Annotated in this window: 27 protein-coding genes; 19 read left to right on the top strand and 8 right to left on the bottom strand. The window is 69.9% G+C overall.

From position 1 onward, the window contains the following. The 5 genes from AD72_RS30840 to AD72_RS30820 form a co-directional block, all read left to right on the top strand. Nucleotides 1-360 (top strand): CGNR zinc finger domain-containing protein (locus AD72_RS30840; protein ID WP_031470160.1); only part of this gene is annotated, 360 nt, incomplete at its 5' end. Between the two features lie 253 nt (nucleotides 361-613). Further along, nucleotides 614-1,549 (top strand): ArsR/SmtB family transcription factor, encoded by a 936-nt coding sequence (locus tag AD72_RS30835; RefSeq protein WP_156365440.1) that lies wholly within the window; start codon nucleotides 614-616, stop codon nucleotides 1,547-1,549. Nucleotides 1,550-1,730: 181 nt separating this feature from the next. Further along, nucleotides 1,731-1,949: an MbtH family protein gene (locus AD72_RS30830; protein ID WP_031470158.1), complete on the top strand. Its 219-nt coding sequence runs from the start codon at nucleotides 1,731-1,733 to the stop codon at nucleotides 1,947-1,949. Between the two features lie 25 nt (nucleotides 1,950-1,974). Then, nucleotides 1,975-4,350, top strand: a complete 2,376-nt coding sequence (locus AD72_RS30825) for a penicillin acylase family protein (RefSeq protein WP_031470157.1) — start codon at nucleotides 1,975-1,977, stop codon at nucleotides 4,348-4,350. A 20-nt stretch (nucleotides 4,351-4,370) separates the two neighbouring features. Then, entirely contained in the window at nucleotides 4,371-5,177 is an 807-nt protein-coding gene (locus tag AD72_RS30820) for an alpha/beta fold hydrolase (RefSeq protein WP_031470156.1), read from the top strand. 53 nt (nucleotides 5,178-5,230) lie between these two features. On the opposite strand, the gene AD72_RS30815 is transcribed toward AD72_RS30820, so the two are convergent. After that, the gene (locus AD72_RS30815) at nucleotides 5,231-6,310 is read right to left on the bottom strand and encodes a winged helix-turn-helix domain-containing protein (RefSeq protein ID WP_156365439.1); all 1,080 of its coding nucleotides are present in this window, start codon (nucleotides 6,308-6,310) and stop codon (nucleotides 5,231-5,233) included. A gap of 390 nt (nucleotides 6,311-6,700) precedes the next feature. Between AD72_RS30815 and AD72_RS30810 the strand changes: the two genes are divergently transcribed. Genes AD72_RS30810 through AD72_RS30785 form a run of 7 tightly spaced genes read left to right on the top strand, consistent with a single transcriptional unit; the run spans nucleotide 6,701 to nucleotide 13,410 of the window. After that, nucleotides 6,701-7,837 carry an inositol-3-phosphate synthase gene (locus AD72_RS30810; RefSeq protein WP_031470154.1) on the top strand — a complete coding sequence of 379 codons (1,137 nt, stop codon included), beginning with the start codon at nucleotides 6,701-6,703 and terminating at the stop codon, nucleotides 7,835-7,837. After that, complete coding sequence (locus AD72_RS30805) at nucleotides 7,834-8,652, top strand: SCO3242 family prenyltransferase (RefSeq protein ID WP_031470153.1); 819 nt, start codon at nucleotides 7,834-7,836, stop codon at nucleotides 8,650-8,652. The genes AD72_RS30810 and AD72_RS30805 overlap by 4 nt, the downstream gene beginning before the upstream one ends. Beyond that, nucleotides 8,649-9,488 carry a sugar phosphate isomerase/epimerase family protein gene (locus tag AD72_RS38130; protein ID WP_343123749.1) on the top strand — a complete coding sequence of 280 codons (840 nt, stop codon included), beginning with the start codon at nucleotides 8,649-8,651 and terminating at the stop codon, nucleotides 9,486-9,488. Before AD72_RS30805 ends, AD72_RS38130 begins: the two co-directional genes overlap by 4 nt. A gap of 1 nt (nucleotide 9,489) precedes the next feature. After that, nucleotides 9,490-10,077 (top strand): EboA domain-containing protein, encoded by a 588-nt coding sequence (locus AD72_RS38125; RefSeq protein WP_343123748.1) that lies wholly within the window; start codon nucleotides 9,490-9,492, stop codon nucleotides 10,075-10,077. Next, the gene (locus AD72_RS30795) at nucleotides 10,074-10,937 is read left to right on the top strand and encodes a TatD family hydrolase (protein ID WP_031470152.1); all 864 of its coding nucleotides are present in this window, start codon (nucleotides 10,074-10,076) and stop codon (nucleotides 10,935-10,937) included. The genes AD72_RS38125 and AD72_RS30795 overlap by 4 nt, the downstream gene beginning before the upstream one ends. Continuing rightward, nucleotides 10,934-12,031, top strand: coding sequence for a metabolite traffic protein EboE (gene eboE / locus AD72_RS30790; protein WP_031470151.1), 1,098 nt, complete (start codon nucleotides 10,934-10,936; stop codon nucleotides 12,029-12,031). The genes AD72_RS30795 and eboE overlap by 4 nt, the downstream gene beginning before the upstream one ends. After that, on the top strand, nucleotides 12,028-13,410 hold the full coding sequence (locus AD72_RS30785) for an alkaline phosphatase family protein (RefSeq protein ID WP_031470150.1): 1,383 nt from the start codon (nucleotides 12,028-12,030) through the stop codon (nucleotides 13,408-13,410). Before eboE ends, AD72_RS30785 begins: the two co-directional genes overlap by 4 nt. 24 nt (nucleotides 13,411-13,434) lie before the next feature. Here the strand turns inward: AD72_RS30785 and AD72_RS30780 are convergent, their stop codons facing one another. The 3 genes from AD72_RS30780 to AD72_RS30770 all read right to left on the bottom strand — a co-directional run bounded on the left by AD72_RS30780 (nucleotide 13,435) and on the right by AD72_RS30770 (nucleotide 18,532). Then, the gene (locus tag AD72_RS30780; RefSeq protein ID WP_051899194.1) at nucleotides 13,435-16,527 is read right to left on the bottom strand and encodes a non-ribosomal peptide synthetase; all 3,093 of its coding nucleotides are present in this window, start codon (nucleotides 16,525-16,527) and stop codon (nucleotides 13,435-13,437) included. A gap of 128 nt (nucleotides 16,528-16,655) precedes the next feature. Beyond that, nucleotides 16,656-17,342, bottom strand: coding sequence for a response regulator (locus AD72_RS30775; protein ID WP_031470148.1), 687 nt, complete (start codon nucleotides 17,340-17,342; stop codon nucleotides 16,656-16,658). Further along, nucleotides 17,339-18,532, bottom strand: coding sequence for a sensor histidine kinase (locus AD72_RS30770; protein WP_051899193.1), 1,194 nt, complete (start codon nucleotides 18,530-18,532; stop codon nucleotides 17,339-17,341). Before AD72_RS30770 ends, AD72_RS30775 begins: the two co-directional genes overlap by 4 nt. 109 nt (nucleotides 18,533-18,641) lie before the next feature. On the opposite strand from AD72_RS30770, the gene AD72_RS30765 reads away from it, so the two are divergent. The 3 genes from AD72_RS30765 to AD72_RS30755 are packed head-to-tail and all read left to right on the top strand — an operon-like array spanning nucleotide 18,642 to nucleotide 20,698. Beyond that, nucleotides 18,642-19,556 carry an ABC transporter ATP-binding protein gene (locus AD72_RS30765; protein WP_031470146.1) on the top strand — a complete coding sequence of 305 codons (915 nt, stop codon included), beginning with the start codon at nucleotides 18,642-18,644 and terminating at the stop codon, nucleotides 19,554-19,556. Beyond that, nucleotides 19,556-20,404: an ABC transporter permease gene (locus AD72_RS30760; protein WP_051899192.1), complete on the top strand. Its 849-nt coding sequence runs from the start codon at nucleotides 19,556-19,558 to the stop codon at nucleotides 20,402-20,404. The genes AD72_RS30765 and AD72_RS30760 overlap by 1 nt, the downstream gene beginning before the upstream one ends. Before the next feature lie 39 nt (nucleotides 20,405-20,443). Next, nucleotides 20,444-20,698 (top strand): hypothetical protein, encoded by a 255-nt coding sequence (locus tag AD72_RS30755; RefSeq protein ID WP_051899191.1) that lies wholly within the window; start codon nucleotides 20,444-20,446, stop codon nucleotides 20,696-20,698. A gap of 109 nt (nucleotides 20,699-20,807) precedes the next feature. On the opposite strand, the gene rfbA is transcribed toward AD72_RS30755, so the two are convergent. From rfbA to AD72_RS30735, 4 genes are read right to left on the bottom strand one after another with little or no spacing between them, the layout of a single operon-like run. Continuing rightward, complete coding sequence (rfbA, locus tag AD72_RS30750; protein ID WP_031470143.1) at nucleotides 20,808-21,683, bottom strand: glucose-1-phosphate thymidylyltransferase RfbA; 876 nt, start codon at nucleotides 21,681-21,683, stop codon at nucleotides 20,808-20,810. Further along, nucleotides 21,680-22,687, bottom strand: coding sequence for a Gfo/Idh/MocA family protein (locus AD72_RS30745; RefSeq protein WP_031470142.1), 1,008 nt, complete (start codon nucleotides 22,685-22,687; stop codon nucleotides 21,680-21,682). Before AD72_RS30745 ends, rfbA begins: the two co-directional genes overlap by 4 nt. A 10-nt stretch (nucleotides 22,688-22,697) precedes the next feature. Then, nucleotides 22,698-24,131 carry an NDP-hexose 2,3-dehydratase family protein gene (locus AD72_RS30740; RefSeq protein WP_197285126.1) on the bottom strand — a complete coding sequence of 478 codons (1,434 nt, stop codon included), beginning with the start codon at nucleotides 24,129-24,131 and terminating at the stop codon, nucleotides 22,698-22,700. Next, the gene (locus AD72_RS30735) at nucleotides 24,128-24,772 is read right to left on the bottom strand and encodes a dTDP-4-dehydrorhamnose 3,5-epimerase family protein (RefSeq protein WP_037347903.1); all 645 of its coding nucleotides are present in this window, start codon (nucleotides 24,770-24,772) and stop codon (nucleotides 24,128-24,130) included. Before AD72_RS30735 ends, AD72_RS30740 begins: the two co-directional genes overlap by 4 nt. Nucleotides 24,773-25,189: 417 nt before the next feature. Between AD72_RS30735 and AD72_RS30730 the strand changes: the two genes are divergently transcribed. From AD72_RS30730 to AD72_RS30715, 4 genes are all read left to right on the top strand, one after another. Further along, nucleotides 25,190-26,956, top strand: a complete 1,767-nt coding sequence (locus AD72_RS30730) for a fatty acyl-AMP ligase (protein WP_051899190.1) — start codon at nucleotides 25,190-25,192, stop codon at nucleotides 26,954-26,956. Then, nucleotides 26,946-27,197: an acyl carrier protein gene (locus tag AD72_RS30725; protein ID WP_031470138.1), complete on the top strand. Its 252-nt coding sequence runs from the start codon at nucleotides 26,946-26,948 to the stop codon at nucleotides 27,195-27,197. The genes AD72_RS30730 and AD72_RS30725 overlap by 11 nt, the downstream gene beginning before the upstream one ends. 15 nt (nucleotides 27,198-27,212) lie before the next feature. Then, nucleotides 27,213-41,249 carry a non-ribosomal peptide synthetase gene (locus tag AD72_RS30720; protein WP_031470137.1) on the top strand — a complete coding sequence of 4,679 codons (14,037 nt, stop codon included), beginning with the start codon at nucleotides 27,213-27,215 and terminating at the stop codon, nucleotides 41,247-41,249. Next, on the top strand, nucleotides 41,246-44,202 hold a 2,957-nt coding region (locus AD72_RS30715), incomplete at its 3' end, for a non-ribosomal peptide synthetase (protein ID WP_031470136.1). The genes AD72_RS30720 and AD72_RS30715, both read left to right, overlap by 4 nt.

Here is a 44,202-nt window from a genome sequence, read left to right as displayed (position 1 = left end):
GCGACGGCGGCCGCCGTCGCGGAACCGCTCCCCGCGTCCGCGGTCCGGATCATCAACGAGCGCAGCGTTCAGGGGCGGGCCGCGGCCGTCCTGACCCCCGAGGGGCAGCGGCAATGGCGGCTCGGCCCGGGTTCCCGGGTGGAAGACGCCCTCAGCGTGATCGCCGCCGACGCGGTCAGCATCATCGCGGGCGAACGAGACGGGAAGCTGGCCCTGTGTGCCTCACCGACCTGTCAGGCCGCCTTCTTCGACACCAGTCAGAGCCGCACCCGCAGATGGTGCGATATGAACACCTGCGGGAACCGGCAGAAGAAAGCGCGCTTCAATGCCAACCGCAAGAACTCCGGATCGGCGAAGTGATCGCCATAGCCGGTGCCGCGCGCGCTCGACCCTACCGTAAAAACGGGGCCGAAGGAGTGAACACCAAACGAAAACGATTCCTTTGGTTTGCGATATCCGTATGTTATCGATCCGATTAGCGGTCCCTTGACTTGCCGGTTTGCCGTAACTAGCTTCAAGTTTTCAGCTTTCAGAAAGGTAGATTGCAGACATAATCTGAATAGTTCAAGTATTGCTGACTCCGGTTGAACCTGGGGGACCGTTGCTGCAGATCGTGCTTACTGTCGATGACCTCGTCCGAACACGCATCATCGCCACCGCGGGGCCGAAGGTGGAGGCCGCGCTGGCCGTCGATCTGCTCGACGGCAACACCGCGGGACCGTTCGGCGAGTGGAGACAGCGGGTCCGCAACAGATTCGGCCACGACGGCAACGGCCTCGGGCTGTTGTTCAATTCGCGGCACTGCGAGCCGGAGCTGCGCTGGCAACAGGGGATGCACGCAGCCGACCCGGGACTCGGTCTCACCGGCGAGCAACGACGGTTCGCCGCGGAACTCAACGAGTTCACGCAGCTGATGATCACACCGTACTGGAGCGGCATCCTCGCACACCTCGAGTCGCGCCGCGGTGTCCTCGGCCGGGTGCTCGCCGCTGGGGGCGTGGAACGGCTGCTGGCCACCCTGCATCCGCAGATTCACTGGGAGCCCCCGGTGATCCGGATCCAGGCCCCCGGTCCGGACCGCATCGTGTATGCGAACGGGCGCAGCGTGGTGTTGTGCCCTTCCACGTTCCTCTGTACCAGGCCCGCGGCGTGTATCGAGCCTTCCGGGGAAGGGGATCCGCTGGTACTGCTGTTCTCCGCGCCGCCGGACCAGGAGGTGGCCAAGGCGATCTGGGGCGGAGCCAGCTACCGCGCGGAGAGTTCGCTTTCCGCGCTACTGGGTCGTACCCGCGCCTCCGTGCTGCGGCACCTGGTGGACAGCAGCACTACCACCGAACTGGCCAACCGGCTGGGCATCTCGGTCGCCGCGGCCAGCCAGCACGCCTCGGTGTTGCGCAGCGCGGGGCTGATCACCACACGGCGCAACCGCAATTCGGTGATGCACACGGTAACCGCCCTCGGTGTGCACCTGCTGGGCTACCGGGAGGTCGCTGCCATCCCGCACCAGATGGCCCCGGCCGCCGAGGGATTCGCCGCGCTCGAGGGGTGAACCGCACCCTCGGGCAGCGGCGATGTCCTCGTCACCGGGAAACTGAAACGCCCTTGCGTCGCCCCGTTTCATTCCCGCCTTAAGCATGGTGACCAGGCACCGGCGGTTCGGTTAGCGTCAGAAACGATGCCGCACCGAACGCTTCGAGATCGCAGGCGATGTTGAACGGAAAGGATTCGCTATGAGCACCAACCCCTTCGAAGACCCGGACGGTCGCTACCTGGTGCTGATCAACGACGAGCTCCAGTACTCGCTCTGGCCGTCCTTCGTGGAGGTCCCGGACGGCTGGAAGGTCGTCCTGGAGGAGACCGATCGCCAGTCGGCGCTCGACTACATCGAAGAGAACTGGACGGACATGCGGCCGAAGTCCCTCGCCGACGCGATGGACGGTGCCGATTGATCCGGGGTGCGTGGAAGGAACCCTTGTGCTAAAACGAATCACCGTAGTGCTGGTGGTGGCCGCGCTCGCCTTGGTTCCCGGCCTGAGCGCGGCCACGACGGCGCGGGATTCCCCGTCCTCCGGTGCCCGTGCCACACTGGCATACACCGAGCACGGCGTCCCGCACATCGAGGCTCGCAACTTCACCGATCTCGGCTACGGTTACGGTTTCGCCGAGGCCAAGGACAATCTCTGTACGCTGGCCGAGGTGTACCTCACGGTGCGCGGCGACCGGTCCCGCTATCTCGGCGCGTCCGGCCCGGCGGATACCTCGCTGGCGAACGCCGATACCAACCTCAGCAGCGACACGTACTTCCGCTACCTCTCGGCCACGGGCGCGGTGCGGCGATCGCTGGCGGCCGGGGCACCGGCCGGTCCACGCCCCGAAGTTCGCCAGCTCGTGCACGGATTCGCGCAGGGATATAACAAGTATCTGGCCGGCGGGCGAGTCACGGACCCGGCATGCAAGGGCAAGCCGTGGCTTCGGCCGATCAGCGATCTCGATGTGTACACCCACGCCTATGCGCTGGCCGTCGTCACCGGGTCCGGAGCCGCCGCCGAGGGGATGATCGGCGCGGCCCCACCGTCCGGTGCCGTCGAGTCCGCGGTGCCCAGTGCGGGGAAGTTGGTCGCCGCGGCGCGCGCCCGGGCCGCCGAACACGATCTGGGCAGCAATGCGATCGCGGCGGGCAGTGGCGGCACCAAGCCGGGAGTGCGCAGTGCGCTACTGGGGAATCCGCACTACCCGTGGCGCGGTCCGCGCCGGTTCTGGCAGGCACAGCTGACCATCCCCGGTAAATTCAACGCCAGTGGCGCCAGCCTGCTCGGCATGCCGATCGTGATGATCGGGCACAACGCCGAGGTGGCCTGGAGCCATACGGTCTCCACGGCGACAACGTTCGGCCTGTTCCAGAACCCCACCGTGCCCGGTGACCCGACGAGCTATCTGGTGGACGGCAAACCGGAAAAGATGACGACGACCAGGATCAGTGTGCCGCTCGCCGGCGGAGCACCGGTCACCAAGACGATCTACGGAACCCGCTATGGTCCGGTGATCACCAGCGGTCCGTCAGGTGTCCCGTTGCCTTGGAGCGGAAACGTGTTCTCGTTGCGCGACGCGAATCAGGGCAACCTGCGGCTGCTCAACACCTGGTTCGGCCTCGATACCGCGCGGAGCACCGATGGCGTGCGCGGCACCCTCGCCGGAACTCAGGGCGTGCCATGGGTGAACACCCTCGCGGTGGACCGGCGTGGCCGCGCCTTGTTCGCCGATATCCAGGCTGCCCCCGGAGTCACCGAGGAGTACGTGGACCGATGCGGTACCGCGATGGGCAAGCAGACCTATCGGGCCGCCGGTCTGTCCATTGTGGATGGCTCCCGCGGCGACTGCTCCTGGCGCACCGATCCGGACTCGGCCGCACCGGGGCTACTCGGCCCGTCCCGGCAGCCACAGCGCGACCGTGCGGACTTCGTCACCAACTCCAACGACTCCGCTTGGCTGGCCAACCCCGCGCAGCCGATCACCGGCTACCCGCGCACCATGGGCAGCATCGGGACCGCGCCGTCACTGCGCACCCAACAGGGCATCCTGTCCGCTCAACGGCGCCTCTCCGGCGTTGATGGCTTGCCCGGTAAGGGATTCGATGCCGCGAGCATGCGGTCGATCCTGTTCTCGGACGCCAGCCGCGCCGCGGAGCTCGCCGCCGAGGACACGGCCAGGATGTGCGCGGCGTTCCCCGGCGGAATCGCCCCATCGAGTACCGGCCCGGCCGACGTCGCACCCTACTGCGGCGCACTGTCCACCTGGGACGGACGGTTCACCGTCCACAGCAAGGGATCCCTGTTGTTCCAGCGTTTCGTGCAAGGCCTCGGCGGTGTCCGTGACCTGTGGAAGGTTCCGTTCGACCTACGCGACCCGGTCCACACGCCGAACTCGCTGAACACCGCGAATCCCGAGGTCCAGAAGGCGTTCGGCACCGCGGTCGCCGAGCTGCGTGCTGCGGGCATCGCGCCGGATGCCGGTCTTGGCCAGTACCAGGCGGTGCCCCGCAACGGCGAGACCATCCCGATCCACGGTGCCCCGCACCAGACCGGCGTACTGAACGTGATCACCCCGGTCTGGGATCCCCGTCGCGGCAACACCGAGGTGACGAGCGGTTCCAGCTTCATCCAGTCGATCCAGTTCACCGCGGCGGGGCCGAGCGGATCCACGCTGCTGACCTACGCGCAGTCGGCCGACCCCGGCTCACCACATTTCAGTGACCAGACCCGGCTGTTCTCCGCCGGACGATGGGTACCGGACCGGTTCACGCGGTCCCAGATCCTCGCCTCGCCCGCGCTGCGGGTCATCGCCCTGCGCTGAGCCATGGAACGGAGCATCTCATGCCGATCCTGAATGTCAACGGAATCCGGCTGCACTATCAGGTGCACGGCTCCGGCGATCCGGTCGTGTTGCTGATGGGCAGCGGCAGCACGGCGCAGAGCTGGCGTATGCACCAGGTTCCGGCGCTCAACGCGGCGGGGTTCCAGGCCGTTCTGGTGGACAACCGGGGGATTCCGCCCACCGACGAATGTTCCAGCGGGTTCACCATCGAGGACATGCTCGGCGATGTCATCGGATTGATCGAGAGCCTCGGGATCGGGCCGGCCCGGATCATCGGCACCTCCATGGGTGCCTACCTGGCACAGGAACTCTGCCTGGCCCGTCCCGGCCTCGTGCGCCAGGCCGTGCTGATGGCCAGCCGCGCGCGCAGCGATGCCGCCCGTGCGGCTTTGGCGCGTGGCGAACGGGAACTGGCGGAGAGCGGGGTTGCCGTTCCGAGTGGCTACGCCGCCATCGTGCGTGCCTTGCAGATGCTGTCCCCGAGCTCACTCGACGACGAACGGTCCATCGTCGACTGGCTGGATCTGTTCGAACTCGGAAACGGCGCTACGAAACAGGGCCTGCTGGCTCAGCTGAAGCTCGAACCCATGCCCGACCGGCGGGACGCCTACCGGCACATTGCCGTGCCCTGCCACGTGATCTCCTTCGCCGATGACCTGATCACCCCGCCTCGAGCCGGTCGTGAACTCGCCGCGCTCATCCCCGGTTCCTCCTTCGAACTCGTCCCGGAGGCAGGTCACTACGGCTACTTGGAAAGCCCGGAAATGGTGAACAAGAGCATCATCGAATTCTTCCATTCCTCTTGAATCCGGTGTGCCATCCCGGGGGACTTTCAGGAAATCCGAGCGGCCGGGTTGGCTCAGGTGCACACGCCGAGAATCCGGTCCTGGCCGCCCCTGCACACCCATTCCGGCAGTGCCCGATGGCCGCCTCGCTGCTCCTGACCGCCGTGCTGCCCGGCGCGGCCGTCGGGCCCGGACTCGGCAGGCCGGTCGTCGGCGACCGAGGATGAACGCGCGGCGCTGAGACCGTCGCTGCACAGCAGAGCGGCGCCGAGCGGAGTCAGGGTGTGCCACACCGTATTGCGGTTGCGGCGCTTGGTGATCAGACCCGCTTGGCGCAGGACGTCCGAGTGCTGGCTCACCCCTGCGGACGAAATGCCGAGCCGGTCGGCCAGTGCGGTGTTGGTGCCACAGGTTCCGTCCTGGATGGCGTTGAGCAGGGCGGCGCGAGTCCGGCCGATCAGTGCCGACAGTTGCTGACCGTTCAGCGCCCCGGGTCCCCAGGGGATGCCCGCGCGGCCCGGCTCGACCGGTGCGGACACGACCAGGACCGGTGGGTGCGGGGAACCGGCATAGGCCCCGAGCAGGACGGCGGGGCGCTTGCTGAGGAAAACCGAGGAAACGAGCAATAGCCCGCGGCCCGCGAGCCGGTAGATGCCGGAGTCGTCGTCCGGGATTTCCAGGTGCCCGGACCGCCATGTGAGCCTGGAGTCCAGTGTGGACATCAGCCGGTCGACCCCACCGGAGGCCAGCAGCCTGCTCCGGGCATCGAAATCGATCTGGAGGTGGTTGCGAATCTCCGGCCAGTGCGGCGCGATCGCGGTGTCCCGGTAAGCGTTCACGATCCGATGAGCCCGGCGCTGGGTCATATTGGCCGATGCCGGCCAGCGCGGCAGCTCGGGTGATCGCCTGCCATCCTCGGGGCAGGTGAGCAACCGCACCAGGTCCGGGACCGGGCGCAGGGTGGCGACCAGCTCCGATATGGCGGCCATCTGTTGCCCCGGCACGGCGCGCGCTCCGTCCCGCCACCGCGCCGGACGCGAGTTGCGGCCCGCGTCCAGGTGTTCCAGCGCGAATATCGCCTCGACCTTGCTCCCTAGTGTCGGCGCCAGGCGAACTCGCGTCAGATCGGTCGTCTCGAAGCAAATTCGGCTCACGTTCCCGCCCTCCCCGTCTCGCCGGACAGCACCCGGTGGCAGAAATACTCGCCGGAAACCGGGCCCCAGCAGCCGGCTCAAAATGGAACTAATCGGTAGGATATGTGACAAACGACCATCGAAAAATACCCCGGATTGGGTGAAAACTCAACATATCCCCCAAGTGCGGGCGACTGGTCACCGACCGTGCCCCGACGGTGCGGGATGTGTAGCAGCGCATCGATACGTTCCGTGCGCGGATGTGTCGTTCTTCTCGGGCGCGGGTGTGATCGTCGACAGTCCAATGTGGACACCAGTGTTTTCGGCTGGGGTGAAAGAGGATGTGCGGCAGGGGCAGCCTTGACAGGGTGAATGGTGCCAGCACCGTCGCCGAATACTGGAGGCATCGAAATGGCTGACCGGGTCGGGTTGTGGTTTTTCGGCGCCCGTGGATCCGTTGCCGTGACAGCGATCTGCGGCCTTGCCGCGGTGCGCAAGGGTTTGTACCCCGCTACCGGTTGTGTCACCGAAACCCTCGACCTGCCGGAGTGCTTCCCGAATTGGTCACAGCTCGTGGTGGGCGGTCATGACGTGGTCGATGTCCCGCTCGTCAAGCGCGCCGAGTTGCTGGCGGCGGACGGGCTGCTCCCGAATGATGCGGTCCGCGCGGTGGGTGATGAGCTCGAAGCCGTCGAGAAAGAGCTCCGCACCGGCTATCAACGGGGTGCACAGGAGCAGGGCACGGCGGCCGACCGGATCGGCGGGGAGATCGCCGAGTTCCGTGATCGGCATCGGCTGGACAGGGTCGTCGTGGTGAACGTGACGAGCACGGAGCCCCCGGTGCCCGATCAGCCGGAGCACCACGACCTGACGGCATTGGAGCGCACGCTCGGCGAGGGCCGGGATGTGCTGCCGGTTACCGCGCTGGGGTGTTACGCCTCGCTGCGGGCGGGCTGTGGCTATGTGGAGTTCACCCCGTCGCCGGGTATCCGGTACCCGGCACTCGCCGAGCTGGCCTTGCGGCAGCGAGTTCCTTATGCGGGTGCCGATGCCAAGACGGGGCAGACGTTGCTGCGATCGGTGCTGGCGCCCATGTTCGCGGCCCGCGCCTTGCCGGTCCGATCGTGGTCCGGGACGAATCTGCTCGGCGGGGGAGACGGCGCAAATCTGGGTGATGCCGAACGTGCTGCCGGGAAACTCGCCTCCAAGGGCCAGGTGCTGGAGTCGCTGCTGGGTGCCGATATCCCGGCTCCGCTGCATATCGACAATGTCGCGGAACTGGGCGAGCGCAAGGTCAGTTGGGACTACATCTCGTTCGAGGGGTTCCTCGGCGCCCGGATGAACCTGCAACTGTCCTGGGACGGCTACGATTCCGCGCTGGCCGCACCGCTGGTTCTCGACCTCGCCCGGTTGGTGGCGGGAGCGCAGGCGCGCGGGGAAAGCGGGCCATTGGGCGCGTTGGGGTTCTATTTCAAGGAACCGGTCGGCAGCGCCGAGCTCCGGCTGGCCCAGCAGGCCGAGCAGTTGCGGTGGTGGGCGACCTCGTGACTGCGGCATGGTTACGTCTGCTCCGGGCGCCCGCGGCGTTGACAGCGCTCGGTGACACGGTCGCGGGCGCCGCGGCGGGCGGTAGGCCACTGCGCGGCCGAAGGTTGTTGCTGCCGTTGGCTTCCGCGTCGTTCTACTGGTCCGGCATGGTTTTCAACGACTGGGCGGACCGGAGGGTGGACGCGGTGGAGCGGCCGGAGCGGCCCATCCCCTCAGGAGAGATCCGGCCCGCGGCTGCGCTGGCCGCGGCCGGGGGACTCGCCGGTGCGGGGATGGTGTTCGCGGCGATCGGCGGAGGTCGGGCCGCGGTTCCGGTCGCCGCGGCCCTGACCGGCGCGATCGCTTGCTATGACGGTTATGCGAAGCGCACCGCCGCGGGACCGGCGACGATGGCCCTGTGCCGGGGGCTGGATGTGTTGCTCGGTGCGCCCGGCGCGCCCGCGGCCCGTGCCGCGACGGTGCTGGCGGTGCACACGGTGGGGGTCACCGTGCTTTCCCGCGGCGAGGTGCACGGTGCCGGGCCTGGGGCGTGCGCGCTGGCGTTGACCGCGACCGCGATCTGTGCGGCGAGCGGTGGATCGGCGGGCATGCCGTGGCGGATCGGTTATGCGGCAACGGTCGGGCATGCCCAGCTGCGGGCCGCGCGGGACCGTGGCGCGAATGCGGTTCGCAGGGCGACAGCGGCGGGCATCCACGGCATGATTCCCCTGCAGGCCACCTTGGTAGCCGCCGGCGGGGCACAGCGGAGGGCGGCGATGGTGGCTGCCGCATATCCGGTCGCCCGGTTGCTGGCCAGGAAGGCGAGTCCGACATGACCTACGCGCTCGGTTACAACACGAACGGGTTCGCCGGTCATCGGCTGGAGGACGCGCTGCGGCTGCTGGCCGACACCGGATACTCGGCAGTGGCCATCACGCTCGACCATCATCATCTTGATCCGCTCGCCACCGATATTCCGGCCCGAACGGACCGGGTCGCCGCCCTGCTGGACGAACTGGGACTGCGCCGCGTGGTGGAGACCGGAGCCCGGTATCTTCTGGACCCCCGCGACAAGCACGAGCCCACCCTGGTGAGCCAGGCTGCGGAACCGCGGATGGAGCTGACCAGGAGCGCGGTACGGGTGGCGGAGCGGCTCGGCGCGGAATGTGTCTCGCTGTGGTCGGGGACCGTTCCCCGGGATGTGCCGGAAACCGTGGCCTGGCAACGGCTTCGGGATCGATTGCCGCCGCTGGTGGAGTACGCGGGCGCGCGGGGCATGCGATTGGGGTTCGAACCGGAGCCGGGCATGGCGGTGGACACCTTGCCCGCGTTGTTCCGGCTGCGGGCCGAGCTGGGGCATCCGGAGGCCCTCGGGATCACCCTGGATGTCGGGCACTGTGTCGCCGTCGAGGACCGGTCGGCCGCCGATTGTGTGCGGGCCGCAGCGCCGTGGCTGGTGAACGTGCAACTCGACGATATGCGTGCGGGCGTGCACGAGCATCTGCCGTTCGGGGAGGGGGAGCTTGATCTGCCCGCGACGCTGGCCGCCCTGGACGAGGTCGGGTACCGGGGCGTCGCCGCCGTGGAATTGCCCCGGCACAGTCACGCGGCCCCTGTGCTGGCCGCCGCCTCCCTGCGCGCGCTGAACGCCGCTGCCACGGCGGTGGTGTGAGATGTGGCTGGAAGGAGCCGAGGAACGGATCCGGCAGTGCCCCTCCGCGGTGCACACGCTGTTCCCCGCGGTGGGCCGGATGGTGGGACGTGCCGCCCTGTACCCGCAACTGGACCGGGACGGCCTGGTGTACGGCAGCGTGGAGGACAGGGCGCGCTGTCAATTGCTGGTGGTACTCGCGGACTCGTGTGCCCCGGCACGGTTGCCCGCGATGGTCGGCGAGTTGTATCGGCACGGTGATGATGCGGAACGGCGCGGTGTACTGCGCGGCCTGCCGCTGTTGCCGCGATCCTGTGCCGAAACCGGGGTTTCGCTGGTGCGCGATGCGTTGCGCAGCAACGACACCAGGCTGGTCGCGGTGGCGATGGGGCGGTTCGCCGCGGAGCACCTCGGGCAGCACGAGTGGCGGCACGGTGTGTTGAAAGTGCTGTTCATGGGCATTCCGGTGCGCGCGGTTGCCGGACTGCGCACCAAGATGGACGCCGAGCTGTCGCGCATGGTCGAGGATTTCGCCGAGGAACGCCGGGCCGCGGGCCGCCCGCCGGGCGCGGATGCCGAGTACCTGCTGACGTTGGGAGCACAGTGTTGAGGATCTTCGACCCCCATATCCATATGACCTCCCGCACCACCGACGACTACGAGAACATGCACGCGGTGGGTGTGCGGGGCCTGGTGGAGCCGGCGTTCTGGCTGGGCCAGCCCCGTACCGGGGTGGGTTCGTTCGTGGACTACTTCGACGGGCTGATCGGCTGGGAACGTTTTCGTGCCAGGCAGTTCGGCATCCGGCACCACTGCACGATCGCGTTGAATCCCAAGGAGGCCAACGATCCTCGCTGTGTCGAGGTGCTGGACGTGCTCCCGAGATACCTGGCCAAGGACGGCGTGGTCGCGGTCGGCGAGGTCGGCTACGACTCGATGACCCCGGAAGAGGATTTCGCGCTGCAACGCCAGCTCGAACTGGCGCTCGAATTCGAACTCCCCGTGCTGGTGCACACCCCGCACCGGGACAAGCTGGCCGGTACCCGGCGCGCCCTGGACGTGCTGGCCGAATCGGGAGTGTCGCCGCAATACGCGCTGATCGATCACCTGAACGAGACGACCGTGGACCTGGTCGCGGACAGCGGCTGCTGGATGGGTTTCTCGATCTACCCGGACACCAAGATGGACGAGCATCGCATGGTCCGGGTGTTGCGGGAGTACGGCACCGAACGCGTGCTGGTCAACTCGGCGGCGGACTGGGGCCGCTCGGATCCGCTGAAGACCTACCGGGTGGCGCTCGCGATGCTGGACGCCGGGTTCACCGAATGCGATGTGGATACGGTGCTGTGGCGCAACCCCGTCGACTTCTACGGCCAGTCCGGCAGGCTGAATCCCGAGCCGTTCCCCGAGCCGCCGGAGGAAACCACCGTGTTCGAGGGAAATTCGGTGCTGCGAGGGGAACGACCGTGAGCAAGCTCTGCTACTGCACCAATGTGCACCCGGCCGAGGACCTGCCCGGGATACTGGAGCAGCTGGACCGGTATTCGCTTCCGGTGCGCCACCAGCTCGGCGCCGACCGGCTGGGACTGGGACTGTGGCTGGCCGCCGGAGTGGCCGAGGGGCTGGCCGCGGATCCGGCGGCGGTGCGCCGATTTCGCGGTGAGCTGGACGCGCGCGGGCTGGATGTGCTGACGCTGAACGCATTCCCGTACGGCGGTTTCCACCGGGAACGCGTCCGGCACGATGTCTACCGGCCGGCGTGGACGGAGCAGGCGCGAGTGCGCTACACCGCGAACTGCGCCACGGTGCTGGCCGGGCTGCTGGCCGATGACGCGCGGGCGGGCAGCATTTCGACCTTGCCGCTCGGCTGGCGAACCCCCTGGACGGCGGCCGATGACGCGAGCGCTGCCGCGGGCCTGACCGAGGCCGCACGGGCGTGTGCCGCGGCGGGGGAGCGGGCGGGCCGGCCGATCCGGCTCGCGGTCGAACCCGAGCCCGGTTGTGTGCTGGACACGGTCGCCGACGCGGTGGATTGGCTGGCCGGCCGGGTGGATCCGGAGCTGGTCGGTATCTGCCTTGACACCTGCCACCTCGCGGTGTCCTGGGCGGACCCGTCCGCGACCGTCGCCTCGATCGCGGACGCCGGGCTTCGGGTGGCCAAGGTGCAGGCATCGGCAGCGCTGGAGGTGCCCGACCCGATGGACCCCGCGGTGCGCGATGCGCTCGCGGAGTTCGCCGAAGGGCGGTATCTGCACCAGGTCCGGGAACGGTCCGTGGGTGGCGCGGACGACCTGGCGGACGCGCTGGGTGGCACGCTGCCGGGGCGCGCACCGTGGCGGGTGCATTTCCATGTTCCGCTGCATGCCCGCCCCCGGGCTCCGCTGCGGGCGACCACCGAGGTGATCGAGACGGTGCTTGGGGACCTCGACCAGGATGTGCCGGTCGAGGTGGAAACCTATACCTGGTCGGTGTTGCCGCGCGCGCACCGCGAGCCGCTGGTCCCGGGGATCGCGGCGGAGCTGGCCTGGGCCGGTGCCCGGCTGTCGGCGGCGGTGCCGCGATGAGCTGCGGGCGGGTGCTGTTACTGAACGTTGTCGGGTTGACCGCCGGGTTGCTCGAACACATGCCGAACCTCGGCCGGCTCGCCACCCGGGCCCGGCTGCGGCCGGTACTGCCCGCGGTGACCTGCAGCGTGCAGTCCTCGATGCTGACCGGGCTGCTGCCCGCCGAACACGGGATCGTCGGAAACGGGTGGTACTTCCGTGATCTCGGCGAGATTCACCTGTGGCGACAGCACAACCGGTTAGTCGGCGGCACGAAGATCTGGGAGGCGGCGCGGGCCGAGATCCCCGGCTACCGGGCGGCGAACCTGTGCTGGTGGTATGCGATGGGCGCCAGCACGGACATCACGGTGACCCCGCGGCCGGTGTATCACGCGGACGGCCGCAAGTCCCCGGACTGCTATGTCCGGCCGCCGCGGCTGCACGACGAGCTGACCGCGCAGCTGGGGCCGTTCCCGTTGTTCCAGTACTGGGGGCCGACGGCAGCCATCGCCTCGTCCCGGTGGATCGCCGCCGCCGGGATGCGGGTGCTGGACGATCCGCCGGAGCTGACTATGGCCTACCTGCCGCACCTGGACTACGACCTGCAGCGGTACGGGCCGGACTCGGCCGCGGCCGCGCGCGCGGCACGCGCGGTGGACGCGGCGGCCGCCCCGCTGCTCGAGAAGGCGGCGGCTTCGGGCATCACGGTGCTGGTGGTCAGCGAGTACGGCATTACCGCGGTATCGCGCCCGGTGCACGTGAACCGCGCACTGCGTGCCGCGGGGCTGCTCGAGGTGTACACCCAGGAGGGGATGGAATACCTGGATCCGTGGACCTCCAGGGCATTCGCGGTCGCCGATCACCAGATCGCGCACGTGTACGTCCCGGAAGCCACCGATCTGTCGCGGGCACGGGCGGTCCTTGCCGAGCTGCCCGGTGTGGACCAGGTGCTCGATCGGGAAGGGCAACGCGCGTACGGAATCGACCATGCCCGTGCTGGAGAGCTGGTACTGGTGGCGGAACCGGACGCCTGGTTCACGTACTACTACTGGAACGAGGACGCGCACGCCCCGGATTTCGCCCGGGGCGTCGAGATTCACCGCAAGCCGGGCTATGACCCCGCGGAGCTCTTCTTCGATCCGGCCGACCCGCTGGCGAAGGCGAAAGCCGCCATGAACCTGGTCCGCAAGCGGGCCGGGCTGCGCTACCGGATGTCCATGGTGCCGACCGACGCGGGATGGGTGCGCGGATCGCACGGCAGGCTGCCGGACACGGCCGCCGACTCGCCGCTGGTGCTGTGCTCACGGGAGCTCGACCTGCCGGAGAGCGTGCCGGTGACCGACATCAAGAACATGGTGCTGAGCCTGCAGGGTTTGCGCGAGACCGTCCCGGCGGACTGAACACTCGACCGTCCGGGAACCGGATCAGCGCGGGGCTTCGAGGCAGTCGGTCAGCTGGGCGGGGGTGGGGTTGTCGAAGACCTGCTGAACCGAGACTTCGGCCCCCAGCGCGGACCGGATCCGCCCGGCGAGCCGCACCGCGGTCAGCGAGTGCCCACCGAGTTCGAAGAAGTCGTCGTCCACCCCGATCGAGCCGACACCGAGCACCTCGGCGAACAGTTCGCACACGAGCTCCTCGCGCGGGCCGCGCGGCGCACGACCACTGCCGGAAACCGGACGCCGCGGTGCGGGAAGGGCTGCGCGGTCGAGCTTTCCGTTGACCGTCAACGGAAACTGCTCCAGCACCACGAACGCGGCCGGTACCATGTAATCGGGCAACACGGCCTTGAGCTGTTCGCGCAGTACCGGCACCTCGACCGGTTCACCGACCAGGTAGGCCACCAGGCCCTGGTCTCCGGGGGCGATCTCGCGCAGTACCACCGCCGCGTCCGTGACCGAGGGCTGCGCGACGATCTTCGCCTCGACCTCACCGAGCTCGATGCGGAACCCGCGTACCTTCACCTGCTGGTCGGACCGGCCGAGGTATTCCAGCCCGTCGCCGGTGTGGCGCGCGAGATCGCCGGTGCGGTACAACCGGCCGGTGCCGAACGGGTTCGCCACGAACCGGGATGCCGTGCGGCCGGGCTGCCCCAGATAACCCTGCGCCAGGCCGGGACCCGCGACATACAGCTCACCGGTCACCCCGGGCGGCACCAAGCGCAGGTTGCCGTCCAGCACATAGACGGAAAGGTCGGCGATGGGCCCGCCGATCATGCTGTGCGAGATGTCCTTGTCCAGCGCCAGATAACTGACGTGCACGGTCGTCTCGGTGATGCCGTACATGTTCGACAGCAGGGGCGCGTCATGGGGGTGCCGCGAGTACCAGTCCGCCAGGCGCGCGGGTTCGAGTGCCTCCCCGCCGAACACCACGTGCCGCAGCGCCAGTTCGTGGCCCGGACGCTCGGCATCGGCCTGGGCCAGCTGATAGAACGCCGAGGGTGTCTGGTTCAGGAAGGTCACACGCTCCTCGGCGAGCAGCGCCAGGAATTCCCGGGGGGCGCGGCTGACCGAGTGTGGTACGACGACGAGCTTGCCGCCGTAGAGCAGCGCACCCCACATCTCCCACACCGAAAGGTCGAAGGCGTAGCTGTGGAACAGCGTCCACACATCGGTTTCGGCGAACCCGAAGTGCCGCTCGGTCGCGGTCAGCAGCCGCACGACGTTCTCGTGCGTCACGACGACACCCTTCGGTGCGCCCGTGGAACCGGAGGTGTAGATGATGTAGGCGGGGTGCTGCGGCAGCAGCGGAGCGGTCCCGGTGACCGCGGTTGCCGGGCAGTCGGCCAGCGGAAGCCGCGGATCGTCCAGTACGAGGACCTGCGCGGGCAGGTCCCCGGGCAACCGCTCGGCCTGCGAGCGCACGGTCAGCAGCAGGTTCGCGGACGCGTCACCGAGCAGGTACCGCAGCCGCTCGTTCGGCTGCTGCGGGTCGATCGGCAGGTACGTCGCGCCGGACTTGAGCACGCCGAGCACGGCGGGCACCAGTTCCAGCTCGCGCGGCAGCAGCAGCGCCACCACCGATCCCGGCCCCATGCCGCGGTCGACGAGATGATGGGCCAGCCGATTCGCGGACTCGTCCAGCTCGGTGTAAGACAGCCGCGCGGAACCGCGGACGACGGCGGTGTTCTCCGGTGTGCGGCGTGCCTGTGCTTCGAACAGCTCCGGGATCGTCGCGCCGGGGACCGCCACATCGCCGGGGCCTTCGCTGCGCCGGCGTAACCGCGCGCGTTCTTCCTCGCCGAGCAGCTGGATCCGGCCGACCGGTGTGTCCGCGGCGTCGGCGGCGCTGCCGAGCAGCCGCAGCACCTGGTCGGCGAGTGACTCGATGGTCGCGCGGTGGAACACATCCGGGCGGTAGTCGAGGTGGAACCGCAGCGTGCGGCCCGGTCCGACGATGAACGTGAGCGGATAGTGGGTCGTGTCGCCGCCCCGGGCCGCGATGTTCGTGACCACCGGTTCACTGTCCACAGTGGACTCGCTGGACGGGTAGTTCTGGAACACGCACAGTGTGTCGAACAGTTTGGCCCCGGCCAGGATGTCGGCGAGTCCGATGTGCTGGTGGGCCAGCAGCGCGGACTGCTCAGACTGCAACCGCTTCAGCAGTGCGGTGAGATGCTCTCGCGGGTCCAGCGAGACTCGCAGTGGCACCGTGTTGACGAACAGGCCGACCATGGATTCGACGCCGTCGAGCTCCGGCGGCCTGCCGGACACCGTGATGCCGGTGAGGATGTCCGCGCGTCCGGTGAAACCGCCCAGCACCACGCCCCATACGCCCTGCACGACGGTGTTGAGGGTCAACCCGTTCGAGCGCGCCCACCGCACGAGCCGCGCAGTGTCTACTTCGGACAGTTCGCGATGCAGCTGTTCTGGGAAGACCGGCCGCGCGGACGCCTCGGGTGCGACCAGTGTCGGCGTCTCGACATCGCCGAGCGCCGCGCGCCAGGCGGCCAGCGCGGCATCCCGGTCCTGGGCGGTCAGCCAGCGCAGGTAGTCACCGTACGGGCGCGGGCAAGGCAGTTCGGCTTTCCGGTACAGCGCCAGCAATTCCCGCACCAGCACCGGAAGCGACCAGCCGTCGACCACGATGTGGTGGAACGTGAGTGCCAGCCGACAGCCGTTCTCGACGCGGATCAGCAGGAACCGCAGCAGTGGTGGTCTCTCGAGGTCGAATGCCCGTTCCCGCTCGGCGTCGACCAGCTGTTCGGCATCGGCCCGGGACGCCGAAACCTCCTGCCATGCCAAGGTGGGCGAGTGCGTGATGAGTTGCGCCAGCTCACCGGATTTGCGTGGCCGGAAGCAGGCACGCAGGCTGTCGTGCCGGTCAAGCAAGGACTGGGCGGCCTGCCGTAGCCGGGCGATGTCGATCGACTCGGCCAGCTCGAGGACAACCTGGCCGACGTAGACGTCGATGCCCCGGGTTCCCCCGGCCTCCTCGGTGAGCCGGTTGTGGAACAGCAGACCTTCCTGCAGCGGGGAAAGTGGCAGGATGTCTTGGATGACTCGGGACTGTTGGTTCACGTCAGCCTCTCCCCATCGTTTCCGCACCAGGGCAGTCCCGGCAAACCTAACAGCGCGCATCGCCGGTCGCGTACGTGTTTCAGCCCCGGCCTAAACTCATTTCCGGCCGGTAGCGAGGATCGGGTGCCTCAGCGCGAGCGCGGGGTGACCAGTCCGGAATCATAGGCGGCGATCACCAGCTGCGCCCGGTCCCGCGCGTCCAGCTTGTTCAGCAGGCGGCCGATATGGGTTTTCACGGTCCCGAGCGCCACGTTCAGCTCCTGGGCGATCTCCGTATTGGACAGTCCGCTGGCGATGAGCACGAGCACCTCCTGTTCCCGCTCGGTGATCTCGTCCAGCCCGCGCGGGGAACCGGCCGGTTGGCCTTTCCCGGTGAACGTGGCGATGAGCCGGCGGGTGACCCGGGGCGCCAGCAGTGCCTCGCCTGCCGCGACCAGCCGGATGCCGTTGAGCAGTTCCGTAGCCGTGGAATCCTTGACCAGGAACCCGCTCGCCCCGGCGGTGAGCGCGGCGTAGACGTACTCGTCCAGGTCGAAGGTCGTCAGAATCAGCACCTGTACCCCGGACAGGTCCGGATCCGCACAGATCCTGCGGGTGGCCTCGATCCCGTCCATCTCGGGCATCCGGACGTCCATCAGCACCACATCGGGCCGGTACTCCCTGGCGAGCCGGATCGCCTCGGCACCGGTTCCGGCTTCGCCGGCCGTGCGGAAACCCGGTGACGCGTCGAGCAGCGCCCGGAAGCTCTCCCGCATCAGGTCGTGATCGTCGGCGAGCAGTACCGCGATGTCCGGGGACGGTGCCGCGTCCGTCATGCGGGCTCCTCGGGGGCGTAGGGAATCTCGGCGACCACCCCGAACCCGCCCGCCGGGCGTGCTCCCGCGGTCAGCGTTCCGCCGTACATGGTCACCCGCTCGCGCATACCGATCAGGCCTTGACCGGCCGATCGATGACCGGATGACCGCTGGCCCCGGCCACTGTCCACGACCTCAACGTGCACGCTGCCTCCCGCGGCGCGCACCGTCACCCGGCAACGGTGGGCGTTGGCATGCTTCATCACGTTGGTGAGTGATTCCTGAACGATCCGGTACACGGTCAGATCGACCGCCTCGGGCAGGTCCTCGACGCCGGTCAGGCTCAGGTCGACCCACAGCCCGGCGGAGCGTAGCCGTTCGGCGAGCTCGGGCAGGTCGGCGGTGCCGTGTACGGGGGCCAATTCGGCGGCCTGATCGTCGGCGGCGCGCAGGACGTCGAGCAACCGCCGGATCTCGGTGAGCGCGGTCCGGCTGGTGTGCTCGATGATCTGCAGGGCCGCGCGGGTCTCGACCGGCCGCTGTTCGGCGATGTGGTTGGCCACGGTCGCCTTCACCGCGATCAGGCTCATGCTGTGCCCGACGATGTCGTGCAGTTCGCGGGCGATGCGCAGGCGTTCGTCGGTGACCGCCTCGTGGGCGAACCGGCGGGCGAATTCGGCCCGGATCGCCCTGCGCCAGCGGATCACCATGCCGATGGCCCACGCTATGGCCAATTCGGCGACGACAAGGCCGAGCTCGACCTGCCACCACAGGGGAACTTCGCTCAGCGGTGCATCGGCCGGGCTCATCCCGGTCCGGTGATAGAGCCAGGGAATGGTGCTTGCGGGTCCGGCCAGGCTGACGATCAGGGCCAGGGTGGCCACGACGGTGCCCGTCGCGGTGGCCGCGGTGTACAGCGCCAGCGCGGTGGCCACGTAGGTCACCCAGATGACGCCGGCACCCACGGCGCCGAACGAGGTCGCGGCCGTGGTCGCGATGACCAGGAAACCCAATACCGGCAGCGGCCACCGGCGGCGTACCGCCAGCGGCAGTCCGACCGCGGCCCCGGCCAGCCAGGCCACCCACTGCGGGCCGGTGAACGGCGGCCCCGGTGGTTCGAGGACGGCGCGGGCGGCGCCGAAGGCCAGCACGACGGCGGCCGCGGCGTCGATCAGCTGACCGCGTGCGGTGGATCCGTTGTGCCATGCCACGGGCCAACGCTACATCCATGTGCCCGGCCGCGCGTATGACCTGGGTATGACATCAAGTCCGGACCTGAGTCAGACGCGCGGACCGGTCTTCGCTGAAATCATGTTTTCCATGATTGAGGTACGAGACCTGACCAAGCGGTATGGTTCCACGCTCGCGGTGGATCACCTGTCGTTCGAGGTCCACCCGGGTGTGGTCACCGGCTTCCTCGGCCCGAACGGGGCAGGCAAGACCACCACCCTGCAGATCATGGTCGGCCTGAACCGTCCGACCTCCGGTGCGGCGTTGATCGGCAATCGCCGGTACGACCAGATCCGTTATCCGCTGCACGAGGTGGGTGCGGTATTCGATGTGGACGCCGCCCATCCCGGCCGCACCGCCTTCGCCCACCTGGCCTGCCTGGCCAAGAGCAACGGCATCGACCGGTCCCGGGTGACCACGGTGCTGGAGCAGGTCGGCCTGGAAGGCGTCGCGCAGAAGCGGGTCGGCGGGTTCTCGCTCGGCATGCGCCAGCGGCTCGGGATCGCCGCCGCCCTGCTCGGCGATCCCGAGGTGATCCTGCTCGACGAACCGGTCAACGGCCTGGACGCGGCCGGTATCCGGTGGATCCGCTCCGCCCTGCGCGGACTGGCCGCGGAGGGCCGGACGGTGCTGATCTCCAGCCACCTGATGAGCGAACTCGCGGTGACCGTGGACCAGGTACTGGTCATCGGCAAGGGCAGGCTGATCGCGGAGATGTCGGTGGCCGAGATGGAAGGCCAGTTCGGATATGACGTGCTCGTTCGCGCTCCCCGTGCCGATGAGCTCGCCCCCATCCTGGTCCACCTCGGCGCGACGGTCACCCGCACCGAGGACGGCGATCTCGTCGTGGTCGGCGTGGACGCGCCCGCCATCGGCGACGCGGCCGCGGCCGCGTCGATCCCCGTCCACGGGCTGACGACGCGCAGCGCCTCGCTCGAGGACGTCTACCTGGAAATGACCGATGAGGCGGTCGAATACCGAGCCGTGCAGAAGGCGGTGCACTGATGAGCACACTGCAAGACGATCGGAAGACCACGAATTTCGACATTCCCGTTTCGGCTCCGCCCCCGCGCGCGAGCGTGTACCGGCTCGCGGTCGGCAGCGAGCTGATGAAGATCCGCGGCCTCCGGTCGACGCACGCGTTCCTGGCCGCCGGTGTCCTGGTGATGGCGGTGGGCGCGCTGATCATCTTCATCCTGGTCCAGTCCTACGACGCGTCCTCACCGGCCAAGAAGGCAGGCTTCGAGGCATCCGATCCGACCGTGGTGAGCATGCCGTTCGTGATGTTCTTCATCGGCGCGATCGGGGCGATGATCATCACCACCGAGTTCACCACCAAATCGATCGGGCCAACGCTGATCGCCGTACCGCAGCGGCGCACCCTGATGGGCGCCAAAGCCACGGTGGCCGCATTGGTGGGCCTGGTGTGCGGACTGGTGTTCTCCGTGCTGTCCTTCGTCGATTCGCGGTTGCTCTTCGGTGACCGTCCGGCGCCGTTCAACCCGTGGCCGCGGTGGGCGGACGGAATCCCGACGGTGTTCGGCGCGGCGTTGATGGTGCTGGTCAGCTGCCTCGTGGCGCTGGGGCTCGGCGCGATGATGCGGTCCACGGCCGCGGCGCTGACCACCCTCGGCGCGCTGGTCCTCGTGGTGCCGATCTTCGCGCACTTCTTGCCGGCTCCCTGGGATCTCCGGCTCGCCTCGATCCTGTTGCCGAACCTGACCTCGCAGCTCGGCGGCGGCAATCATCCCTATGTGTTCTCGCCGGGTGGCGCCTTGGTCGTGGCGGCCAGCTACGTGGTGCTCGCGCTCGGCGGCGGAGCGATCAGCGTCATGCGCCGCGATATCTCCTGATCCCTCAACCCCTCCAGTTCTGCAAGGAAGTAGGCCGTGATGTTGGAAAGCATCAGTTATGTCAACGCGGACAACAATTTCGGCGCGGTTGTCGGCGCCGCCTTCTGGATACTCCTGCTGGCCGTCCACGTGGCCCTGTTCCTGATCGTCCTGCGCGGCATTCTGCGCGCACCGCTTTCCCAGCGGAGCCGCAAGCGCTGGATCTGGCTGGTTCTCCTGGCCCCGGGACTCGGCGTCGTTCTCTGGCTCGTGAAAGGACGGTCGGCCGGCCAGGAAGGGCCGTACCGCGCATAGCGAAACCCGATGGGTCTTCCCGGGCCACCGGTGGTCCCCCAGACACCGGGCCGAGGGAAGCGGAATGGGGCCCGCCGGTCGGCGGGCCCCAGTCTCGCGCCGGGCGTGCTCAGCTCGCGAGTTCGCGGGCGATGCTCATCAGGTAGCGCCCGTATCCGGAACCCGCCATCCTCTCGCCCAGCCGGTGGCAGGACTCGGCGTCGATGAAACCCATCCGCAGCGCCAGTTCTTCCAGACAGGCGATCTGCACCCCTTGCCGTTCCTCCAGCATGCTGACGTACTGTCCGGCCTGCAACAGCGATTCCGGCGTTCCGGTGTCCAGCCAGGCGAAGCCGCGGCCGAGATCGACGAGCTTGGCCCGGTCGCGTTGCAGGTAGATCCGATTGACGTCGGTGATCTCCAGCTCGCCCCGTGCCGAGGGGCGGATGTTCTTGGCTATGTCGACGGCTTCGTTGTCGTAGAGGTAGAGGCCGGTGATCGCCAGATCGGAACGGGGACTGGACGGCTTCTCCTCGATGGCGATCAGCCTGCCGTCCTCGTCGGTGACGCCGACCCCGTATCGCTCGGGATCCGGCACCCGGTAACCGAACAGCGTGCACCCGTCCATCGTGCGCGTCTCGCTTTGCAGCAGCCGGCCGAAGCGAGTGCCGTGGAAGATGTTGTCGCCAAGCACCAGCGCGCAGTGCTCCTGCCCGATGTGGTCGGCGCCGATGATCAGCGCCTCCGCGATTCCCCTCGGGTGGGGCTGTTCGGCGTAGCTGATGTTCAGGCCGAGGTGCGTGCCGTCCCCGAGCAGTGTCCGGAACATCGGGACATCGGCCGGCCGGGTGATCAACAGGATGTCCTGGACACCGGCGACCATCAGCACGGAGATCGGGTAATAGATCATCGGTTTGTTCCCGACCGGGAGGAGCTGCTTCGAGACCGGAAGCGTGATCGGGTGCAGCCGGGTGCCGGTCCCGCCGGCGAGGACGATCCCCTTCACGAACGTGCTCCGGCCGGCTCGGCCGTGGTGCGCCGTACTTCGGCGCCTGCTTTGATGGTCTCGATCATCCTCGCCTGCCGGATCGATCCGTTGCGGTGCTCGAGCAGCGGGGCCCCGCTCGAGACGGCGGTGGCGAACAGCGCGGCGACCTTGCGGAACTGGTCGTCGGCGGGCAACGTGAGTTCGTGGTAGTGGTCCTGCTGGAAAATCCGGACGACCGGCGGCAGCGAGGGCGGTGGGGTGAAGGCGCGGTCCAGCAGCAGCCGGCCCGTGCTCCCGATGAGTTCGTAGCTGCTGCGGTAGGCATGTTCCATGCCGAACTGGAGTTGTGCCGGGATTCCGGTGGGGGTGTGCAGCTGGATGTTGCCGGAGACGATCACGTCGTGCTCCGGATCCTGGCGCAGTACGGCTCCGGTGAGCGCGACATCCCCGGTCAGATAGTGGAGTGCGGCGCGGACCGGATAGACGCCGATATCATCGAGCGCGCCGCCGCCGATCTCGCGCTGATAGCGGATGTCGCCGGACGGCTTGGGCGGGATGGTGAAGGTGGCGGCGAAGCCGCGCAACTCACCGATCCCCCCGTCGGCGAGTAGTCCGGCGACCGCGGCGTGCTGGGAGTGCTGCAGGAACATGAAGTTCTCGAACAGCACGAGCCGCCGTTCTCGCGCCAGCGCGTAGAGCTCCTCGGTCCGCGCGGCGTCCGTCGTGAGGGGTTTTTCGGCGAGCACGTGCTTGCCTGCCCGCAACGCCCGCTCGATCCATTCGGCGTGCAGCACGGCGGGCAACGGGAGGTAGACCGCGTCCACATCGGCACGGTCCAGCAGGCGGTCGTAGCCCTGCACCGGATCGCCGCCGAATCGGCCGGTCAGCGTCCTCGCCTTGGCGAGTTCGCGGCTGGCGACGGCGGTGACCACTGTGGACGGTTCGGCGGCGAGTGCCGGCAACATCTTGCGCCGCGCGATATCGGCGCATCCGATGATCCCGAAGCGCAACGGGGCGTTCATCGAGTCTCCTCTACTGCAGGGTGTGTATGCCCGTCATCAGGCTGCGCAGTTCCACGTTGAGGTAGTTGTAGTGCCGCGCCAGTCGGGAGAGCTGATGCAACGACACCCAGCGAAAGTGTTCGCCGGGTGCGGTGTCGAAATCCGGTTCGGCCTCGACGACCAGATACCGGTTGCGAGCCTGGAAAAACCGGCCGCCCTCCTCGGTGTGCACCACGTCGTAACGGATCCTGGCCGGATCGGCGGTCAGTACATGGTCGAGATACGTGGGCCGGGAGCGCTCCGGCACCTCGCGGTAGTTGCCGGGCTGGCAGTTGACCGTCGGCGCCAACTCGGCGACGGTGACCGCGCCCGCACCCAGCCGGGCCTGGATCAGCGCGTGCAGGACGCCGTTGATCTCCTTGACGATCAGGGCGACCACGCCCTGCTCCACGGGCGCGATCAACGGCTGGCTCCAGGACTGGACCTCGCGGTTTCCCGCCTCCACATGGACGGCGATGACGTCGAAGTACTTTCCGTCCACATGGGTGATCTCGTCCGGGCCCTGGCGCCAGCCGTGCTCTGCCATGTCGTGCAACGGAACCCGGCGCTGGACGAGCTGGCGCCGGGTACGGATATCGGTCAGCCAGCTCAGCAGCTCCTCGGTGGAGGTCTCGGAACGGCGGCGCCCGGACATCGACTCGCGGACCAGGGCGCCGAACGGAGCACACGGCGGACCGGGCCGCGCGGAGGCGACCGGTGGGGGCATGCACGCGAGTACGGTCCGGGTGTCCATGTTGACCAGATGGTCGCGGTGCAGCAGTTTGCGCACCTGCTGGAGGGTCAGCCAGCAGAAATCGTCCCGTTCCTCGACCGGCCCCTCGACCTCCACGATCATGTTCCGGTTTCGTTTGTGCAAGTACCACGCGGCCTGTTCGGACTGCAGCACATCGGCCACGACCCGGCCGCGTTCCGGGCCGAGGAAGTGGTTCAGGTACGGGATGCCGCGGCCGCCGTGCACGCCGGTGAAATTGCTCCGGGTGGCCTGCACGGTCGGGGAGAGCTGGATGCCGTTGACATTGCCCGGCTCCATCTTGGCTTGCATCAACATGTGCGGCACCCCGGCTATTCGTTTCACGAGGATGCCGAGAACGCCCACCTCGGGCTGCACGATGATCGGCTGCCGCCAGTGCCCCGCCCACTCCCGGTCGGTGCGGACATCCAGTCCCTCGATCGAGAAGAACTGGCCGCTGCGGTGCACCAGGTTTCCGGTGCCGGACTCGAACAGCCAGCCGTCCAGTGCCGCGAAGGGAATGCGGGTCACCTGGTGCGGCTGGGCCCGGTGCTGCCCGGCGAGCCAGGCGTCGAACTCGGCCAGTGTCAGATCGCCCGCGGGGTGGTCGGCGAAGTCTTCGAAGGGCAGTTCGTCGTCCAGTTCGCGTACGTCCTGGCCGCCTTCGGGGATCACGACGGTGTCCCCGGGCTGGCGGCCGTCGGCCGGTCACCGCGGAGTCCCGCCTCGCCGTGCATCATGGCGAGGCATTCCTCGTAGGTGACCAGATTGCCGCTGGCGGCGACCTCGGCCAAGGGCGGCGCCACGGCGTCCCGGTCCGACCTTGTCGGTTCCTCGTCGAGATCCCACGGGATGCCGACCTCCGGATCGAACGGGTTGACCGCGATCTGGCTGCCGTGCACGTATTCGGCGTTGCAGACGTAGTTGATGCAGGTGTCGTCGGTCAGCGCGAGGAAACCGTGGCCGAGCCCTTCGGCCAGGTACACCGTGATGCCGGAGGCGGCGTCCTGGTAGGTGACCTCGAACTGCCCGAAGGTCGGTGAGCCGATGCGCAGATCGACGACGGCGTCGAGCACCGCGCCACGCACGCAGGTGACGATCTTGGCTTGACAGTACGGCTTGATGGAGCCGTGGATACCGCGCAGCGTGTTGCGCCGGGACACGGAGAAATTGACCTGCTGGACCTCGAACTTGCGGCCGATCGCCTCGGAAAGGGCGTCGATGCGGAACGCCTCGTGGAAGGTGCCCCGCCGGTCGGGGACGTGGTGCGGGTGGATCCGGAACACGTCCGGCAACGATGTCTCGGTGATATTCATGTCGTTGTCTCCGGATACTCGGATGGTCGGCTACGCGGCAAAGGTCACGGGCCGGTTTGCGGAGTTCGATTCCGTGTTTTTCGAGAATTCTCGCGCGTGTGCAGCGCATTGACGACCAGCGGTGCACTCGATGGCTTTTGGACCTTAACACCCAGTTCAGGATGGATGGCACCTACTTTTAGCACGGTGCGAAAGACCGAACGTGATTCCGTGGCGGAGAACGGTCGCATCGGCGATGTACCTCGATGTTCAACCGGAACCCAAAATTGCTCCCGTTGACCGCCGGAATACGCGTCGTTAAGGTGGCTGTACCGAGTTTATGGGTACGATCAGGTCTGGGGATGAATAGTTTATCTGCGCTGACCCGCCATTTCCCAAGTGCGTCTTTTCGTGCGCCTTCGCTGAGGGATTTGATAGATGAAAATGGAGACAGAAAACGCCGTCGGCGCGGTGCGCCGCTGGGTGGCTGACCGGCCGGCGTCCACCGCGCTCGTCTGGGTGTCGGATCCGGACGCGGGGTGCGACGACAAGCTCAGCTATGCCGAGCTCGATGAGCGGGCCCGGGCCATCGCGGTGCGGCTGCGCGAACGGTATCCCGCCGGTTCCCGGATCCTGTTGCTGTACACGCCGGTTCGGTTCATCGCGGGATTTCTCGGTTGCCTGTACGCCGGAATGATCGCCGTCCCGACACCGTTACCCGGCCGCCAGCGGCACGAGCAGCGGCGGCTTCGGGAGATCGCCGCCGACGCCGGGATCGCCGCGGTACTCACCCAGGCGGCGCACGGTGCCGAGGTCGGGGAGTTCCTGGCGTCGGTGGGACTGGCCGGTCTCGACGTCCTGGCCACCGACGGCGAACCGGACGCGGACCCGGGCGCCTGGACCCCGCCGGACCTGGACCGGTCCAGCCTCGCGCTGTTGCAGTACACATCCGGCTCGACCGGCGCGCCCAAGGGTGTCGTGGTATCGCATGGGAACCTGCTTGCCAACAGCGCCGCCCTGCTCGCCACCCTCGGCGTCGGGCCGGAGATCCGCTTCGGTGGCTGGGCGCCGCAGTTCCACGACATGGGGCTGATGGCGCAGACGCTGCCCGCACTGTTCGGCGGGAGCACCTGCGTGCTGATGGAACCGACCGGTTTCCTCCGGCGGCCGGGGGCCTGGCTGCGCATGATCGATCGGTACGACATCGGCTGGTCGCCCGCGCCGAACTTCGCCTACGACCACTGTGTGAGCCGGATCGGGGATGCGGAGCTCGCGGACCTGGACCTGTCCAGGTGGCGGTACGCCGTGAACGGTTCGGAGCCGGTGCGCGTGGCCACGATGCGGGCGTTCGCGGATCGGTTCGCGCGCACCGGTTTCTCCGCCGATGCGTGCGTCCCTTGCTACGGTCTCGCGGAGGCGACGGTGTTCGTCTCCGGTGCCGCGCCACGGCCGTTGACCACGCTGCGCGCCGATGTTGCACAGCTGGAGCAGGACCGGATCCGGCCCGCGAGCGGTGCGGCGGCGGTCCGCGAGCTGCCCAGTAACGGTGTCGCCGCGGCCTTCGACGTGCGGATCGTCGACCCGCGTACCCGCGCGGTGCTCGCGCCAGGGGAAATCGGTGAGATCTGGCTGCGCGGAGACAGCGTCTGCCAGGGCTACTGGCGCAGGCCGGATGCCACGGCCGAGGTGTTCGGCGCGATGACCGAGGACGGCGACGGCGGGTACGTGCGCACCGGTGACCTCGGCGCCGTGCACGCCGGTGAGATCTACGTGACCGGCCGGCTCAAGGACATCATGATCCTGCGTGGCCGCAACGTGTACCCGCAGGATGTGGAGCACGAACTACGCAGTCGGCACGCCGAGCTGGGCAGTGTCGGCGCGGCGTTCACCCTCACGGCGCCGGACGGCGAGACCGACGACCTGCTTGTCGTGGTGCACGAGGTCACCGACCCGCGCGATCGGCCGGGCCTGGCCGGGCTGGCCGCCCGGATGCGCCGCACGATCTCCGCCGAGTTCGGGGTCGCCGCCGGCGCGGTGCTCCTGGTCCGCCGTGGCGGCGTCCGGCGTACCACCAGCGGCAAGGTCGAACGCTCCGCGATGCGCGAGCTGGTCCGTACCGGCGAGCTGGCCACGGAATACGCCGATGTGGATGAGCGGTGGCACCGGTTCGTCGAGACGCGGGAGCTGGTTCCCGATGGCCGATGACGACCTGCGCGCCTGGATCCTCGGCCGGGTCGCGCTGCTGCTGGACGTCGCACCCTCGCGGATCAGCCCGGAGCGCCCGCTGACCGAGCAGGGCATGGACTCGGTGTCCGCGGTCGCCCTTGTCGGCGAGCTCGAGGCCGAACTGCGCCGCGAACTCGACGCGGATCTGCTCCACGATCACCCCACCGTCGATGACCTGGTCGCTCTCCTCGATCAGGGAGCCGGGTACCGGCACAGTTGAAAGCGCGGATTGAACATGGTTGATGTCGAGCCGGTTACCCAGGGGCTTTCCGCCGCGCAACGTGGCGTGTGGATGGCGCAGCAACTACAGCCCGGGGACCCGCTTTACCAGTGCGCGGTCGCCGTGGACCTGCCCGGCGCGGTCGAGGCCGCGGTGCTCGCCGAAGCCGTGACGCGTGCACTGGACGAGGCTCCCGCGCTGCGGGCCCGGTTCGCGGACGACGGCGCGGAGATCCGCCAGGTCGTGGAGCCGGTACCGGATCGGCCGTTGCTCGTGGTCGATCTGCGGGCATCCGGCGAGCCCGCGGCCGAGGACTGGATGCGGACCGACCTGGCCACGCCCCCGGACCTGGCTGCCGGGCCGCTGCACCGGCACGCGCTGCTGCGCGTGGCGGCGGACCGGGACATCCTCTACTTCCGCTATCACCACATCCTGCTGGACGGATGGGGCCAGACGCTGCATCTGCGGCGCATCGCCGAGATCTACGGCGCGCTGTGCTCCGGAGCGGAACCCCGGCCGGCACGGGCCGGTGACCTGGCGGACCTGCTCGCCACGGAGGAGGCGTACTCCGGTGGTGAACGCTATCGGCGGGACCGTGACTACTGGCTGGCCGAGCTCGGTGACGTCGAAGGGCCGACCCAGCTGACGCCCCTGACGGCTCCTCCGGGGCACAGCGGACCGCGGGCGACCGGGATGCTCGGCGCGGCGCGGGAACGCGCGCTGGCCGAGGCGGGGGAGGCGGCCGGTGTCCAGTGGAGCGCGGTGCTGACCGCCGCGTTCGCCGCGTATGTGCAGCGCCTCACCGCGAGCACGGACGTGGTGCTCGGCCTCCCGGTGACCGGGCGCACCGAAGCCGTGGCCCTGGCCACGCCCGCGATGCTCGCCAACGAGGTGCCGCTGCGTATCGCCGGGTCCCCGGCGACGACATTCCGGGAGCTGGCCAGGCACACCGCCACCAAGCTCCGCATGGCCGTGCGCCACCAGCGGTTCCGGGGTGAGGAGTTGCACGCCGCGCTCGGCCGTTCCGGTGCCGCGGTGATCACCGGTCCGGTGATCAACCTGGCCACGTTCGACCAGCCCCTGCACTTCGGCACCATGTCCGCCCGGCCGCGGCAACTGTCCGCGGGCCGGGTGAAGGACTTCTCGGTGCACGTCCACGGTGCGCCCGGCGGCGCGGGGGTACGCCTGGACGTGGACGGCAATCCGGCGCACTACACACCAGAAGCCGTCCGCCGCCACCGGGACGGTTTCCTTGCCCTGCTGGACGGCCTGCTCGCCGAGCCGGACCGTCCGGTCGGCCACACCGCGGTGGTGCCGCCCGCCGGGCTGGCCGGACTGCTCGGCGCTTCGCATGGCGAGACCGTCGACGTCCCCGCCGCGCTGCTGCCGGACATGCTCGCCGAACAGGCGGCCGCCACCCCGGACGCGCTCGCGGTGCAGGACGGTGATTCCGCGCTGACCTACGCGGAGCTGACGAGCAGGATCCGCAGGCTCGCCCGGCTGCTGATCACCAGGGGCGCGGTCGCCGAGTCGTACATCGCCGTCGTGCTGCCGCCCGGCACGGACGTGGTGGCGGCACTGCTGGCGGTACTGGAATCCGGTGCCGCCTACCTGCCGATCGACCCACGGCTGCCCGCCGGGCGCATCGCCTTCATGCTCCGTGATGCCGATCCCGCGCTCGTCATCACCTCCCCGGAGATGGTGCCGCACCTGCCCGGCGAGGCGAGCACGATCGTCCTCGACGACACGGCCGAATCGGTGCTCGCCGGGTACTCGGCGGAGCCGGTCACCGATGCCGACCGGCCGGTCCCGCGCAGCGCGGCACATCCGGCCTATCTCATCCACACCTCGGGATCCACCGGCCGTCCCAAGGGCGTGGTCGTCGAGCACCGCTCGCTCGCCGGGTACCTGCACCGGGCCCGCCACGCCTATCCCGCCGCAGCGGGACGATCGTTACTGCACTCACCGGTTTCCTTCGACCTCACCGTCACCGCGCTGTTCACCCCGCTGGTGTGCGGCGGCTGCGTACGGCTGGCCGAGCTGACCGAGGAGGGGGTCCGCGCGGCCGGGCCCACCACCTTCGCCAAGTTCACCCCGAGCCATCTGGAACTGCTCGGCGCCCTTTCCGAGCAGGCGTCCCCGACCGAGTGCCTGGTGCTCGGCGGAGAAGCGCTGCACGGGTACGCACTGCGGTCGTGGCGGCAGCGGCATCCGGACGCGGTGGTGGTCAACGCCTTCGGGCCGACGGAGGCCACCGTCAACTGCCTCGATCACCGCATCGAACCCGGTGAGCCGCTGGCCGCCGGACCGGTCCCGATCGGAAGGCCGTTCCCCAACACACGGGCTTATGTGCTGGACAGTGCCCTGCGGCCGCTGCCCGAGGAGGTCACCGGTGAGCTCTACGTCGCCGGGACGGTGCTGGCCCGTGGTTACCACGGTCAACCGGAGTTGACGGCGGAGCGGTTCGTCGCCGATCCGTACGGTCCGTCCGGCTCGCGGATGTACCGCACCGGTGATCTGGCCCGGTGGAGGACCGATGGCCTGTTGGAATACGCGGGCCGGGCGGACGAGCAGGTCGAGATCCGTGGCCACCGGGTGGAGCCCGGGGAGATCGCCGCGGTGCTCACCGACCGCCCCGAGGTCTCCAAGGCGGTCGTCGTGCTGCGCGAGGACCAGCCGGGCGACCAGCGTCTGGTCGGATACGTGACCCCGGCCGAGGGCGGTACGCCCGTGCCTGCCGCGCTGCGCGACGCGGTGGCCGCGGCGCTGCCCGAGTACATGGTCCCGGCCGCCGTGGTGATTCTCGACGCGATCCCGCTGACGGTGCACGGCAAGGTCGACCACCGGCTGCTGCCCGCACCGCGGTACACCGCCGAACGGTCCGGCCAGGGCCCGCACGGTGTCACCGAGGAGCTGCTCTGCGAGCTGTTCGCCGAGGTGCTCGGAATCGAGCAGGTCGGTGTCCAGGACGACTTCTTCCGGCTCGGTGGCCACTCGCTGCTGGCCACCCGGCTCGTCTCCCGGATCCGCGCGACCTTCGCGGTGGATGTCCCGGTGCGGCAGCTCTTCGACACGCCGACCGTCGCCGGGGTGGCCGCCGCGCTGACCGGAACGGCCTCCGCCCGGCCGCGGCTGGCACCGATGCCGCGCCCGGATCCGGTGCCGGCCTCGTTCGCCCAGCACCGGTGGTGGTTGCTCGACCGGATCGACGAGACCAACGCGACCTACAACATTCCGGCGGCTCTGCGGTTGACCGGCGAGCTCGATCACGGGGCCGTGCGGCAGGCACTGCACGACGTACTGCGGCGGCACGAGGCCCTGCGCACCCTGCTGGTCGGCGAGGCCGACGGGCTGCGCCAGGTGATCGTGGCGCCTGGCGAGGCCACCTGCGAGCTCGGCATCCGCGAACTCGCCGGGGAAAGCCTGCAGGACGCGCTCGCGCGGGAGGTCCGCTACCGCTACGACCTCGCGACCGATCTGCCGTTGCGGGCCACCCTGTATCCGCTCGGTGAGCGGGAGCACGTGCTGCTGCTGTTGCTGCACCACGCGGCAGGCGATGGCTGGTCGATGGAGCGGCTGGTCGGTGATCTCGCCTCCGCCTACGCGGCACGGCGGGACGGCCGCGCCCCGGACTGGCGCCCGCTGGAGATCCAGTACGCCGATTTCGCCGTCTGGCAGCGCGCGGCACTCGGTGCCGAGACCGACCCGGGCAGCCCGATGGGAAGCCAGCTCGCGTTCTGGCGGGAGACGTTGCGGGACCTGCCGGAGGAGCTGGCGTTTCTGCCCGCCGACCGGCCCCGGCCCGCGGTCGCCTCCCGGCGTGGCCGGCGCCTGGAGATCGCGCTGCCCGGCGAGCTGCACGCCGAAATCGAGCAGCTCGCCCGCAACAGCGGCACCAGTGTGTTCATGGTCCTGCACGCCGCGCTCGCGACGCTGCTGACCCGGCTCGGCGCGGGTGCGGACATCCCGATCGGCTCTCCGGTCGCCGGGCGAGACGACGCGGTCGAGGAACTGGTCGGCGCGTTCGTCAACACCGTGGTGCTGCGTACCGACACCTCCGGGGACCCGAGCTTCGCGCAGTTGCTGGATCGGGTACGGGAGACCGATCTGCGCGCGTACTCGCACCAGGACATCCCGTTCGAGCGGCTGGTGGATGTGCTCCGGCCGGAGCGCTCCCTTGCCAGGCATCCGTTGTTCCAGGTCATGCTGAGCTACCAGAACACGTTCCGGTACGACGGCTTGCGCGCGGTCGCCGAGCGCACCGGGCTCGGGGTCGAGCTGCTGGACACCGATACCGGCGGCGCCGAGTTCGACCTGTCCATCGATCTCGGGGAGCAGTTCACACCCGATGGTGCACCGGACGGCATCACCGGCGGGGTCCGGTTCGCCGCGGACCTGTTCGACCCGGAAACCGCGCTGTCGCTGATCGACCGGCTGGAGCGCGTGCTGTGGCAGGTGGTCGCCGATCCGGGGGTACGGATCGGTGCGGTCGAGCTCACCGATCGCGCGGAACGCGCCAGGCTGCTGGACGAGTGGAACGCCACCGAATACGCGGCGCCCATGGCGACCTGGCCGGTGCTGTTCGAAGAGCAGGTGCGGCGCACGCCCGAACTGACCGCGGTCGAGTTCGGCGATGTCGCCCTGTCCTACCGGGAGCTGAACCGCGCGGCGAACCGCCTGGCTCGCCGCATCGTGGCCGCCGGTGCCGCCCCGGAGACGGTGGTGGCGATCGCGCTGCCCCGGTCCGTGGAGCTGATCACCGGATTGATCGCGATCCTCAAGACCGGCGCGGCCTATCTGCCCATCGATCCGGACTACCCGCCCGAACGCACCCGGATGGTGCTCGATGACGCCGCCCCGATCGCGGTGCTGACCGACGAGGACACCGGTGCGCGGTTGCCCGAGTACCCGGCCACGGTGCTCCGGACCGGGGACACCGCGGGATTCGCGGACACCGATCTGGACGAGCGGGACCGGCACGGGACCCCGCGTCCCGCGCACCCGGCTTATCTCATCTACACCTCGGGGTCGACCGGGACACCCAAGGGCGTCCTGGTCACCCACGCCGGTCTGCCCAGTCTGGTCGCCACCCAGGTGCCCGCTTTCGGGGTCGGCCCGGGTTCCCGGGTGCTGCAGTTCGCCTCCGCGGGTTTCGATGCCTCGGTCTCGGAGATCTCCATGGCGCTGCTCTCCGGCGCCACGCTGGTGCTGCCTTCGGCCGACGAACGAGCACCCGGCGAGCCGCTTGCCCGGTTCCTGACCGAGCGGGCGGTGACCCACGCGACCTTGCCGCCCACCGCACTGGCCGTGATGCGCCCCGGACAGGTTCCCGCAGGGCTGATGCTCGTGGTGGCCGGTGAGGCAGCCACTCCCGAGCTGATCCGGACATGGTCGGCGGGGCGGGTGATGTACAACGCGTACGGGCCGACCGAGGCCACGGTCGACGTCACGAGCTGGCGTTGCCGGGAAGGCGAACCGCGGACCGTTCCCATCGGGCGGCCGTCCAGGAACACCGGCGTCTACGTGCTCGACGAACGGCTGCGGCCGGTGCCGATCGGTGCCCCCGGTGAGCTGTACGTGGCGGGGATCGGCCTCGCCCGCGGCTACCTGGGGCAGCCCTGCCGGACAGCGGAACGGTTCGTGGCCAACCCGTTCCGGCCCGCCGGTGCCCGGCTTTACCGGACCGGCGATCGGGTGCGCTGGGTGCGCGGCGGCGACCTGGAGTTCCTGGGTCGCGTCGACGACCAGGTCAAGCTGCGTGGCTTCCGGATCGAGCTCGGGGAGATCGAGTCCGTGCTGCGCGGGCACCCGCAGATCCGGCAGGCGGCCGTCATGGTGCGCGAGGACCGTCCCGGCCTCCGGCAACTCGTCGCCTACCTGGTGGCCAGGGACCGGCCGGTCGGCGAGGCGGAACTGCGCGCGTACCTGGGCCGTGTCCTGCCGGAGCACATGCTGCCCGCCGCTTATGTCCGGCTGGCCGAACTGCCGGTGAACTTCAGCGGCAAGGTGGATCGCGCCGCGCTGCCCGCACCCGAGCATCGGGGTGCTCCGGGGCGGGCCGTTTCCGGACCGGAGGAGGAGCTGCTGTGCGGCTTGTTCGCGGAGCTGCTCGGCTTGCCCGAGGTCGGTCCGGAGGACAGCTTCTTCGATCTCGGCGGGCATTCCCTGCTCGGTACCAGCCTGGCCTCCCGGGTGCGTGCGCTGTTCCGGGTGGAGGTGACCATCCGGCAGCTGTTCAAGACGCCGACCCCGGCCGGGCTGGCGCGGGCCCTGGCCGCGAGGTCCGGTGCCGTTCGCCCGAAGCTCGAGCCCGTCGCCCGCCCGGAACGGCTGCCCCTGTCCTTCGCCCAGCGCCGGCTGTGGTTCCTGCACCGGCTCGAGGAGAACAGCAGTACCTACAACATGCCGTTGGCGCTGACCCTGACCGGGGAACTCGACCGGTCGGCGCTGGAGGCGGCCCTGGCCGACGTCGTGCTCCGGCACGAGTCGTTGCGCACGATGATCACCGAGGACGCCGAAGGGCCGTACCAGCTCGTGGCCGGGCCCGGGCAGGTCCGGCCCGAGCTGCCGGTGGAGCGGATCGCGCCGGAGGCGGTGGGGCAACGGCTCGCGGAGGCCGCAGGGCACCGCTTCGACCTGGCCGCCGCGATCCCGGTCGTCGCGCGATTGTTCGAAGTGGCGCCGCGGAGCCATGTCCTGTTGCTCGTGGTGCACCACATCGCCGCGGACGGCTGGTCGGTACCGCTGCTCGCGCAGGATCTGGCCGGTGCGTACGCGGCGCGCCACGAGGGCCGTGCACCGGAATGGCCGCCGCTACCCGTGCAGTACGCCGACTACACGCTCTGGCAGCAGCGCCTGTTCGAGGACGGCTTGCTGACCGGGCAGCTCGACTACTGGCGCGAGCAGCTCGCCGGATTACCCGAACAGATCGAGCTGCCCACCGACCTGCCGCGGCCCCCGGCGCCGACCTATCGGGGCAGGCGCGTCGGATTCCGGGTGCCCGCCGAGGTGCACGCGGAGCTGCGGGCGCTGGCCGCACGGGAACACGTCACGCTGTTCATGGTGGTGCAGGCCGCACTGGCCACCGTGCTGCACCGGCTCGGCGCCGGCCAGGACATTCCGATCGGATCGCCGATCGCCGGACGGCTCGACGAGGCCCTCGAGGACCTGATCGGGTTCTTCGTGAACACGCTCGTGCTGCGCAACGATCTGTCCGGGAACCCATCGTTCGCCGGGCTGCTAGCCCGGGTGCGGGAGGTCGACCTCGCCGCCTACGCGCACCAGGATCTGCCGTTCGAACAACTCGTCGAGGTGCTCAGCCCGGAGCGCTCGGCGGGCAGGCACCCGCTTTTCCAGGTGGCGCTCGCCTTCGACAACTCCGCGCAGGACCAGACGGCCGAGCGCATCGGCGAGCGGATGGGCCTGACCGCGGAACCACGCGAGGTGGGCACCGGTGTGGCCAAGTTCGACCTGTTGTTCGGTGTCGGAGAGCGGTGGGAAGCCGATGGCGGCGCGGCCGGACTGCGCGGTGTCCTGCTCTACAGCACCGACCTCTACCGCCCGGAGACCGCGCAGTTCCTGGTGGACTGCCTCGTCCGGGTGCTCCGGCAGGTCAGTATCGATCCGGGCGGCGCACTCGCCGATATCGACCTCCTCGGCGCGCAGGGGCGCGAGCGGGTGCTGGCGTGGGGGCAGGCCGGGAGCAGCGCACCCGCGAGCACCCTGGTGGAGGCGTTCGCGGCGCAGGTCTCCGTCCGCCCGGACGCGGTCGCGGTCAGTCACGGTGACCACCGGCTGACCTACGCCGAGCTGGACGCCCGCTCGAATCGGCTGGCGCGGCTGCTTGCCGAACGTGGGACCGGCCCGGAGGCGCGGGTGGTGCTGGCCGTGCCACGCTCGGCCGAACTGGTCGTCGCGGTGCTGGCGGTACTGAAATCGGGTGGCGTCTATGTGCCGGTCGATCCCGGCTACCCGGCGGAACGCATCAGGTTCATCGTCGAGGACGCACGGCCGGTGCTGATACTGACCACCGCGGAGATCCGGGCCCGGTTGCCGCTCACCGGTGCGCCGGTCGTCCTGCTCACCGAGGCGGATCAGGACAACCGGGCCGCTGCCGGGGTGCACGTCCCGCTGCGTCCGTGGCACCCGGCCTACGTCATCTACACCTCGGGATCGACCGGTCGGCCGAAGGGCGCCGTGGTGCCGCACGGCAATGTGGACCGGCTGTTCACCGCGACCGAGCGGGATTTCCGGTTCGGGCCCGAGGACGTGTGGACGCTGTTCCATTCGTACGCCTTCGACTTCTCGGTCTGGGAGCTGTGGGGCGCGCTGCGCCACGGTGGCCGGCTGGTGATCGTCTCGCCCACCGACAGCAGGGATCCGGAACGCTTCCACCGCCTGCTCGCCCGCGAACGGGTGACGGTACTGAACCAGACCCCGGCCGCGTTCGCCGAGCTGGACCGGGTCGACGCGCGGCGCTCCGGCGAGGACGAACTGGCCCTTCGCTACGTCGTCTTCGGCGGCGAGGCACTCGATCTGGCGAGCCTGCGCCCGTGGCTGGACCGGCATCCGGACGGGCCGGAACTGGTCAACATGTACGGCATTACCGAGACCACGGTGCACGTGACCCATCTGCGGGTCGGCCGGGAGCTGACCGAGGGCACCCGCGGACTGATCGGGCGGCCGCTCGCCGACCTGAGCGTGCGGCTGCTCGACGACCGGCTGCGCCCGGTGCCGCCGGGTGTGCGGGGCGAGATCTACGTCGGCGGGGCCGGTGTCTGCCGCGGCTACCTCGGCCGCCCGGATCTGTCGGCGGCCCGCTTCGTCGCGGACCCGTACGGCGCCGCGGGAGCACGGCTCTATCGCTCCGGTGATCTCGGCCGGTGGACCCCGGACGGGGAGCTGGAATACGTGGGCCGGGTGGATTCGCAGGTGAAGATTCGTGGCTATCGGGTGGAGCTCAGCGAGATCGAGACGGTGATCGGCGCCCATCCGCAGGTGGCACAGGTGGCGGTGGTGGCACGTCCCGATCCGGTGGGGGAGCAGCGCCTGGTGGCCTACGTGGTCCCGGCCGGTCCCCGTGCGGACCTGGCCGCGCTGCGCGAGCACGCCGCCCGGCACCTGCCCGCGCACCAGGTCCCTGCGGCCTTCGTGGCGCTGGACGGCTTGCCGCGCACCGCACACGGGAAGCTGGACCAGCAGGCGTTACCGGAGCCGGACTACCGCGCCGATGCGCCCGGCAGGCCACCGCGCGGTCCGCGGGAGACCATCCTCTGCGAGGTCTTCGCCGAGGTGCTCGGAGTCGGCACGGTCTACCCGGAGGACGATTTCTTCGCCCTCGGCGGGCATTCCCTGCTGGCGAACCGGCTGGCCAACAGGATCCGGGAGGCGCTGGACGTTCACCTGCCGATCCGGCAGCTCTTCGAGACGCCGACGGTCGCCGGGCTGGTGGCGGCCCTTCGGGAGGACCGCGATGCCCACGAGGCGGTGACCAGGGTGACCGACCGTCCCGCGCGGCTGCCGTTGTCCTATGCGCAGCAGCGGCTCTGGTTCGTCCAGCACCTGCGCGGGCCGAGCGCGGCCGACAACATCCCGGCGGCGCTGCGGCTGACCGGCAGCCTCGACCGGGACGCACTGCGCGCCGCGCTGCACGATGTGGTGCTCCGCCACGAGCCGCTGCGCACGGTCGTCGCCGAGGACGGCTCGGGCCCGCACCAGGTCGTGCTCCCGGCCGAACTGGCCACGCCGCGGCTGGACGAGCGGACGGCAGCCGAGGCGGAGCTGGCGGAGCTGCTCCCGAGCCTGGCCGAGCAGCCGTTCGACCTGCTGCGCGAGCCGCCGTTGCGGGTCACGCTGCTGACCGTCGGCGCCGCGGAATTCGTACTCGTCCTCGTGGTCCACCACATCGCCGCGGACGGCTGGTCGATGCCGGTGCTCGCCGGGGAACTGACGCAGGCGTACGCGGCACGCCTCGACGGCAGGGCGCCGGACTGGCCGGAACTGCCCGTGTCCTATGTGGACTACGCGTTGTGGCAGCGCGACGCCCGCAACGAAGCGGTCCTGGCGCGGCAGACGGCCTTCTGGCAGGAAGCCCTCGCCGAGCTGCCGATCGAGCTGACCCTGCCGGTGGACCGGCCGCGCCAGGAGACCGGACCGGGGTCCGGCGGCGAGGTCGGCTTCGAGGTGACCGCCGCCGTGCACGCGGCGCTGCTCGGACTCGCGCGCGAGTCCCGGGCATCGCTGTTCATGGTGCTGCAGGCAGCGGTGGCCGGGCTGCTGTCCAGGCTGGGGGCCGGTCCGGACATCCCGATCGGATCACCGGTCGCCGGTCGCGGCGATGACGCGCTGAATGGCCTGGTCGGCTTTTTCGTCAACACACTGGTGCTGCGGACCGATGTGTCCGGGGATCCCACGTTCGAGGAGCTGATCGCCCGGGTCCGGGAGTTCGATCTCGCCGCCTTCGGACAGCAGGATGTGCCGTTCGAGCGGCTGGTGGAGGTGCTCAACCCGCCGCGGTCGCTGGCCCGGCACCCGCTGTTCCAGGTCATGCTCAACCTGGACGGCGCCCAGCACCAGAAGGCCCTCGAGGTGCTCGCCGAGCTGCCCGGCCTTGCCGTCCGGCACGAACGCATCGGCGCCCCGGCGGGCAAGTTCGATCTTTCCTTCTCGCTGCTGGAGAACACCGGCGAGGACGGGCGCCCCGCCGGTCTGCTCGGCCGCCTGACGTTCAACCGTGAGCTGTTCGACGAGGCGACGGTCGCCGGACTGGCCGAACGCCTGCTCGGGATGCTCGAGCACCTCGTCGAGCACCCGGACCGGCCACTGAGCGCGGCGCCGTTGCTCTCCGCCCGCGAACGCGCCGCGGTACTGCGCGAATTCAACGCCACGGACCGGCCGGTGCGGGCGCGTACCGTGCCGGAGCTGTTCGCGGAGGTGGTGCGCGCGCATCCGGGGCGGACCGCCGTCGAACACGAGGGCGAACAGGTGACCTACGCGCAACTCGACGCCGGTGCCGACCGCTTCGCGCACTGGCTGATCGAACGCGGTATCGGCCCGGAGGACATCGTCGCGCTGCGGATGCCGCGCGGCATCGAGGCGGTGCTCGCCGTGCTGGGCGTGCACAAGGCCGGTGCGGCATATCTTCCGGTCGATCCGGAACTCCCGGAGGAGCGGATCGCGTTCATGCTCGCCGACGCGCGCCCCGCACTGGTGCTGGATGCGCTGCCCGAGCTGTCCGGGCACCCCGGCACCGACCCGCGCGGGTCCCGGCCCGCGGTCATGCCGGACAACCTCGCCTACCTCATCTACACCTCGGGATCGACCGGGCAACCGAAGGCCGTGGCGTGCACGCACGCCGGGGTGGCCAGCCGTGCCCTGCTGGCCGCCGAGCACGGCGTCACCGAGCACGGGCGGGTGCTGCAGTTCGCCGCGCTGTCCTTCGACGTCTCGGTGCTGGAGATGTGGACCGCGCTGTTGACCGGTGCCGCCCTGGTCCTGGTTCCGGAGCGGTTCCGGACGGCGGACACACCGCTTGCCGAGTTCATCGAGCGGGAGCGGATCAGTTACGCCAAGCTGCCCGTCGCGGTGGTCGCGGCGCTGCCCGCCGAGGCACATCTGCCGGACACCCTCACGACACTCGTCGTCGGCGGCGAGGCACCCGGCGCGGCACTGGTGCGGCGCTGGGCGGCAGGGCGACGGCTGATCAACGCGTACGGGCCGACCGAGTGCACGGTCAACGCCAGCGTCAGTGCGCCACTGGCGGCCGGTGGGCCGGTGCCGATCGGGCGGCCGCTGCCGAACGTCCGCGCCTACGTCCTGGATCGCGCCTTGCGCCCGGTGCCGCCCGGTGTGGTCGGTGAGCTGTATCTGGCCGGAGCGGGACTGGCCCGCGGCTACCTCGCACGGCCCGGGCTGTCCGCGCAACGGTTCGTGGCCGCCCCGTACGAACCGGATGGCGCGCGGATGTACCGCACCGGCGACCTGGCCCGCTGGACGGCCGGTGGCGAGCTGATCTTCGCCGGAAGGGCCGACGATCAGGTGAAGCTGCGCGGTTTCCGGATCGAACCGGCCGCGATCGAGCATGTCCTCGACGCGCATCCGGGGGTCCGGACCAGCGCGGTGCTCGTCCGGGAGGACCGGAACGCGGCCCGGCGGCTGGTGGCCTACGTCGTCCCGGCCACCTCGGCGGGCATCGATCCGGCCGAACTGCGTGCGCATCTGGGCACCCGGCTCCCGGCGCACGAGGTACCGGCCGCGCTGGTGCCGGTGGACGCGCTTCCGTTGACCCGCAACGGCAAACTCGATCGCGCGGCACTGCCCGCACCCGATTACGGGCGCGAGTCCACCAAACGGCAGCCGCGTACCGAGCGGGAGGCGCTGTTCTGCCGGCTTTTCGCCGAGGTCCTGCACCTGCCCGAGGTGGGCGCCGATGATGGCTTCTTCAACCTGGGCGGGGACAGCATCGTCTCCATCGACCTGGTGGGCAGGCTGCGCAGGCTCGGCCTCGAGCTGAGTGTCCGCGACGTCTTCGAACACCAGACCGCGGCGGCGCTGGCCCGGGTGGCCACCGAACGCGCGCCGGATCCCGCCGACGCCGAGCCAGGTGTCGGCGATCTGCCACTGACACCGATCATGCGCCGGTTCGCCGAACGGGCCACCCCGGCGACGCGGTTCACCCAGTCGCAGCTGATCCGGGTCCCGGGCACCGTCGACGAGCAGCGGCTCGCCGCCGCGCTGGCCGCCCTTGTCGCCCACCACGACGCGCTGCGCCTGCGACTCGTGGAACACGGCGGTGCCTGGTCGCTCACCGTTCCCGAACCGGGGCCGGTCAACGGAGTGCTGCACCGGGTGGATGCCGGTGCCCTGGACGAGGAGGCGTACCCGGCGGTCGTCCGCGCCGAGGGGGACGCGGCCCGGGACAGGATCGACGCCCGTGCGGGCCGGATGCTGCAGGCGGTGTGGTTCGACCGCGGCCGGGACCGTCCCGGGCGGCTGCTCCTCGTGGTCCACCACCTCGCGATCGACGGGGTGTCCTGGCGGATCCTGCTGCCGGATCTGCTCGCCGCATGGCAGGCGGTCGCCGATGACCGCGAGGTCTGCCTGGAACCGGTCCGGACCTCGCTGCGCCGGTGGGCCCGAGCCCTGGCCGAGGAGGCGGTCCGCCCGGTCCGGGAGGCCGAGCTCGAGTGGTGGCAGCGGATGCTGACCGCGCCCGCAGCGGCGCCCGGCGGCCGGGAACTGTCCGCCGGGGACACGTATGGGACAGCGGGCAAACTGAGCCGCGGCCTGCCGGTCGCGACCACCGAATCGGTGCTGACCCGGGTGCCCGCCGCCTATCGGGCGAGCGTGCCGGATGTGCTGCTCGCCGCCCTCGCACTCGCCTTCGACGGCAGGGCCGTGCTGGTCGACGTCGAGGGGCACGGGCGCGATGACCGGTTCGCCGGCGGCGCCGATCTGTCCCGCACGATCGGCTGGTTCACCAGCATCCACCCGCTGCGCCTGGACATCGGGGCGGACGACCCGGCCGAAGCATGGTCCGGCGGCGCGGCGACCGGGCGGCTGGTCAAACACGTCAAGGAACTGGTCCGGGCGGTGCCCGAGGGAGGCCTCGGCTATGGGCTGCTGCGCTATCTGAACTCGCGGACCGCCCCGGAACTCGCCGCGCTGCCGCGCCCCGGGATCGGCTTCAACTACCTGGGCCGGTTCGCCGTGCCGGAGGGCACCGACTGGGCGATGGAAACCGGTGTCGACACCGGATCGGACCAGGACCCGGCGTTGCCCTTGCCGCATGTTCTGGCGGTCAACGCGGCGGTACTGGACACCGCGGCCGGTCCGGAACTCACCGCCGTGTGGACCTGGGCTCCGGGCCTGATCGCCGAGACAGCGGTCCAGGGCATCGCCGGGGACTTCTTCCGGGCACTGGAGACGCTGGCGGCCCACGCGGAACGGCCGGAATCCGGCGGGCTCACCCCGTCCGATCTCGAACTGTCCACGCTCAGCCAGACCGAGATCGACGAATTCGAGAGTGAGCTGCGGGCGGAGCCACTGACATGAGCCGGAAAACGCGCGCGATCGACGGCCGGCTTTCCGAGGCCCACCAGGAACCGGAGGGGAACTTGCGGATCTCGAACGAGGAAACGACCCGGGACCGGCAACCGGCCGTGGACTGGCTGGGCCGGACGGACGACCGGGAACCGGAGCGGCTGCCACTGTCGCTGGCGCAGCGCCGATTGTGGTTCCTGCACAAGCTGGAGGGGCCGAACGCCACCTACAACATGCCCACCGCGCTCCGGCTCACCGGCACACTCGACGAGACCGCACTGCGGGCGGCGCTGGACGACGTCGTCGGCAGGCACGAGGTGCTGCGCACCGTGTTCGGTGAGGAGGCCGACGGGCCGTACCAGGTGGTGCACGAGGACCTGCCGCAGCGGCAGGAGACCGTGGATGTCACCGAGGACGAGCTGTTGCCCGCGCTGTCCGCCGCGGCCCGGCACCGGTTCGACCTGACCGCCGAGGCGCCGTTGCGAGTGTGGCTGTTCCGGCTCGCGCCCGGGGATCACGTGCTGCTGCTGGTGTTGCACCACATCATCGCGGACGGGTGGTCCCTGGAGATCCTGGCGCGGGAACTGGGCCAGGCGTATGCCGCGCGGCTGGCCGGTGGCGCGCCGAACTGGCCCGAGTTGCCGATGCGCTACGCCGATCACGCCCTCCGGCAGGAACGCGGGCTCGGCTCCGCCGAGGATCCGGAATCCATGCTGAGCCGGCAGCTGGACTTCTGGACCCGCACCCTGTCCGGGCTCCCCGGGGAACTCGACCTGCCCGCCGACCGGCCACGCCCGGGTGTCGCCTCGTACCGCGGCGACCGCATCGAGTTCGAGATCCCGGCCGCCGTGCACGGCGCGGCCCGGGCCTTGGCGCGGAGCCAGTCGGTCAGCGTGTTCATGGTCATGCACGCCGCGCTGGCAACCCTGCTGACCCGGCTGACCGGCGGTACCGACATCCCGATCGGCACTCCCGTAGCCGGCCGGGAGGACGAGGCCGCCGAACGGCTCATCGGCCTGTTCATCAACACGCTGGTGCTGCGCGTCGACACCGGCGGTGATCCGAGCTTCGCCGAGCTGCTCCGCCGGGTGCGCCAGACCGACCTGTCCGCGTACGCCCACCAGGATGTTCCGTTCGAGCGAGTGGTCGAGGCGGTCAGCCCGGTCCGATCGCTGGCCCGGCACCCACTGTTCCAGGTGCTGCTCGCCTCCTCGGCAGGAAATCCGGGCACCGGTGGCCGCACCCTGGCCGGGCTCACCGCCAGCCCGTATCGGCTGGGCACCGGTACCTCCCGGTTCGATCTGTACTTCTCGCTTGTCGAGCACCACGATGAGCGCGGGGCCGCTGCCGGAGTGCGGGGCGGGCTGGAGTTCAGCACCGACCTTTTCGACCGGGCCACCGCCGAGGCACTGGTCGCGCGCTTCGTCCGGGTCCTGAGCGCCGCGGTCGACGCGCCCGGACGGTCCATTCGCGAACTGCCCGTGCTCTCCGCCGAGGAGCGCGAAGTACTCCTGGACACCTGGAATGCGACCACCGCCCCGGTGCCCGCCGAGCCGCTGACGCAAACCGTGCGGCGCCAGGCAGGGCAGCGCCCGGACACCGTCGCGGTGCGCTTCGGTGAGCGTGCGCTGACCTACGCCGAACTCGACGCCGCGGCCAATCGACTGGCGCACCACCTGCTGGCCCATGGCGCCGGGCCGGGCCGCCTGGTCGCCGTCCTGCTGCCCCGCACCGAGCAGCTCGTGGTCGCCCTGCTGGCCGTGCTCAAGACCGGCGGCGCCTATCTGCCGATCGATCCGGACTATCCGGCCGACCGGATCGGCTTCATGCTCGCCGATGCCGCTCCGGTCCTCCTGCTCGCCACCACCCCGGCACCGGCGGGCACCGAGGTGCCGTGTGTCGTGCTCGGCGACCCGGACACCGACGCCGAGGTGGCCGCGCGGCAGCCGAGGGACCCCGAGCACCGTGCGCCGTCCGGGGACCAACCGGCCTACGTGCTCTACACCTCGGGCTCGACCGGCCGCCCGAAAGGCGTCGTGGTCACCCGGGCCGCGCTGGCGAACTTCCTGCACGCCATGGTGCCCGCGGTGCGGCTGGCCGCGACGGATCGGCTGCTCGCCACCACGACGGTCGGTTTCGACATCGCCGGCCTGGAGATCTTCGGCCCGCTGCTGACCGGCGGCACCGTGGTGCTGGCCTCCCGTGAGCTGGTCCGGGATCCGGAAGCGCTGGTCGCCGCCCTGCACGGGGAACGAGTCACGGTCATGCAGGCCACCCCGAGTCTGTGGAGTGCCGTGCTGGATGCCGCGGGCGAGAACGAGCTGCGCGATATCCGGGCCCTGGTCGGCGGTGAGGCACTGCCCACCGAACTGGCGCGCTCGCTGCGGCGGCGGACCCGGTCGGCGGTCAACCTCTACGGCCCGACCGAGACGACGGTGTGGTCGACGATCGCGCCGCTGCCCGAGGAACCCGGTCCGGCCTCGGTGATCGGCGCCCCGATCGCCAACACCCAGGTGTACGTCCTCGATCGCGCGCTGTCCGCGGTCCCAGTCCTGACCCCCGGTGAGCTGTACATCGCCGGGGACGGTCTGGCGCAGGGGTACCTGGGGCGCCCCGGGCTCTCCGCCGAGCGCTTCGTGGCCTGCCCCTCCGGCCGCGCGGGAGGGCGGATGTACCGCACCGGTGACCGGGTCCGGTGGAACCGGGACGGGGAGCTGGAGTTCCTCGGGAGGGTGGACGATCAGGTCAAGCTGCGGGGTTTCCGGATCGAGCTTGGCGAGATCGAGTGCGCCCTGACCCGTTCGGCCGGGGTCGCCCGGGCCGCGGCCGTCGTCCGGGAGGACCGGCCGGGGGATCGGCGCCTCGTCGGGTATGCGGTACCCGTGAGCGGGGCCGCGCCGACGGCCGAGGAGCTGCGCGCCGAGCTCGGGCGAACACTGCCCGGCTATCTGGTGCCCTCGGCGAT

Source organism: Sciscionella sediminilitoris, assembly GCF_000737195.2.
Classification (GTDB): Bacteria; Actinomycetota; Actinomycetes; order Mycobacteriales; family Pseudonocardiaceae; genus Sciscionella; species Sciscionella sediminilitoris.
Note: the sequence above shows the minus strand (reverse complement) of the source record. Positions and strands in the feature narration are given on the sequence as shown.

Excerpts from the sequence above, each read along its gene's own strand:
- AD72_RS30775 (WP_031470148.1), bottom strand. The coding sequence starts at position 17,342 with ATGACGGACGCGGCACCGTCCCCGGACATCGCGGTACTGCTCGCCGAC.
- AD72_RS30755 (WP_051899191.1), top strand. The coding sequence starts at position 20,444 with ATGTTGGAAAGCATCAGTTATGTCAACGCGGACAACAATTTCGGCGCG.
- AD72_RS30760 (WP_051899192.1), top strand. The coding sequence starts at position 19,556 with ATGAGCACACTGCAAGACGATCGGAAGACCACGAATTTCGACATTCCC.
- AD72_RS30745 (WP_031470142.1), bottom strand. The coding sequence starts at position 22,687 with ATGAACGCCCCGTTGCGCTTCGGGATCATCGGATGCGCCGATATCGCG.
- AD72_RS30730 (WP_051899190.1), top strand. The coding sequence starts at position 25,190 with ATGAAAATGGAGACAGAAAACGCCGTCGGCGCGGTGCGCCGCTGGGTG.
- AD72_RS30830 (WP_031470158.1), top strand. The coding sequence starts at position 1,731 with ATGAGCACCAACCCCTTCGAAGACCCGGACGGTCGCTACCTGGTGCTG.
- AD72_RS30820 (WP_031470156.1), top strand. The coding sequence starts at position 4,371 with ATGCCGATCCTGAATGTCAACGGAATCCGGCTGCACTATCAGGTGCAC.
- AD72_RS38125 (WP_343123748.1), top strand. The coding sequence starts at position 9,490 with ATGTGGCTGGAAGGAGCCGAGGAACGGATCCGGCAGTGCCCCTCCGCG.
- AD72_RS30810 (WP_031470154.1), top strand. The coding sequence starts at position 6,701 with ATGGCTGACCGGGTCGGGTTGTGGTTTTTCGGCGCCCGTGGATCCGTT.
- AD72_RS30725 (WP_031470138.1), top strand. The coding sequence starts at position 26,946 with ATGGCCGATGACGACCTGCGCGCCTGGATCCTCGGCCGGGTCGCGCTG.
- AD72_RS30785 (WP_031470150.1), top strand. The coding sequence starts at position 12,028 with ATGAGCTGCGGGCGGGTGCTGTTACTGAACGTTGTCGGGTTGACCGCC.
- AD72_RS38130 (WP_343123749.1), top strand. The coding sequence starts at position 8,649 with ATGACCTACGCGCTCGGTTACAACACGAACGGGTTCGCCGGTCATCGG.
- AD72_RS30720 (WP_031470137.1), top strand. The coding sequence starts at position 27,213 with ATGGTTGATGTCGAGCCGGTTACCCAGGGGCTTTCCGCCGCGCAACGT.
- AD72_RS30735 (WP_037347903.1), bottom strand. The coding sequence starts at position 24,772 with ATGAATATCACCGAGACATCGTTGCCGGACGTGTTCCGGATCCACCCG.
- AD72_RS30765 (WP_031470146.1), top strand. The coding sequence starts at position 18,642 with ATGATTGAGGTACGAGACCTGACCAAGCGGTATGGTTCCACGCTCGCG.